The sequence below is a fragment of the Frigoribacterium sp. CFBP9029 genome (assembly GCF_034045305.1).
In the GTDB taxonomy this organism is placed as follows: domain Bacteria; phylum Actinomycetota; class Actinomycetes; order Actinomycetales; family Microbacteriaceae; genus Frigoribacterium.
Genome location: NZ_JAXCWB010000003.1, coordinates 1 through 55,714 on the forward strand (window position 1 = coordinate 1; position 55,714 = coordinate 55,714).

Annotated in this window: 51 protein-coding genes (1 of these 51 cut by a window edge); 24 read left to right on the forward strand and 27 right to left on the reverse strand. The window is 72.4% G+C overall.

Annotated elements, in window-relative coordinates:
* Window positions 1-56 precede the first annotated feature (56 nt).
* Entirely contained in the window at window positions 57-692 is a 636-nt protein-coding gene (locus tag SOM11_RS04785; RefSeq protein WP_320477357.1) for a response regulator transcription factor, read from the reverse strand.
* Between the two features lie 299 nt (window positions 693-991).
* Here SOM11_RS04785 and SOM11_RS04790 point away from each other — a divergent pair, with 299 nt between their 5' ends.
* The 5 genes from SOM11_RS04790 (at window position 992) to SOM11_RS04810 (ending at window position 7,500) form a co-directional block, all read left to right on the forward strand.
* Complete coding sequence (locus SOM11_RS04790; RefSeq protein ID WP_320477358.1) at window positions 992-1,918, forward strand: hypothetical protein; 927 nt, start codon at window positions 992-994, stop codon at window positions 1,916-1,918.
* On the forward strand, window positions 1,915-2,679 hold the full coding sequence (locus tag SOM11_RS04795; protein ID WP_320477359.1) for an ABC transporter ATP-binding protein: 765 nt from the start codon (window positions 1,915-1,917) through the stop codon (window positions 2,677-2,679). The genes SOM11_RS04790 and SOM11_RS04795 overlap by 4 nt, the downstream gene beginning before the upstream one ends.
* On the forward strand, window positions 2,639-5,089 hold the full coding sequence (locus SOM11_RS04800) for an FtsX-like permease family protein (RefSeq protein ID WP_320477360.1): 2,451 nt from the start codon (window positions 2,639-2,641) through the stop codon (window positions 5,087-5,089). The genes SOM11_RS04795 and SOM11_RS04800 overlap by 41 nt, the downstream gene beginning before the upstream one ends.
* On the forward strand, window positions 5,086-6,033 hold the full coding sequence (locus tag SOM11_RS04805) for a ThiF family adenylyltransferase (protein WP_320477361.1): 948 nt from the start codon (window positions 5,086-5,088) through the stop codon (window positions 6,031-6,033). Before SOM11_RS04800 ends, SOM11_RS04805 begins: the two co-directional genes overlap by 4 nt.
* Before the next feature lie 87 nt (window positions 6,034-6,120).
* Window positions 6,121-7,500: a carboxylesterase family protein gene (locus SOM11_RS04810; RefSeq protein WP_320477362.1), complete on the forward strand. Its 1,380-nt coding sequence runs from the start codon at window positions 6,121-6,123 to the stop codon at window positions 7,498-7,500.
* A 176-nt stretch (window positions 7,501-7,676) separates the two neighbouring features.
* On the opposite strand, the gene SOM11_RS04815 is transcribed toward SOM11_RS04810, so the two are convergent.
* Entirely contained in the window at window positions 7,677-8,906 is a 1,230-nt protein-coding gene (locus tag SOM11_RS04815) for a polysaccharide pyruvyl transferase family protein (RefSeq protein WP_320477363.1), read from the reverse strand.
* A 285-nt stretch (window positions 8,907-9,191) separates the two neighbouring features.
* Here SOM11_RS04815 and SOM11_RS04820 point away from each other — a divergent pair, with 285 nt between their 5' ends.
* Together SOM11_RS04820 and SOM11_RS04825 are read left to right on the forward strand one after the other, a co-directional pair.
* Window positions 9,192-11,552 carry a glycosyltransferase gene (locus SOM11_RS04820; RefSeq protein ID WP_320477364.1) on the forward strand — a complete coding sequence of 787 codons (2,361 nt, stop codon included), beginning with the start codon at window positions 9,192-9,194 and terminating at the stop codon, window positions 11,550-11,552.
* On the forward strand, window positions 11,549-13,063 hold the full coding sequence (locus tag SOM11_RS04825; protein ID WP_320477365.1) for a glycosyltransferase: 1,515 nt from the start codon (window positions 11,549-11,551) through the stop codon (window positions 13,061-13,063). Before SOM11_RS04820 ends, SOM11_RS04825 begins: the two co-directional genes overlap by 4 nt.
* Before the next feature lie 237 nt (window positions 13,064-13,300).
* Here the strand turns inward: SOM11_RS04825 and SOM11_RS04830 are convergent, their stop codons facing one another.
* Complete coding sequence (locus tag SOM11_RS04830; protein ID WP_243216606.1) at window positions 13,301-13,954, reverse strand: galactosyltransferase-related protein; 654 nt, start codon at window positions 13,952-13,954, stop codon at window positions 13,301-13,303.
* Window positions 13,955-14,320: 366 nt separating this feature from the next.
* On the opposite strand from SOM11_RS04830, the gene SOM11_RS04835 reads away from it, so the two are divergent.
* On the forward strand, window positions 14,321-16,081 hold the full coding sequence (locus SOM11_RS04835; RefSeq protein WP_320477366.1) for a glycosyltransferase family 39 protein: 1,761 nt from the start codon (window positions 14,321-14,323) through the stop codon (window positions 16,079-16,081).
* A gap of 216 nt (window positions 16,082-16,297) precedes the next feature.
* Here the strand turns inward: SOM11_RS04835 and SOM11_RS04840 are convergent, their stop codons facing one another.
* On the reverse strand, window positions 16,298-17,173 hold the full coding sequence (locus tag SOM11_RS04840; protein ID WP_192060935.1) for a LuxR C-terminal-related transcriptional regulator: 876 nt from the start codon (window positions 17,171-17,173) through the stop codon (window positions 16,298-16,300).
* 101 nt (window positions 17,174-17,274) lie between these two features.
* Between SOM11_RS04840 and hxlB the strand changes: the two genes are divergently transcribed.
* The 5 genes from hxlB to SOM11_RS04865 all read left to right on the forward strand — a co-directional run bounded on the left by hxlB (window position 17,275) and on the right by SOM11_RS04865 (window position 21,405).
* On the forward strand, window positions 17,275-17,871 hold the full coding sequence (hxlB, locus tag SOM11_RS04845; protein WP_320477367.1) for a 6-phospho-3-hexuloisomerase: 597 nt from the start codon (window positions 17,275-17,277) through the stop codon (window positions 17,869-17,871).
* 55 nt (window positions 17,872-17,926) lie between these two features.
* On the forward strand, window positions 17,927-18,547 hold the full coding sequence (gene hxlA, locus SOM11_RS04850) for a 3-hexulose-6-phosphate synthase (protein ID WP_192060937.1): 621 nt from the start codon (window positions 17,927-17,929) through the stop codon (window positions 18,545-18,547).
* A gap of 235 nt (window positions 18,548-18,782) precedes the next feature.
* Window positions 18,783-19,076 carry a DUF1653 domain-containing protein gene (locus SOM11_RS04855; protein ID WP_320477368.1) on the forward strand — a complete coding sequence of 98 codons (294 nt, stop codon included), beginning with the start codon at window positions 18,783-18,785 and terminating at the stop codon, window positions 19,074-19,076.
* A 347-nt stretch (window positions 19,077-19,423) separates the two neighbouring features.
* Window positions 19,424-20,362, forward strand: coding sequence for a phospholipase (locus tag SOM11_RS04860; RefSeq protein ID WP_320477369.1), 939 nt, complete (start codon window positions 19,424-19,426; stop codon window positions 20,360-20,362).
* Between the two features lie 245 nt (window positions 20,363-20,607).
* Window positions 20,608-21,405, forward strand: a complete 798-nt coding sequence (locus tag SOM11_RS04865; protein WP_192060939.1) for a transglutaminase-like domain-containing protein — start codon at window positions 20,608-20,610, stop codon at window positions 21,403-21,405.
* Between the two features lie 114 nt (window positions 21,406-21,519).
* On the opposite strand, the gene SOM11_RS04870 is transcribed toward SOM11_RS04865, so the two are convergent.
* From SOM11_RS04870 to SOM11_RS04900, 7 genes are all read right to left on the reverse strand, one after another.
* Window positions 21,520-22,149, reverse strand: a complete 630-nt coding sequence (locus SOM11_RS04870) for a hypothetical protein (protein WP_320477370.1) — start codon at window positions 22,147-22,149, stop codon at window positions 21,520-21,522.
* Between the two features lie 193 nt (window positions 22,150-22,342).
* On the reverse strand, window positions 22,343-22,567 hold the full coding sequence (locus SOM11_RS04875; RefSeq protein ID WP_320477371.1) for a hypothetical protein: 225 nt from the start codon (window positions 22,565-22,567) through the stop codon (window positions 22,343-22,345).
* A 128-nt stretch (window positions 22,568-22,695) separates the two neighbouring features.
* On the reverse strand, window positions 22,696-23,160 hold the full coding sequence (locus SOM11_RS04880) for a prevent-host-death protein (protein WP_320477372.1): 465 nt from the start codon (window positions 23,158-23,160) through the stop codon (window positions 22,696-22,698).
* 51 nt (window positions 23,161-23,211) lie between these two features.
* A complete protein-coding gene (locus SOM11_RS04885; RefSeq protein ID WP_320477373.1) occupies window positions 23,212-23,646 on the reverse strand; it encodes a GNAT family acetyltransferase in 435 nt (144 codons plus the stop codon).
* Between the two features lie 68 nt (window positions 23,647-23,714).
* On the reverse strand, window positions 23,715-24,248 hold the full coding sequence (locus SOM11_RS04890) for a GNAT family N-acetyltransferase (RefSeq protein ID WP_320477374.1): 534 nt from the start codon (window positions 24,246-24,248) through the stop codon (window positions 23,715-23,717).
* 114 nt (window positions 24,249-24,362) lie between these two features.
* The gene (locus SOM11_RS04895) at window positions 24,363-25,034 is read right to left on the reverse strand and encodes a hypothetical protein (protein WP_320477375.1); all 672 of its coding nucleotides are present in this window, start codon (window positions 25,032-25,034) and stop codon (window positions 24,363-24,365) included.
* Between the two features lie 126 nt (window positions 25,035-25,160).
* Window positions 25,161-25,646, reverse strand: a complete 486-nt coding sequence (locus tag SOM11_RS04900; protein ID WP_320477376.1) for a tetratricopeptide repeat protein — start codon at window positions 25,644-25,646, stop codon at window positions 25,161-25,163.
* A gap of 70 nt (window positions 25,647-25,716) precedes the next feature.
* Between SOM11_RS04900 and SOM11_RS04905 the strand changes: the two genes are divergently transcribed.
* Together SOM11_RS04905 and SOM11_RS04910 are read left to right on the forward strand one after the other, a co-directional pair.
* Window positions 25,717-26,358 (forward strand): class I SAM-dependent methyltransferase, encoded by a 642-nt coding sequence (locus SOM11_RS04905; RefSeq protein ID WP_320477377.1) that lies wholly within the window; start codon window positions 25,717-25,719, stop codon window positions 26,356-26,358.
* Between the two features lie 197 nt (window positions 26,359-26,555).
* The gene (locus SOM11_RS04910) at window positions 26,556-26,819 is read left to right on the forward strand and encodes a hypothetical protein (protein ID WP_243215916.1); all 264 of its coding nucleotides are present in this window, start codon (window positions 26,556-26,558) and stop codon (window positions 26,817-26,819) included.
* A 52-nt stretch (window positions 26,820-26,871) separates the two neighbouring features.
* Here the strand turns inward: SOM11_RS04910 and SOM11_RS04915 are convergent, their stop codons facing one another.
* Window positions 26,872-27,096: a hypothetical protein gene (locus tag SOM11_RS04915; protein ID WP_243215914.1), complete on the reverse strand. Its 225-nt coding sequence runs from the start codon at window positions 27,094-27,096 to the stop codon at window positions 26,872-26,874.
* A gap of 189 nt (window positions 27,097-27,285) precedes the next feature.
* On the opposite strand from SOM11_RS04915, the gene SOM11_RS04920 reads away from it, so the two are divergent.
* Window positions 27,286-27,927 carry a hypothetical protein gene (locus SOM11_RS04920; RefSeq protein WP_320477378.1) on the forward strand — a complete coding sequence of 214 codons (642 nt, stop codon included), beginning with the start codon at window positions 27,286-27,288 and terminating at the stop codon, window positions 27,925-27,927.
* Between the two features lie 74 nt (window positions 27,928-28,001).
* Here SOM11_RS04920 and SOM11_RS04925 read toward each other — a convergent pair whose 3' ends face one another.
* A complete protein-coding gene (locus SOM11_RS04925; RefSeq protein WP_320477379.1) occupies window positions 28,002-28,898 on the reverse strand; it encodes a hypothetical protein in 897 nt (298 codons plus the stop codon).
* A gap of 207 nt (window positions 28,899-29,105) precedes the next feature.
* Here SOM11_RS04925 and SOM11_RS04930 point away from each other — a divergent pair, with 207 nt between their 5' ends.
* The 3 genes from SOM11_RS04930 (at window position 29,106) to SOM11_RS04940 (ending at window position 31,726) form a co-directional block, all read left to right on the forward strand.
* The gene (locus SOM11_RS04930; RefSeq protein ID WP_243216612.1) at window positions 29,106-29,843 is read left to right on the forward strand and encodes an SDR family NAD(P)-dependent oxidoreductase; all 738 of its coding nucleotides are present in this window, start codon (window positions 29,106-29,108) and stop codon (window positions 29,841-29,843) included.
* Window positions 29,844-30,107: 264 nt separating this feature from the next.
* Window positions 30,108-31,310: a GAF domain-containing SpoIIE family protein phosphatase gene (locus SOM11_RS04935; RefSeq protein ID WP_320477380.1), complete on the forward strand. Its 1,203-nt coding sequence runs from the start codon at window positions 30,108-30,110 to the stop codon at window positions 31,308-31,310.
* Window positions 31,307-31,726 (forward strand): BLUF domain-containing protein, encoded by a 420-nt coding sequence (locus SOM11_RS04940; protein ID WP_320477381.1) that lies wholly within the window; start codon window positions 31,307-31,309, stop codon window positions 31,724-31,726. The genes SOM11_RS04935 and SOM11_RS04940 overlap by 4 nt, the downstream gene beginning before the upstream one ends.
* 106 nt (window positions 31,727-31,832) lie before the next feature.
* Here the strand turns inward: SOM11_RS04940 and SOM11_RS04945 are convergent, their stop codons facing one another.
* The 5 genes from SOM11_RS04945 to SOM11_RS04965 all read right to left on the reverse strand — a co-directional run bounded on the left by SOM11_RS04945 (window position 31,833) and on the right by SOM11_RS04965 (window position 37,125).
* Complete coding sequence (locus SOM11_RS04945; RefSeq protein ID WP_243215331.1) at window positions 31,833-32,837, reverse strand: aldo/keto reductase family protein; 1,005 nt, start codon at window positions 32,835-32,837, stop codon at window positions 31,833-31,835.
* Window positions 32,838-32,910: 73 nt separating this feature from the next.
* Window positions 32,911-34,143, reverse strand: coding sequence for an ATP-binding protein (locus tag SOM11_RS04950; protein WP_192060955.1), 1,233 nt, complete (start codon window positions 34,141-34,143; stop codon window positions 32,911-32,913).
* A gap of 104 nt (window positions 34,144-34,247) precedes the next feature.
* Complete coding sequence (locus tag SOM11_RS04955; RefSeq protein WP_320477382.1) at window positions 34,248-35,693, reverse strand: glucose-6-phosphate dehydrogenase; 1,446 nt, start codon at window positions 35,691-35,693, stop codon at window positions 34,248-34,250.
* Window positions 35,694-35,948: 255 nt separating this feature from the next.
* Entirely contained in the window at window positions 35,949-36,623 is a 675-nt protein-coding gene (locus SOM11_RS04960) for an SDR family oxidoreductase (RefSeq protein ID WP_320477383.1), read from the reverse strand.
* Between the two features lie 55 nt (window positions 36,624-36,678).
* Window positions 36,679-37,125: a hypothetical protein gene (locus SOM11_RS04965; protein ID WP_192060958.1), complete on the reverse strand. Its 447-nt coding sequence runs from the start codon at window positions 37,123-37,125 to the stop codon at window positions 36,679-36,681.
* A gap of 93 nt (window positions 37,126-37,218) precedes the next feature.
* On the opposite strand from SOM11_RS04965, the gene SOM11_RS04970 reads away from it, so the two are divergent.
* Window positions 37,219-38,115 (forward strand): hypothetical protein, encoded by an 897-nt coding sequence (locus SOM11_RS04970; RefSeq protein WP_320477384.1) that lies wholly within the window; start codon window positions 37,219-37,221, stop codon window positions 38,113-38,115.
* A 104-nt stretch (window positions 38,116-38,219) separates the two neighbouring features.
* Here the strand turns inward: SOM11_RS04970 and SOM11_RS04975 are convergent, their stop codons facing one another.
* Window positions 38,220-39,857, reverse strand: coding sequence for a PQQ-binding-like beta-propeller repeat protein (locus SOM11_RS04975; RefSeq protein WP_320477385.1), 1,638 nt, complete (start codon window positions 39,855-39,857; stop codon window positions 38,220-38,222).
* 42 nt (window positions 39,858-39,899) lie between these two features.
* Here SOM11_RS04975 and SOM11_RS04980 point away from each other — a divergent pair, with 42 nt between their 5' ends.
* Window positions 39,900-40,193 carry a hypothetical protein gene (locus tag SOM11_RS04980; protein WP_320477386.1) on the forward strand — a complete coding sequence of 98 codons (294 nt, stop codon included), beginning with the start codon at window positions 39,900-39,902 and terminating at the stop codon, window positions 40,191-40,193.
* A 96-nt stretch (window positions 40,194-40,289) separates the two neighbouring features.
* Here the strand turns inward: SOM11_RS04980 and SOM11_RS04985 are convergent, their stop codons facing one another.
* Window positions 40,290-41,813, reverse strand: coding sequence for a PQQ-binding-like beta-propeller repeat protein (locus tag SOM11_RS04985; protein ID WP_320477387.1), 1,524 nt, complete (start codon window positions 41,811-41,813; stop codon window positions 40,290-40,292).
* Window positions 41,814-41,903: 90 nt separating this feature from the next.
* Between SOM11_RS04985 and SOM11_RS04990 the strand changes: the two genes are divergently transcribed.
* Window positions 41,904-43,466 carry an APC family permease gene (locus SOM11_RS04990; protein ID WP_192060963.1) on the forward strand — a complete coding sequence of 521 codons (1,563 nt, stop codon included), beginning with the start codon at window positions 41,904-41,906 and terminating at the stop codon, window positions 43,464-43,466.
* A gap of 132 nt (window positions 43,467-43,598) precedes the next feature.
* On the opposite strand, the gene SOM11_RS04995 is transcribed toward SOM11_RS04990, so the two are convergent.
* The 4 genes from SOM11_RS04995 to SOM11_RS05010 form a co-directional block, all read right to left on the reverse strand.
* Window positions 43,599-44,270 carry a peroxiredoxin-like family protein gene (locus tag SOM11_RS04995; RefSeq protein WP_243215343.1) on the reverse strand — a complete coding sequence of 224 codons (672 nt, stop codon included), beginning with the start codon at window positions 44,268-44,270 and terminating at the stop codon, window positions 43,599-43,601.
* 178 nt (window positions 44,271-44,448) lie between these two features.
* Window positions 44,449-45,138 (reverse strand): peroxiredoxin-like family protein, encoded by a 690-nt coding sequence (locus tag SOM11_RS05000; RefSeq protein ID WP_320477388.1) that lies wholly within the window; start codon window positions 45,136-45,138, stop codon window positions 44,449-44,451.
* Window positions 45,139-45,333: 195 nt separating this feature from the next.
* A complete protein-coding gene (locus tag SOM11_RS05005) occupies window positions 45,334-46,110 on the reverse strand; it encodes a DNA-formamidopyrimidine glycosylase family protein (protein WP_320477389.1) in 777 nt (258 codons plus the stop codon).
* Between the two features lie 3 nt (window positions 46,111-46,113).
* Entirely contained in the window at window positions 46,114-51,081 is a 4,968-nt protein-coding gene (locus SOM11_RS05010; protein ID WP_320477390.1) for an Lhr family ATP-dependent helicase, read from the reverse strand.
* Between the two features lie 223 nt (window positions 51,082-51,304).
* Between SOM11_RS05010 and SOM11_RS05015 the strand changes: the two genes are divergently transcribed.
* Both SOM11_RS05015 and SOM11_RS05020 read left to right on the forward strand, forming a co-directional pair.
* The gene (locus SOM11_RS05015) at window positions 51,305-51,511 is read left to right on the forward strand and encodes a hypothetical protein (RefSeq protein ID WP_192060968.1); all 207 of its coding nucleotides are present in this window, start codon (window positions 51,305-51,307) and stop codon (window positions 51,509-51,511) included.
* A gap of 102 nt (window positions 51,512-51,613) precedes the next feature.
* Complete coding sequence (locus SOM11_RS05020) at window positions 51,614-52,594, forward strand: aldo/keto reductase (protein WP_243216398.1); 981 nt, start codon at window positions 51,614-51,616, stop codon at window positions 52,592-52,594.
* 126 nt (window positions 52,595-52,720) lie between these two features.
* Here the strand turns inward: SOM11_RS05020 and SOM11_RS05025 are convergent, their stop codons facing one another.
* The 3 genes from SOM11_RS05025 to SOM11_RS05035 all read right to left on the reverse strand — a co-directional run.
* Window positions 52,721-54,433: a bifunctional phosphatase PAP2/diacylglycerol kinase family protein gene (locus tag SOM11_RS05025; RefSeq protein WP_320477391.1), complete on the reverse strand. Its 1,713-nt coding sequence runs from the start codon at window positions 54,431-54,433 to the stop codon at window positions 52,721-52,723.
* Between the two features lie 151 nt (window positions 54,434-54,584).
* A complete protein-coding gene (locus SOM11_RS05030) occupies window positions 54,585-55,439 on the reverse strand; it encodes an NAD-dependent epimerase/dehydratase family protein (protein ID WP_320477392.1) in 855 nt (284 codons plus the stop codon).
* A 62-nt stretch (window positions 55,440-55,501) separates the two neighbouring features.
* Window positions 55,502-55,714 carry the end of a DUF1810 domain-containing protein gene (locus tag SOM11_RS05035; RefSeq protein ID WP_320477393.1) on the reverse strand. The gene runs 267 nt beyond the window's last position, so the window shows 213 of its 480 coding nt (coding positions 268-480); the start codon falls outside the window, past its right edge; it ends in the stop codon at window positions 55,502-55,504.

Below are 55,714 nucleotides of genomic sequence, written 5' to 3' on the forward strand. Positions count from 1 at the left end.
GGGGGGGGGAGGGCGTCGTCCTTTCGCCATGCGCCGACCCGGGGTGCCCGACGCCCTCAGAGCCACCCGCGGTCGAGGGCCTCGGCCGCCGCCCGTGTCCGATCCGGCTCGCCGATCTTGCGACAGGCCGAGGCGACGAGGTTGCGCACCGTGCCGACCGCGAGATGCAGCTGCGCGGCCACGTCGGCCGACCCGCTCGCGTGCGCGACGAGGCGCATGACGTCGCGCTCCCGAGGGGTGAGAGGGCACTCGGCGTGGGCCAGGGCCTCGGCGGCGGCCCCGGGGTCGACGTACTTCTCGCCGTCGACCGCCCGGGCGACGAGGGCCAGCAGCTGTCGCATCGAGAGGTTCTTCGTCAAGACGGCGTGCGCTCCAGCGCGGACGCACCGTCGCACGAGTGCCGGAGGCAGCTTGTGAGCTAGCACGATGACCGTCTCGCCGGAGTCGACGGAGCGTCGCGCCTCGTCGACGGCGACTGCTTCCCAGTGGTCGAGGTCGATGACGACAGCTGACCGACGTCGTGTCGATCCACCGGCCTCCGGACCCTGAGGAGGATCGGCGGTCGACCCGGGGGTCGTGCGGCCGGATCGGGCGACGAACATGCCGGGCGTCGAGCGTATGCACCTCTCGAGTGCCGACACGGTGAGGGTGTCGGCAGCGATGACCGTCACTGCGATCTCGTCGTCGTTCATCGATCGGTCTCCGCTCCGCTGACTCGTCTGGTCGATCACATGACGCCCATCATGTTAGATGCATGAGTCACTCACGGGCGGTCGATGATGCGGGGCACTGATGCGTCCCCATGCCTCTGTAGAGGCTTGATCCATCGACCAGAGGACGACGTGAGGGGGTGACGAAGATGAAGAAGATCGAGACCACGACGATCAAGCCCGGTAGTGCAGCACGCTGCGACGGCGCCTGCCTGTGCACCTGACCATCGAGGGCGGGTCACCGACGCGGCGGCCCGCTCTTCCTCTTCTTGCGAGTGATCATGAATCTCCCCCTCCTGACCTTGTTCGAGATCGAGCGGTACGAGAACTTGTGGCTGGCTCTCCGAGCCGCAGGCCCGAGGCGTGCACATCGGCTGATGACAGAGCTGGCCGCCCTCGACTCCGAGCGCTACGAGAGCGCAACTGAACGGCGCGACGGTCGAGTCGCGAGCGCAGCGCGTGCCCGAACGGCCATGCAGTCCCTGCCTGCCGTGCCTCGCCACCTGATCGACGAGGCTGCGAACCGGTACGGCACCTACGGGCCTCGAATGCAGCGCGACGCGAGTTACATCATGCTGTGGTTGTCGGATCGGGACAGGCTGTCCGAGGTCGTGACGGTCGAGGGACGAAAGCATCTGGACGACGCACTGGCAGCAGACCGTGGAGTCCTGGCGCTGCCGCTTCATCTCGGAGCGTCTTACGTCATCCCTCCTCTCCTGGGGCACGTCCATCCGACCCGCTTCGTGGTCAACCGGATGGACGTGGAGACCCTCAAACGGTTCGCTTTCCCGGACCTGGACGTCGCGGGCTTCCCCCTCGACGACACGACGACGTTCCGGCGTGGTCTGCGGGCGCTGAAAGCGGGTCAGATCTTCGCGATGTTCCCCGAATACGACCCTCGCGGGCAAGACCATCGCCATCAGGAGGTCGATTTCCTGGGGTCGCGCATCAAGGCCCCTCAGGGTCCGGCGCTGCTCAGCGCCGCGGCAGGGTCTCCGATGATTCCGATGCAACTGGACGCCGATGGTGACAGTCGCTTCGTCCTGCGCGTCCACGAGCCCATTCCTGCGCCCGTGACGGAGAACGACATCGCGACCGCCGTGTCATGCCTCTGGAACCTCATCGCAGCACTGCTGCTGGACGGCCGACTCGGCGACTGGGAGATGTGGACGGACTTCGATCGCATGCAACCGGGTGGCGGCACATGACCGAGGCGCCTCTGGTGAGTGTGGAAAGAGTCACCCGCCGATTCGACTCGCCGCCGGCCCCCGCCGCCGTCGATGACGTCTCCCTCGAGATCAGGAGAGGGGAGATGGTCGCGATCGTCGGGCGCTCGGGATCCGGCAAATCGACTCTCCTCCAACTCATCGGAGCGCTGGACGAACCTGACGCCGGGGAGATAAGCATCGGTGGCGTTCCGCTCGCAGGTCTCTCGGAACGAGAACGGACGGCCCTCCGCCGAGAACGTCTGGGGTTCGTCTTCCAGTCCAGTCACCTGGTGCCGACGCTCAGCATCGCCGAGAACGTGGCGCTGACCGCCATCGTCGCGGGGGAGCGGCGGCGATCCTGGGGCCCGCGTGCGGACGAACTGCTGAGACATCTCGAGCTCGGCACGCGGGGTCGTGACCGACCAGTCGAGCTGTCCGGAGGCGAACGGCAGCGCGTCGCTCTCGCGCGAGCCCTCTTCGCGCGACCGGAGGTGCTGCTGGCGGACGAACCGACCGGCGCGCTCGATACGGCGACGGCATCACGAGTCCACACTCTGCTGCGTTCGGCCGTCGGGGCCGGGACCTCCAGCGTCGTCATCGTCACGCACGACCTGGAGACGGCCTGCATCGCCGACCGTCTCATCGTCCTGCGAGACGGCCGCGTCACCGCGGATCGATCGTTCACCCCACCCGGCATAGGCGACGAGGAGGTGAGGGCTCATGAAGAACGCGTTCGTCGTTGGCTGGCGGAACATCGCTGACGGGCGCCGGCGGTCGATCCTCACGGGGCTGAGCACGGCACTGGGGGTCGCGCTCTTGACGACCGCCGTGCTCGGAGGCCTGACATCACGCCAGACAGTCGTCGGGGGCATCGAGTCGCTCGTGTCCTTGGGAGATGTCGGCGTCGTCCCCGGACCGGGACGAGAGCTGCTGCAGCAGGACGCCGTGCCGGATCTCGCCGCGTTACCTGGGGTGGACAGCGTCCTGCCCACCTTGAGCCGTGAGACGGTAGTCACGGGAGGCGGTCTGTCAGACGAACCCGCCCTCCTGACCGGCGTACCCGTCGGACCGGACTCGCTCGCTGCCCTGGTCGTGACCGAGGGTCGGCTTCCGTCGGCCGACGCGACGGAGATGCTCGTTCCGTCGAGGCTCACGACTGACGCCGACGTGAGCGTCGGCACACCAGTGAGTGTCGCTACCCCGAACGGCCCCGTTCGCTTCACCGTCGTCGGAGTCGTCGATCAGCAGTCCCTCGGCGTATTCGCCGACGGACATGTGTTCACGAGCCTCGGCAACGCCCAGACGACGTACGGCCTGGACGGGGCCTTGACCCGCATCGATCTGACACTGGACGCGGCCGACGGGGATGGATGGACGACCCTGCACCAGCGCGATCTACCCGAGGGCGCGGCGTTTCAAGACACTGCCGCGATCGCTCGCGGTATAGAACCGGTCGCGACGGCGGTCTCCGTGGTCACGGGGCTGCTCGGTGTCCTCGCGCTCTCGCTCTCGACGATGCTCGTCGCCTCGGCGAGTCTCGGCGCGGTCCGATCGCGCCGCACCACCTACGCCGCACTCCGGGCCATCGGTGCCGACAGGCGCTGGATCGGCGCCTCCGTCCTCGCGGAGACGGCGATCGTCTGCGGGGCGGGAACCGTCGTCGGCGCCGTCGTGGGGGTGCTGACCGGAATCGTGCCAGGACAGGACATCCCGGGGCCGGTGTCGATCGCGCTCGCCATCGGAATCGGGGTCACGGGTGGGATCGTCGCGGGTGGTGCCGGCGCCCTCCGAGCCGTCCGCGAGGTGATGGGCATCTCGCCCGCCCTGCAGCTTCGGGGGCTGGCAGACCGCGATGTTCGATCCGCTGGCCGTGCTCGTCCAGTCACCCTCATCATCGGCTCGGCGGCCGTCACGGGCGTGTGCATCGCAGCGGCCTCAGGGGGGACGAACCTCGCCATGCTCGGTGTCGTCGGGTGCGCCTTGCTCTCGATGATCGCCGCGCGGGCTCTCGTTCGGCCGGCGTCCGTCATCACGGCTCGCTGTCTCCGAAGCGGAGAGCTGGCTTCGCGAGACGAGCGCTCCGTGCGGCGGCAGGTGGCCGCGCCGGTTGCGATGGTCGTGTTCGGCGGGGTGCTCTTGTCATCGACTGTGGGCGCGGTGTCCGACGCGACGGTCACGCAGATCGAGCGGCAGTTCGGGGCGGACGTGCAGGTGACGTCGATGGTCCCGCTCAGGGAGGTCCCCGATTTCGGCAGCGTCGACGGCGTCGGACTCATAGCCTCCGCCTCGACGGGGACGGCCAGCCTCAGCAGTGGAACGTCCGTCATCGATGTGCCTGTCCAGGCGGTCGACAGCGACGCGTGGTTCGACGTCGCCCAACTGCCGTGGCTCGATGTGGGCGACACGGAAGGGGCGGCCAGCGTGCGCGCCGCCTCGGGCATCGCCGTGCCTCGGGGGGTGGCGGAGATGCTCGGTGTCGAGGCGGGCGACGACGTCGTCCTGACGAGAGGCGGAGTCGACCGCGAGGTGACCATCGCAGGGACCTTCACCTCGCTGGCGACTGGTCAGACGATAGTCGTCGACCGGTCGCTCGGCCGTGCTCTGGGATTCGTCGATGTGAGCAGGTGGGACATCTCCGCAGCTCCGGGTGTCGAACCCGAGATGCTCGCGGAACGCGTGGATGATCTCGTCGGACAGCAACCTGGAGTCCAGGTCATCACAGGACACGAGACCAGGACACGCGCTACGACTGAGATCGTCGGACTCACCGCCGGACTCTTCGCAGTCGTCGCTCTGACCATCGGACTCGGTGCCCTGGGTGCGAGCAGCGCCCTCAACTCGAACGTCGAGAGGCGTCGAGGGGACCTCGCCATCTTGCGCGCCATAGGCGCCGATCGTCGCTTCGTGGCCCGCGTCATCGCGACAGACGTCACAGTGGTGGCCGTCGTCGGGATCCTCGGCGGGGTCGCAGGTGGGCTCGTCGGCGGATTCCTCGGCACGGGCCTCGTCTCGGGTCTGCTCGGAGTCGCCCTCCCCCAGCCGATCCCCTGGAGTCTCGCCGGGGGTGTCGTCGGCGTGACCGTGGTCGCGCTCACTCTCGCCGCCGTCGCGCCGTTGCGGTCCGCGCTGACGACCGACCCGCTGATCGTCATGAGAGCTGAGGCGACATGACCGAGCGATACGAACCCGGCACCCGACCACGGCTTCGCGACAGCATCGTCGTCGCGATCGGAGAGGACGGGCGCATGCAGGTGAGAAACCCCTACGAGAGGACGGTCTCCACATTCGACGTCGAGGCGTGGGTGCCGCAAGTCGTCTCGAAGATGGACGGCTCCAAGACGGCGGAGGAGCTCGGATGGGCCGTGGCGCCGGCTGTTCCACGCGGCGACGTCGAAGCCATCATCGATGCGCTCGCCGAAGAACGTCTCCTCGCGGTCTCGGCCCCGAGTCGGGACGTCTCGGGACGACACAGCCGGCAGCTGCGCCTCTTCGACGACATGCTCGCGTCGGGGGATCTCATCGACGCCTCCACGTCGGACGGGGCTCAGTCGATCCTCCGGAATTCTCGAGTAGCAGTCGTCGGGGTCGGCGGTGCAGGCTCGTGGGTCGTCCAGGCGCTCGCTTCGGCGGGAGTGGGCAACCTCGATGTCATCGACGCAGACGTGGTCGAAGTCAGCAACCTCAACAGGCAGGTCCTGTTCCGACTGGAAGACGTCGGTTCGATCAAGGTCGAGGCGGCGCGACGCCGCGTAGAGCAGATCGACCCATCCATCCGGGTCACGTCCCGGAACCGGACCATCCGAACGGTGGCCGCTCTGCGCGAGATCATCGCGGGCTGTGATCTCGTCATCAATTGCGCCGATCACCCCACGGTGACACTGGCCTCCGACATCGTGGCCGAGGCCTGCATGGCGATGGGCATCCCGCACATCGTCGGAGGGGCCTATGGGGCCGTCCTCGGGGCGCCGGGCGTCTCGGTGATTCCCGGTGAGACGGTGTGCTGGTTCTGCGTCCGTGCGACTGCTTCTCGGTGTATCGCCGACTCTCTCGGGTTCCATCAGGGAGCTGGATCTCTCGACCCTGGAGTGGCATGTGCATGCTGTTCAAGCCCGTGAGTCCTGCCGCTGTGTCCAGGCGGTTCTGTGACGGGCCGGGGCGGCGGCTCGCGGGCCGGGCGCAGGGGGCTGGCCTAGCGTGGCGGGGTGACCGAACAGAGCTCTCGCACCGCGCCTCCTGCAGCATCGATCCCCGAGGAGGCGCGGCGACGGTTCGAGACACCGGCCGGCCCGATCGTCGGCCGGGTCGACGGCGACGTCGTGCGGGCGACGGGCATCCGCTACGCCGAGTCCGACCGATTCACCGCACCACGCCCGGTGCCGCCCTCGACCGAGCCCGTGCTCGCCTTCGACCGCTCGCCCGGGTCTCCGCAGCTGCCCTCCGAGGCGCTGAGCGCCCTCATCGAAGGCGCCGCCGACGGCATGGTCGCCGACGAGAGCTGCCAGTTCCTCTCCGTCACCCTCCCCGCCGACCTCCGCCCGGGCGAGCGCCTGCCCGTCATGGTGTGGATCCACGGCGGCTCGTACGTCACCGGCGCCGGCGACCTCTCCGTCTACGACCCCCGCGCGCTCGTCGCCGAGCAGCGCGTCGTCGTCGTCACCGTCACCTACCGCCTCGGCCTGTTCGGCTTCTTCGGCGACGGCGACCGGATCCCCGCCAACCTCGGGCTCCTCGACCAGCTCGAGGCGCTCCGCTGGGTGCACGCGAACATCGAGGGGTTCGGCGGCGCGGCCGACCGCGTCACCCTCTTCGGGCAGTCCGCGGGCGGCGACGCCATCGCCCACCTGATGATCAGCGACGGCGCTGCCGGGCTCTTCCAGCGGGCCATCGTGCAGAGCGCCCCGCTCGGCATCACCTCCGGGCGCTCGAAGATGTCCGCCGCGATGGCGGCCGCCGTCGGCACCCCGTCGCGCGACGCCCCCGTCGACGAGGTGCTCGCCCGGCAGGCCGTCGCCGAGAAGGCCGCCCGACGGTTCGGGTTGCGCGGCGGCATGGCGTTCGGACTCCAGTACGACGAGACGCCCCTGCCCGCCGAAGCCGACCGCGATGCCGCCTGGCGCCGGGTCGCCCCGCAGATCGACCTGCTGATCGGCACCACGAGCGAGGAGACCGGGCTGTTCCTGGCGTTCATCCCCGCGCTCCGTCGCCTGGCCGCGCTGCCGGTGGTGGGCGGGCTGGTCCGCAGGGTGCTGGTCGGCGGGACGACCCACGTGATCTACGGCCGAGACGCTCGGGCGTTCGCGGACCGGCACCGCGCCTCCGGCGGGAGGGCCGTCCGGTACCGGATGACCTGGGCCCCCGAGGGCGCCGAGTTCGGCGCGGCCCACGTGACCGACGTGCCGCTGCTGCTCGGCGGCCGCGAGTCGTGGGGGCACACCCGGCTGGTCGGCTCGAGCTCGTGGGAGGACGTCGACCGCCGCGGGCGCCGGGTGCGGCAGATCTGGGCCGACTTCGCCCGCACCGGCACCCTGGCGGCGGACGCCGCGGCGGGGGCGCGCGACACGATCACGCTCGACCGGGGCTGAGGCGTGGCCTCGCTCGCGAGCCGGCGCGCCGCCGGCTCGCTCGCGTGACACCCCGTTTTCGGCGCTACACCCGCATTTACCGGGGTGTAGCGCCGAAAAGCGGATGTAGCGGCGCGGCGCGGGCTACGCGCGGCACGGGCGCGGCGCGGCGCGGGCTCGGGGCGGCGCGGCGCGGGCTACGCGCGGAGGGCGGCGGCGACGCGGTCCCACCACGCTGCGGAGGCGGTCCGGGCGGAGTCGACCCGCGCCTCCCAGGCGGTGCGCACCGCGTCGCGCGCGCCCCAGGCGTCGAGCACGATCCGGTCCGCCGAGCCGGCCAGCACCTGCTCGGCCGAGACGACGCTCGACTGACCGAAGTTCGCCAGCGCCCCGGTCAGCTTGACCGTCGTGTAGTCGTCGACCGCGATGCCGACGGTGGGGACGCCCGCCGCGACGGCGAAGACCGCGGGGTGGTACCGGCTCGTGAGGTGCAGGGCCGCCTCCCGGGCGAAGCGCGCGGCGGCGGGGGTGTCGGTGGTCGGCTCGACGCGGGCGGGCCGCATCATCCGGTCGATCACGGCGCGGTGCAGCAGGGAGTCGCCGCGCTCGTCGGCCCGCAACGACGCCCAGTGCGCGAGGAACACGACCTCGAGCCCCGTCTCGTCGACGACCCGATCGAGGAGGCGCGCCACGGCCTCCGCGAACAGGGTGCGGTCGGCGGCTCCCACGTGGGCGGAGAGGCTGACCGCGCAGTACGGGGCCGCGGGCGCGGCGGCCGCGGTGCCGGCTGCGGGCGCCGCGGCGTCGGTCGCGACCCCGACGAAGCTCGCATCGTCGATCGTCGCCGTCAGCCGCGACTCGGGCACGCCGAGCGTGCGGACCAGCTCGAACGAGGCGCGCTCGCGCAATCCGACCAGCTCGGCGCCCGACAGCAGCTCGGCGACGAGCGCGCGGTCGTCGCCGTCGAGCACGGGCCCGATCGTCTGCCCGGTCACGACGTACGGCTTGCCCGCGCGGCGCGCGAGCTCGGCGAGCGTCGACCGCTCGAACACGTGCATCGGCCAGAGCGACGCCATGTTGCCGCCCCCGGCGACGGCGAAGGCGTCGGAGGCGCGGATCGCCTCGATCGCCTGCCACGCGGTGTCGGAGGCGGGGAGTGCGGAACGGTCGCCGTCGGCGGCGGCCAGCACGCGCCTCCTGCGCTCCAGCTGACCCTCACGGCCGCCGGTCGTGGCCGGCGAGAAGTCGAGCGCGGGCACGGCCTCGATGCCGTAGCGGGAGGCGGTCTCGGCGGGGGTGGACGAGACCCCGGTGATCGAGGCGCCGCGGGCCCGCAGCTGCGCGGCGAACTCGTCGAACATGGCCTCGTCGCCGATGTGGATCATGTCGTCGACGACGCCGACGTCTCCGATGGTGACGATGCGCACGGGGCCTCCGGGGGTGGTGATGGGGGGTCGCGGTTCCGCGCCGAGACGACGGTACCGGACGGCGGAGCGGGGGTTCGGGCACGGGCTGCGGCGGGTTCGTGTCATCCGGGGCGGGTCAGCGCTGACCCGCCGCCGATGACACGGACCCGCCCCACCGCCAGGGGCCCCGCCCGCGCGGATCGGGCCCGCGCGAGAGTGTCACCGTGCGGCGATAGGCTCCCCTCTGCCCGGGGAGTCCGGGCGCGACGCACCGGCGGCACGGCACACGACCTCGAGAGGCACCACATGGGGATCCAGACCTCGCTCGACGCGATCCACGAGGCCGAGCGTCTCGTCGACTCCATGCGCCTCGCCGACGAGCTGGCTCTCGACGCCGCCCGCACCGGCGGGCCCCGCACCATCCGCGTGCTGCGCACGGCCCTCTCGAGCGACGACCAACTCGTCGCCATCGCCGCCACGAACGCCCTCGCGCAGGTCTTCGACGACGCGGCCGACGTCGTGCTCTCGGGGCTGCTGTCGAGCGACCGCACCTTCTTGAGAGAGCACGCCGCCTCGGCGCTCAGCCAGCGCCTCCCTCGCTACGACACGATCGGGCGGCTGATCGGCCTCGTCGCGACCGGCGGCTTTACGGGCATGGTCGCGCAGCGCACGCTCGAGCAATGGACGTCGTCGTCGCCCGCCCTCGTCGCCGTCGGGCTCGAGGGCGCGCTGCTCGGCGTGCACGAGCCCGATGCGCGCTACCGGCTGGTCGAGACGCTCGGGCTGGTGCGCGCCGCCATCGCCACCCGGCCGCTGCTGACCATCGCCCTCGACCCCGGCGAGCACGAGCGCGTCCGGGTCGCCGCGGTCTCCGCGCTGGGGCAGCGGCAGGGCGACTCCGCGGTCGCCGCGGCGGTCGACGGGCTCGCGCGGCACGAGGGGTTCCTCGGCGACGTCGCACGGCTGGCCGTCGTCGATCTCTCGGCACGACCTGACGAGCTCCGCGCACCGACCGGCGACCTGACCGTCGCCCAGCTGTTTTTGCACGCCGACATCGACGCCGACCTGACGCAGGCGGGCAGCGGCGACAACGGCGGTATCGCGACGCTGCTCGTGCGGCTCGGCGACGCGCTGGCGGGGCGCTCCGCCGCCGGGGCGTCGGCCGGTCTCGATGCGGGCAGCGGCTTCGGCGCGGGCGGCGGCTCCGATGCGGGCGGCGGCTTCGGCGCGGGCTTCGGTGCTCAGACCGAGCCCGGCAGCCGAGGAGGCGCGGGTCGCGAGCCCGACACCCGTCACGTCGGCCGCGTGGTCACCCTCTCGCGCGGTTCGGCCGCCGGGGCGCTCGACAGTGTCGAACGGATCGCCGCCACCACGACCGGTCACACCTACGGACGGGTGCCCCTGCTCAGCGAGCCGGTCTCGTCGGCCGCGGCCTGGCCGCTGCGGGTCGCGGCCCGACGCGGCATCCGGCGCATCCTGCGCGCGAGCGGCGGGGTCGACCTGCTGCACCTGCGCATGGCCGACGTCGGCAGCCTCGCGGCGTCCGACGTTGCGCGCGAGCTGGACATCCCCGTGGTGTTCACGGTGGCGCCCGATCCGCACGCCGTCATCCAGTCGCTCGACCTCGCCGGCGGTCTGACCCGCGAGACCTTCGGCGACGTCGACGAGCGCGAGCACTTCTGGTTCCGCACCCGACTGGTGCAGCAGCTCGCGGCCAACGCGTCGCACACGGTGCTGTTCCCCCGACCCGAGCTGCAGCGCGACATGCGCGAACTGGTCGGCATCGACATCACGGCGCACCCCGAACGCCACACGGTCGTGCCCGAGGGCATCGATCTCGACGTGGTCGACCGCGCGGTGTCCGAGGCTGCCGAGCACGCCGCGGGGCTGCCGCCGACCCCGCCGCTCGCCGAGCTGCGCGAGCTGCTCGAGACCCTGCCGCCCGAGCGGCGCGATCTGCCGCTGCTGGTCAGCGTCGGGCGGCTGCACCGCGTGAAGGGCATGGCGACGATCGTCGAGGCGTGGGCCGGCGGAGGTGCGCGCGGCGGTGGTGCGGGCGCGGCCGACGGCGGCGCTGCGGGCGCCGGCGCTGCCGGGCCGCTGCGCGACCGGGCGAATCTGCTGCTGATCGGCGGCGATCTGCGGCACCCGAGCGCCGACGAGCGCGAGCAGCTCGACCTCATCGACGGGATCATCCCCGCCGACCGGCACCGCGCCTCCGGCCTGCTGCTGCCCGGGCATCGCCCGAACGACACCGTCGCCCGCTGGGTCGCCGCGGCGCGCTTCGGGGTGCCCGGGCTCGCGGCCCCCCGCGGCGTCTACGTCTGCGGCAGCCTCAAAGAGGAGTTCGGCATCGCGCTGCTCGAGGCGATGGGCTCCGGTCTGCTCGTCGTCGCGCCCGAGGGCGGCGGGCCGTCGACCTACGTGCGCCAGGGCGACACCGGCTACCTCACCCGCACCTGGGACGTCGACGCCCTCCGCAGCGCGATGGGCCAGGCGCTCGAGGCCGCGGGCGACGAGACGACGGAGGCGCGGGCCGGCCGGTCGCGCGACACCGTCGAGCGGTCGTTCACCATCCAGGCCATGGCCCGAGCACTGACCGGCGTGTACGAGACCGTGCACCACGACGAACTCGAACAACGCGAATGGAGCGTGAGCAGCCGATGACCCTGCTCGTCATCAGCCCCGACTACGCCTCGCACCTGCTGCCGCTGGCGACCCTGGCCACCGAATGGCGCGAGCGCGGCGAACGGGTGGTCGTGGCGACCGGGCCGGCCACCGCCTCCATCGTCGAGTCGTTCGGCTTCGAACGAGCGCACCTGCAGCTCGGTCGCGGCTCGAACCCGGGCGTCATCCGCGCGGAGGAGCAGGTCGCCGACGAGGACGCCTCGCTGCGCGGCTTCTTCGACGCGACCCGCGTCGGCATGATCGAGACCCTCTCGTACCAGGCTCGCGAGCGGCTCACCGACCTCATGTGGCAGCCCGTCGAGACCGCCCGCGCCGTGCTCGCGGTCGTCGAGTCGGTCGCGCCCGACCGCATCATCGTCGACCACCTCGCCTTCAGCGCCCGCCTCGCACTCGTCGCCGGGGGAGTGCCTTACGCCGACGTCGTGCTCGGGCACCCGACGGCGCTGCCCGTCGGCGACGAGGTCTACGGCTGCCCGCCGGAGTGGCCTGCGGCGTTCGCGGCGGAGGCCGGCGGTGCGGCCGGCGGTGCCGGCGCTGCGGGTGCCGCGGGAGCCGCGGGTGCGGGTGTCGGCGCCGGTGCTGCGGGAGGCGCGGGTGGTGCAGGAGGCGCGGGTCGGGGCGACGACGGAACGGCCGGCATCGCGGGGCTGCGCGAGCTCTGCGAACGGGTCGACGCGTCGTTCACCGCCGAGTGGAACACCGCGCTCGCCGAGCTGGCCCCGCACCTGCCGCCGTCGACGAGCGCGTTCGGCGAGCACGGCGAGCTGCTGCTCTACAACTACCCGGGCGAGCTGGCCGACCCCGCGCGCGAGGAGCTCCTGCCGCCGCACGTCTGGCTCGGCTCGGCGGTGCGCACCGAGCCCGCCGACCCCGAGGTCGAGGCCTGGCTGGCCCAGGGCGCGACGGTTCGGCGGGTTCCCGTCATCGGCGGCGGGTCAGCGCTGACCCGCCCCCGCCGACAGGAACCCGCCGCACCCGCCGAGCCCTTCGTGTACGTGAGCTTCGGGAGCTTCCTCTCGGTGCGCTCGGACGTGCTCGGGCGCGTGGCCTGTGCGCTCCGCACGCTCGGCGTCCGAGCGGCGATCGCACTGGGGTCGGGCGCCCGGGAGGACCTCGGCGAGATCCCGTCCGACTGGCTCGTGCGGGAGTTCCTACCGCAGGTCAGATTGCTCGGGGCGGCGTCCGCGGCCGTGACGCACGGGGGGAACAACAGCGTGACCGAGGCGATGACCGCCGGTGTGCCGCTCGTCGTGCTGCCGTTCTCGACCGACCAGTTCGCGGGGGCCGCCGCGCTCGAGCGGACCGGCTTCGGCGTCGCGCTGCCGCCCAACACGGCCACCGAGAGCGAACTGGTCGAGGCGCTGCGGCATGTGCTCGCCCTCCACGAGAGCGCGCCCGACGCCGCGGCGGGCCTGGCCGCGCTCGCTTCGTCGCTGAACGAGGTGCCGGGGAGGGTGCGAGCCGCGACGGCGCTGACCGCGGGGCGCTGACCTGGGCGACCCGCGCCTCCTCGGCTCGGTGCGCTCGGTGCGCTGCCCACGGTGGTCGGAAGCGGCCCGTCAGCGGGCGCGGAGGGGCGTGTTCTGACCAGGGTGCGCTGCGCGGGCGGTGCGCTGGGCGCACCTTGGTCGGAAGTGGCCCTTCTGGGGGTGCGGAGGGGCGTCTTCTGACCAGGGTGCGCGGGGCGGGCGCTAGGCGGGGCGCGGCGCGGGGCGGGGCGCGCGGTGTCAGCCGAAGACGACCGCGCGCATCGCCTCGGGGCTGACGGCGGCCTCGCGATAGCGCTCCATGAGGGCGGCGTTCGCGTCGTACTGCGGGCCCTCGCGCACCTCCGCCTGGTGATGCAGCGCGAAGACCATGCCCTCGTGCCGCCGCGGAGCCTCACCCAGCAGCGTGCTGTGCGCGAGATACCACGCGGCGTCCTCGAAGCCCCAGCCTCTGAAACGTTCGTCCTGCCCGCCATGACTCCGCCACGAGGAGGCGCGGGTCACGTACACCCCCGAGCACGCCCCCCGCACGAGCTCGAAGTCGCACTGCTCGAGGGGCGTCCCGGCGGCCGCCTGCGTGGTCCCCTCCCGACCGAGCCAGTGATACTCCGTGTAGGGCAGGTGCACGCGGCCGCTGTCGCGGGCCGCGTCGATCGCGGCGAGGAGGGGCTCGCGCTGGGGCAGGGTGTCGGCGTCGCCGATGACGGCGATCTCGTCGTCGTCGAGGACCGCGACGCCGAGGTTGCGGCACTGGGCCAGGTTGAAGACGGGGTCGGGGGAGTCGACGGTGCGGATCTCGGCGTCGGGCAGGGCCTCGGCGTACCAGTCGCGGACGACCTCGAAGGCCGCGATGCGGCTGGGCTGCGGACGCCAGGGGAGCACGACGGTGACCATCCGCCGAGCCTAGCGGCGCGGGTGCGCGCGGCGACGCCGCCGGTGCTGGCCCTGCCCCTCGAAGAACCGCGTTCGCGAAGATGAACCGCGATACAGCGCGGTTCATCTTCGCGAACGCGGTTCATGGGCGGGAGTCGCCGCACGGCGCGAGCACCGCGGCAGGAGGCGCTGGCCGCGAAGCGCAGAGGAGGCGCGCTCCGCAGGAGCCCCGCAGCCGGCGTGGATACCCTGGCGGCGGCCGTCTCGTGCGGTCGACCGTCCGGAACGAGCCGGGCGCCGCCTCCGCGGTCCGCCCCTCGGCCTGCGGGTGCCCGTCGGCCGCCTCGGCCGCGACTCGCGGACCGACCCCGGGTCGGAGAGGCACCCGTGACCCCCGCATCGACCCCGTCCCCGGGCGCCGCCGCATCGGCTCACCGCGCCGCCGACCCCGCCGCCTCGGCTCACTCCGACGCCGCTGATCGGGGCGCCAGCACCGGCACCAGCGCCCGCAGCACAAGCGCCAGCGCCGCAACCGCCCGCCCGCCGGTCCGCGTCGCGGTCCTGCTCGGCCTGCTGGCCGCCGCGATCTCCGCGGCCGGCTCGTGGATCCCGTCGTTCTGGGGCGACGAGGCCGCGAGCGTCATGTCGGCCCAGCGCCCCCTGCCGAGCCTGTTCCACATGGTCGGGCACATCGACGCCGTGCACGGTCTCTACTACCTGGGGCTGCACTTCTGGATCGACCTGTTCGGCGCCTCCCCCTTCTCGACCCGCCTGCCCTCGGCGCTCGCCGTCGGGGCGATGGTCGCCGGAGTCGTGCTCCTCGTCGACCGCCTCGGCACCCGTCGCCTCGCCGTGATCGCCGGCATCGTCGCGGCCGTGCTGCCCCGTGTCACCTCGATGGGCACCGAGTCCCGGTCGTACGCGATCGGGGCCGCCCTCGCGGTCTGGAGCACCTGGGCCCTCGTGCGGATCGTGACCTCCCGGCACCGCGCCTCCCGGGCCGACTGGGTCGTCTACGGCGTGCTCGCCGGCGCGGGGGTGGGCGTGTTCGTCTACTTCGGTCTGATCGTCGGGGTGCACGCGCTGCTGCTGCTCGCGCTGGCCCGCGACGCCCGTCCGGCCGCTGCAGCAGGAGGCGCGGCGCAGCACCCCGAAGGAGGCGCGGCGAGCATCCCCGAAGGAGGCGCGGCGCAGCACCCCGAGGGAGGCGCGGCGCGCCTGCGCGAGGGCGGCGACGTCGTGCGGGCCTGGGTCGCGACGGTCGGGGTCGCGCTGCTCGCGGTATCGCCCATCGTCGTGTTCTCGGTGGCCCAGCGGGGGCAGGTGTCGTTCCTCGCGCGGCGCGACACGACCAGCCCGCGCGCCCTGCTCGTCGAGCTGTGGTTCGGCGACACCCGCTTCGCCGTCGTCGCCTGGGCGCTCGTCGCAGTCGCCGTCGTGGCGCTCGCCGCCGGTCTGCTGCACCGCGCCCGCGACGGCTGGTCGGCGGCCCTCTCCGTGACACCGCGCGGCGTCCTCACGGTGACGGCGCTCCTCCTGGCGTTCGTGCCGGCGGTGGCACTGCTCGCGCTGAACCTCGCCGTGCCCGCGTTCTCGGGTCGGTACCTGTCGTTCAGCGCTCCGGCCGTGGCGATCCTCGTCGCGATCGGCATCGACGTGCTCGCCTCGCGGCGGGCTGCCGTCGCGGCCCTCGGCGTCGCCGTGGTCGTCGGGCTGGCCGCACCCGTGTGGCTCGACCAGCGCGGACCGTACGCGAAGAACGCGACCGGCTGGCAGGACCTCAGCGCCCTGGTCGGCGAGCACGCCGTCGCCGGAGACGCCCTCGTCTTCGACGAGTCGCCCAAGCCGTCGATCGAGCCGCGTCTCGCGCTGCACACCTACCCCGACGGGTTCGAGGGGCTGCGCGACGTGACGCTGAAGACGCCGTTCGTCGACGCAGACGGCTGGCGCGACGACGTGCTGACGGTGCCCGAGGCGGCCGCGGCCGGTCGGTTCGACGACGCTCCGCGGGTCTGGTTCGTCGAGTACGTCGCGGCCGACGGCAGCACGTCGCCGAAGTCGGGACTGCGCGAGCTGCTGGGCGACGGCTACGCCGAGGTCGGCAGCTGGAGCACGCACCGCGCCCGCCTCGTCGAGCTCGAGCGCTAGCGCCGCGCGCCGCTGCCGGCCGCACGTCCCGCACGTCCCGCGCGCCGGCGCGACACCCGGTCCCGCGCGCGACACCCCGTTCTCGGCGTGACACCCGCATTCATCGGGGTGTATCGCCGAAAACCGGGTGTAGCGATGAGCCGGCTGGCCGGCGCGGACAGCCTGCGCCGCGCCTCCTGCCGGCACCGCGCCTCCTGCAGTCCGGTGCGGCCCGCGCTACCGCGTCAGCGCGGTCAGCTCGGCCCGGGTGCGGGCGCCGGCCTTCCGCAGCAGGTTCGAGACGTGGAACTTCACCGTGTTCTCGCTGATCCCGAGCGAGTCGGCGATCGCCCGGTTGCGCGCGCCCGACGCCACGAGCCGCAGCACCTCGCGTTCGCGCCCGCTCAGCGCCACGGTCTCGTCGAGCGTCCCGCTCTCGGCCGGCGGGTCGAGGGGCAGCGAGACGGCGACGTCCGACCCCCACCCCGGCGTCGAGGCGACCGAGAGCGAGCCGTCGAGCGCCGTGACCCGCTCGGCGATGGGCCGCAGCGAGTCGTCGCGCACGGTGAGGGCGCCGGCCCCGTCGTCGCGGATGCTCATCAGCAGGTTGAGCCCGTCGCAGTCCCACTGGATCCGCACGCGCCGCGCGTCGCCGGTGTCGACGAGGGCGAGCACGGCGCTCCGCACGATGGCGCGGGCGGCGTGGGCGACCTCGCCGGGCAGCGCGCGCCCCGTCGCCGGAGGCTCGACGAACTGCACGTCGAGGTCGCCGAAGCGGACGAGCGGTCGCAGATCGCTCCGGAGGCGCGCGAAGGCCCCGACGACCGGCTCGAGCAGCAGGGACCGCTGGTGATCGGTCTCGGTGCGGATCTCGACCATGGCCGAGGCGGCGATGTCGATGGCCATGGTGCGGGCGGCGCGGTCGTCGAGGCGCGACGACCGGAGCGTCGCGAGCAGCGACTCGAGGGTGAGGGCCTGCCGGTCGACCAGCTCGGCGACCGACCGGGCGTGCTCGACGACGAGCGACCGGCTCGCGGGCGACGGCAGATCGACGAGGGGCTGGGCGGTGTCGGCTGCGGCTGTGTCGGCTGCTGCGGCGGCTGTGTCGGGCATGGCCTCAACCTATCCTCCACAACCCGACCTACCCGAACGGATAGTCACACCCCGTCGGACGCACGGCGCATCAGGAGGTGCGGGCGAGGAGGGTGGTACCCATGCCTCCCGCAGACACCAGCGACACCGCCGCCCCAGCACCCGCCGACGCGCTCGACCTCGTGCGCGCCGAGGTCGACCAGGCCCTCCGCGCCGTGGTCGAGACGAGCCCCGACGGTCTCGAAGCCGTCGCGGGGCTGCTCGCCGACGCCGACCGCGTCTTCGTGCACGGCGCCGGTCGATCGGGTCTGGCCCTCCGCATGACGGCCATGCGCCTCATGCACTTCGGGCTGACCGTGCACGTCGTCGGCGACGTCACCACCCCCGCCATCCGCGAGGGCGACGTGCTGCTGACGGCGAGCGGCTCGGGTACGACGGGCGGCATCGTCCGTGCGGCGGAGGCGGCGACCGAGGCCGGCGCCCGCGTCGCCGCGGTGACCACCGCCTCCTCGTCGCCCCTGGCCGAGCTGGCGACCGCCGTCGTCATCGTCCCCGCGGCCGAGAAGCTCGACCGCTCGGGCGACGCGTCGGCGCAGTACGCGGGCGGCCTGTTCGAGCAGGTCGTCGTGCTGGTCGGCGACGCGATCTTCCACTCGCTGTGGAAGCGCTCGGGCATCGACGCCGACGACCTCTGGCCCCGGCACGCCAACCTCGAGTAGTCGCACCGCGCCTCCTCGGATCCCGTTCCACCCCACCTCATAGAAGGAGCACCACATGAAGCTGCAGTTCGCCATGGACACCCTGACCACCGAGGCCGCTCTCGAGCTCGCCGCCGCCGCCGCTCCGAGCGTCGACATCATCGAGCTGGGCACGCCGCTGATCAAGGCCGAGGGCTTCCGCGCCATCACCGCCATCAAAGAGGCGCACCCCGACAAGATCGTGTTCGCCGACCTCAAGACGATGGACGCCGGCGAGCTCGAGGCGGGCGAGGCCTTCAAGGCCGGCGCCGACCTGGTGACCGTGCTCGGCGTGGCCGGCGACAGCACCATCGCCGGTGCCGTCAAGGCCGCCAAGGCCCACGGCAAGGGCATCGTCGTCGACCTGATCGGCGTCAGCGACAAGGCCGCCCGCGCGAAGGAGGTCGTCGAGCTCGGCGCCGAGTTCGTCGAGATGCACGCCGGTCTCGACGAGCAGGCCGAAGAGGGCTTCACATTCGAGAAGCTGCTCGAGGCCGGCAAGGCCTCGGGTGTGCCGTTCTCCGTCGCCGGCGGCGTCAAGGCGTCGTCGGTCGGCTCGGTCCGCGACGCCGGTGCGCAGGTCGCCGTCGCCGGTGCCGCGATCTACGGTGCGGACGACGTCGCCGCGGCCGCTGCGGAGATCCGCGCCGCCATCTGATCCACCGCACCACGTCGAACCCCCGCGTGAGCATCGCACCCTGTCACGTCGGGGTTGGATGCTCATGCGGGGGTTCCGCGTCGAGGCGACGAGCGTGCGCAGGGCTCGCCGAGAGGCACGGCCGTCGTCAGCGCCATTGCTGCCGGCGGCCGCACCTCTCGGCTCGCCGGGGTCGAAACTAGCGCGGACCTGAGCCGTAGTCGAGTCCGTGCGGGGTGGTCGTAGTGTGATCGTGATGAGCGAGTCGATCACCCCCGAGCCCACCTCCGCGCCCGCGCCCGGCGCCGCCCCCTCGCCCGGCGCCGCCCCCTCGCCCGGTGCCGCCCCTTCGCCCGGCATCTACCGGCACTTCAAAGGCGCGCTCTACGAGGTCGTCGGCACCGGGCGGCACAGCGAGACCGAAGAGCAGCTCGTCTTCTACCGGAAGCTCTACGACGACTACTCGTTCTGGGTGCGCCCGCTCGACGACTTCGTCGCGGACGTCCAGCGCGACGGGTACGACGGGCCGCGGTTCGTGCGCGAGCACTGACCCGGTCGGCGCTGCCCTGAGCGGCACGGACCCGGTCGGCACTGACCTGCTCGGTGGTGCCCCGTCGTGCCTCACCGCGCCTCCTGCATTCTTCCACCGCGCCTCCCGCATCCCTCTGCAGGATGATTCTGTGCGGATGATCAGGAACCTTCTGCATACTTGCCGCTTCGCCCGAGCGCACGCCCGTCCGCACGGGAGCGTGGGCGGACGACTCGAGGCTCAGCCGCCTCGACGGAATCCACCGCCGATCCCCGGTGTCGACGACGTGTCCAGTCCGTCGTCAGAACCGGGGTGCGCACTTCTCACGAGCACCGAGGAGGCGCGGGTCGGCCGAGCACTAGGACCTCATGCCCCTCGAGACACCCGGCACCACCCCCGCCCCGCCCACCCCTGAGACCCCCGCCACCGCCGTGCCCCCCACCCGCCGGGCCCTGGCCACCGCGCGTCGCCGGGCCGCCCGCCGCAAGCTGGTCGCCATCGGCTCGATCGCCGCCGTCGCCCTCGTCGGCGGCACCGGCTTCGCCGTGTACACGACGTCCGGGCCCGCGACCGGCGTGACCGCCGCCTCCCACGCGGCCGACGTCGAGGAGCAGGAGGCCGCGATCGCGGAGTCGCTCAGCCACGCGAAGGCGAAGTCGACGATCTCGATCGCGAACCAGGTCGTCGCCGCGTCCGCCGGCAAGGTCGACACGAGCGCGCTCGAGACGTCGCTGGCCGCACTCGACGACTACCGGTCGCTCGACGCCGACGCGGTCGACGACCGGGTCGCGGAGGCCGCGAGCACGGCGCAGACCGTGCAGGCCGCCGCCGCCGAGGTCGACAAGCAGGCCAAGGCCGCCGCCGAGAAGAAGGCCGCCGAGGAGAAGGCCGCCGCCGAGGCGAAGGCCGCAGCGGACGCCAAGGCCGCTGCGGACGCGAAGGCGGCCGCCGAGGCCGCTGCCGCCGCTGCCGCCGCCGCGTCGCTGGCCGAGGGCAACTCCGTCGCCGGGGCCAAGGCCACCGCGCAGCGACTCGCCGCGTCCGACTACGGCTGGGGCGCCGACCAGAACTCGTGCCTCGTCTCGCTCTGGACGAAGGAGTCCGGCTGGAACTACAAGGCCTACAACGCCAACGGCGGTGCGACGGGCATCCCGCAGGCGCTGCCCGGCAGCAAGATGGCGTCGGCCGGCTCGGACTGGGCCACGAACGCGACCACCCAGGTCGTGTGGGGGCTCGACTACATCGACCGCGCGTACGGCAGCCCGTGCGCCGCGTGGTCGCACAGCCAGGCGGTCAACTGGTACTGAGCCGCGCTGCGCGCTCGCGAGACGCCCTTCCCCGTGCGGGGGAGGGCGTCTCTCGTCGCCTGCCCCCCTCGGTTCCGCGCTCGATGGGTCAAGACACGCCGCGCCTCCTCGGGGGCCCGCGGCGTGTCGTGACTCCTCGACGGCGGGGCGGTGCGCGGCGGGGCGGGGCGGCGCCCTGCGGGCGGTGCGCCGAGTGGTAACACGCGCGACACGCGGCAGGGGCCAGCGGCTGCCAGGATCGAGGCATGAGACGCCACGCCTCCGCCCTGCTCGAGTTCGACGTCGCGGCGCCCGCCGAGTTCGTGCTGTCGGTCGCCGTGTCGCGCCTGTACGACGGGGTGGTCGACGAGTCGCTGGCGGTGACGCAGAACGGCGAGCCGATCGAGGTGCGCGAGATCGACGACCGGCACGGCACGCGACTGCACCTGTGCGAGGTCGAGGCCGGGCGGGTGACCGTCGACTACCGGGCCGTCGTCGAGGGCCGTCTCGCGCCTCCTGAACTCGACGAGATCGATCTCGTGCGATACCGCCGGCCGAGCCGGTACTGCGAGTCGGACACGCTGTTCCCGACGGCGCGGGCCGAGTTCGCCGGGCTGGACGGTCGCGATCTGCTCGCGGCGGTCAGCTCGTGGGTGGGCTCGCACCTGGCGTACGTGCCCGGGGCCAGCGCGCCGACCGACGGCGCCGTGCAGACGCTGCTCGACCGTCGCGGGGTCTGCCGCGACTACGCGCACCTCGTCGTCGCACTGCTGCGGGCGCTCGATGTGCCGGCGCGGCTCGTGTCGGTCTACGCGCCGGGGCTGTCGCCGATGGACTTCCACGCCGTCGCCGAGGCGTGGGTCGACGGGCGGTGGCACGTGGTCGACGCGACGGCGCTGGCCCCGCGGCAGTCGCTGGTGCGGATCGCGACCGGGCGCGACGCGTCCGACACGGCGTTCCTGTCGAGCCGAGGAGGCGCGGTGACGGTCGCGAGCATGCGCGTCACCGCCGTCGTCGACGAGCTCCCGACCGACGACGTCGCGCAGTTCGTCAGCCTCGGCTGAGCCGCCGCCCCTGCCGCGAGACCCCAGCTCTTCGCCGAGACCCCAGCGGTTCGCCGAGACCCCTCTGCGCGCACTGGGGTCTCGGCGACTCGCTGGGGTCTCGCGTGGCTGCCCTCAGTCGGTGAGAGTCGGCCAGAGCGGACGGGCTCTCGCCGCCTCGATCGCGAAGTCGACGGCGTCGAGGGTGTGCCGCGCTTCGGCGACGTCGAACTCGGGCCAGCTCACGACGAGATCGAGCGAGCCGGCGGACGGCAGCGGCCAGAGCCACAGCGAGGCCGACGTGGTGAAGAGCTCGTCGTCGCCCGTGCCGCCGTGTTCGTTCAGGGTCAGGAGGGGCGGGTCGGGAACCACGGCATCGTCACCGAAGTGATGGTGGCCGTGACCGACCTCGGTCAGGGCCTTCGTCCCGTCGGCGAGAGCGACGCCGAACCGGATGCCTCGAGCCGGGTCGGCTCTGCCCGGCCGCCAGCGTCCGCCTTCGAAGCGGTCGGACAGGTCAGCCCACTCGCGAGGTGTCTGGCCCCGGCTGCGGAGCGACCAGTCGACGTCCAGCGCCACGCCCGTCGGGTACACGGCGAGGCCTCTGATAGTGATGGCGACATCGTCGGTCGAGGCGAGCAGCGCCGACGCCCCGATGCGCGAAGGAAGCCAGCCGGTAGGAGGCGCGGCCCACTCGGGAGCCCGGTACGACTCCGACGGGACCTCGTCGTCGTCGGACGGCACGACCGCGGGAAAGAACGTCATGCCTCACCGTAGTCACGCAGGTGTCCGCGCGAACCGCCGACCAGCCGCCGACCAGCCGCCGACCAGCCGCCGAGACCCCAGCAATTCGCCGAGACCCCTCTGCGCGCACCGGGGTCTGGGCGACGTGCTGGGGTCTCGTCCGAGGCCACGAAGGCGCCGGGCGAGAAGGCTGGCGGAGAGGATCGGCCCATCGTCACTTGGTCTCATTCGGGTGGTTCGTGTGGACCTGTTCGAGGTAGACGGTCTGCCCGTCGACGAAGTACCAGATGCGCGCAGTCCCTTGGGCTGTCGGCTTGTGCTGCCAGCGGTCGTACGTGATGCCGCTCCGCTCGATCGATCCGAGTTCGCCTCGAAGTCTGTAATTGGTCGGAGTCGTCGCGAGGGGAGTGCGCGTGAGGAAGTCCCATGTCTCAGCCATGGCGTTGCGAACCGTCGAGGTCAGATCCCTCCAGCCCCTGACGGCTTCCACCGTCGCGAACCGGATCTCGTACTCGATCTTCTTCGCAGGTCGCGGAACCAGGTCGCCCCTCTTGCGGCCCGCCAAACCTAGGGCCGCTCGACGGAGTGGACGACCCCGTCGTCGAGCCACTGGAGATCTTCGCGGCCGAGCCCTGCCGCCACGGCCGTGGCCGTCTCCTTCCAGGCGGTCAACTCGACGGTGACGAGATGAGACTGGTCGGTCGAGAACGAGGCGCGCGCGGCGTCGATGAGATCGCGCGCGCATGTCTCGCGGTCGGCGGGTGACAGGGCGAGCATCCACGGGAAGGATCGCGACATCCGCTCACTCAGGGAGCCTTCCGTGTCGAGCGTGACCGTGATCAACTGCGCCGCGATGTCGAGGAGCCGCGTTCGGCCGACGGCCTCGCGCTGCGACATCAGCACGAGCGCCTCACCATCGCGACGCGTCACCGTCACAGGGTGATCCTCCGCTTCGGCGAAGACCTCCGCCGAGTGCTTGCTCAGGTCGGAGGAGCGACGGGTGCGCGAGAGGCTGTAGATCATCTGGCTCATCTCCCCAGAGTATTCCGAACACGTTCGGAAGTCCAGGGGGTCGGATGATGATCAGGGCGTGACGGCCTCGTCGCTCTCCAACCGCTTCCCCATGCTGACCGCCTCATAGGTCGCGTAGCCGAGGCTCTCGTAGAACGCGATGACGTCGGTGTTGTCGGGTCGCACCTGCAGCTGCACCTTGGGGCAGCCGAGCGCGGCCAGCATCGCCTCGGCCTCGCCGACCAGCGCCTTCCCCAGCCCGGTGCCGCGCTGGGAGGCCGCGACGGCGAGGTAGTGGATCCACCCCCGGTGCCCGTCGTAACCGACCATGGCGGTGCCGACCACCGAGCCGGCGTCGTCGGCGACGAGGAACATCTCGGGCTGGGTCGTCGTCTTGCGCTGGATGTCCCGGTACGGGTCGTTCCACGGCCTGACGAGCCGCGCCTCCTGCCAGAGTGCGACCACGGCCTCGGTGTCCGCCTCGGCGAACGCTCGGATCTGAACCATGCCGAGAGCCTGACACGAGGAGGCGCGACTCCCGACCGCGAGTCGCTCACGACGGCTCGGATCGGCCTCTAGCGCGCGGCGTGCGCGGGCAGCGGCACCGCGTACTTGAACCCGACGTGCGAGTCGACGAAGCCGAGGCGCGTGTAGAAGCGGTGCGCGTCGGTGCGGGCGGAGTCCGAGGTGAGCTGCACCAGGGGTGTGGAGAGTTCGATGGCCGCCTGCTCGGTCACCCAGCGCATCATCGCGCCTCCGATGCCCGACGACCGCTGCGTGCTGGCGACGCGGACCGCTTCGACCAGCAGTCGCGAGCTGCCGCGTCGTGCCATGCCGGGGATGACCGTCAGCTGCAGCGTGCCCACGACGACGCCGGCGGCGTCCACCGCCACGACGAGCTCGTTGCTCGGATCGTCGACGATCCGATCGAGCGCGGATGCGTAGGCCTCCCGGTCTCCGTCGCTCGCGACGTCACCGCGGCCGGCGCTGATCGGATCGTCCGACAGCAGCCGCATGATCGCCTCGAGGTCGTCGCGGGTGGCCCGTCTCACGAGCACGCTCGCGTCGCGGGCACGGACGGACACGGGCAGCTCGAGTCGCGTGATCACAGTCCATTCTCTCGATTCGAGCCGCCGAGTCTGCTGCCGCGCCGTCGATGCGAGGAGCCGGATCGGGCCGTCGAGGAGGTGGTGGTCCCCTCCCGCATGCGAGCTCGGGCCTGATCAGCCGGCGACGGCCGCCGGATGCGGCTGCAGGGGAGAGGCGAGAAGATCTTGCACGGGCTGGGCGAGGGCCCCTGCCTTCGAGTGATGCGGCAGCCCTGTGACCACCGTGAGTCGGCTCAGGAGAGACTGCGGAACGACGTCGTGAGACATGACAGCGTCCCAGACGTTCACGGTCTCCTTTCCGAGGAGCAGGACGATGACCTCGTCGGGTGATCCGAGGAGCTCCAGTTCGTCGAGAAGGGGATCGACGACGTGCGCACGGATGTCGAACGCACCGTTCTTTATGTCGCGCTTCAGCGGCCCGGAGTCCTTCGTCGGGTAGTCCTTCACGACGTCGCTCAGGAAGGCACCCTCGAGCGGCGTCCCACGGAGAGAATTACGCAGCTTGCCGTCAGGGCTGTGGCCTGCGGTGTGGAAATTGCCGCACCTCTTCATCTCCCCGTCTCCGACCAGGCCAGTGTTCCCACCCAGGATCAGCACATCCGACCGCAAGCGCTCCCATGGACGCCCTGCGATGTCGAAGACGCTCAGGTCATCGACCTTGTCTCCCCAGATCGCCCAACTCGCCCACTTGCTCACTGGCCCCGACAGGAACGCGGCGTAGGCGGCCTCGGATACTCCGCTCGTGCTCTTCGTCTGCGAGAGGTGCTCGGTCAGTGTGGATGCCATGGTGTCCTTCGATGTTCTCGTCCTGCTCGTGACGCCATCCTCCAGCAAGAGATGAGAGTTTGTCGATTCGACGATGAGAAAGGGGCAGCCTTCCCTCTTACTGCGCGGGGCGGTTTCGCTGAATGTTCACCGTTCGGTGAGGGCGGCGGCGTAGGCCTCGACCGAGCGGTGGTAGCGGGGGAGGGTCGGTTCGACGGCCTCGATCGCCACGCGGAGTGCTTCGTCGGGGCGGCCGGCGCTGTGCAGCGCGAGAGCGAGGAAGACCTTGGGGGCCGCTCCGGTGGCCGGGTGCTCGGGTGCGTCCCGGAGCATCGCGATGGCCTCGTCGGTGCGGCCGATGTTGCGGAGGGTCGACGCGTGCTGCACGACCATCCGGGCGGCCCGGTCGGGGTCGACGGCGTCGAGCCCGGCTGCGGTGGCGGCGGCGTAGTGCACGTCGGCCTCGACCTCGTGCCCGCCGGTGTCGAAGGCACCCCCGAGCTCGAACTCGCCCAGGGCGGGGTGCGGAGCCTCGTCGGCGAGGGCGCGCATGCGATCGATCCGCTGCTGGTCGTCGATCGTCTCGGCAGCCCACAGCGCGGCCACTCGGTCTTCCCACTCTTCGTCGCTCATGCCACCACGCTATTGCGATCCGGCGGCCGGGTGTTTCGAGCACGGCGCCGCATCCTCCTAGGCTTCGGGCATGACAGGGGACGTCGAGAGGTCGTACTCACAGCGTGCCGCCGAGTACATCGAGCAGCTGGGGTCGATGTCGACGGCGCATCCGACCGATGTGCAGCTCGTGACGACGTGGGCCGAGGGGGTCGACGGCCCGGTGCTCGACGCGGGGTGCGGGCCCGGGCAGTGGACGGCTCATCTGGCGGGCCGCGGCGTCGCTGCCCGAGGTGTCGATGCGGTCGGTGCCTTCGTCGACCATGCCCGCGCCTCCTACCCTTCTGTGCCCTTCGCGATCGGGAGCATCGACGCCCTGACCGACCCGGCGGACAGCTACGGGGGAGTGCTGGCGTGGTACTCGCTCATCCACCACGAACCGGCGGCCCTCGGCGGTGCGCTCGACGAGTTCGCGCGGGTGCTCCGGCCCGGTGGCCGGCTCCTGGTGGGGTTCTTCGTCGGCGACGAGGTGGAGGCGTTCGACCATGCCGTCGTCACCGCGTACCGGTGGTCGGTCGACGCGCTGACCGCCGAGCTCGAGGAGGCGCGGTTCGACGTGGTCGAGACGCATACGCGGACAGGTGGTCGGCCTGTGTCTGGGCCGGGGCGTGGGCCGGGGTCGGGGCCGCGGCCGCATGGGGCGATCCTGGCGGAGCTGCGTCGGCACCCGTGAGCGGCCGGGGGGCCGGTGGTGTGCGTGTGAGCGTGGGGATGGGCGGTGCTCGGCCCGGGCTCGGGCCCGGGGGCGCGGTGATGGTCGGCAGCTATTACGTGTGGATGCGTAATAGCTCGTCACGACGATGACCTCCTCAGAGCAGGCCCCTCGGTCGGCACCGAGCGGAACCCCGGGGCGAGCACCATAATCGAGCCATGACGGAGAACCACGCCATGCCGAGCGCGCGACCGGTGCACCCCGACGCCGTGATGGAGCCGCCTGCGCGGTGGGCGCCCTGGCGGGAGATCCTGCTCAACATCGTCTTCCTGGCAGCTGGGGTGACCGTGTTCGGGCTCGCCTTCGATCGGTTCGCCTGGCCGCTGTGGCTCTCCGTCGGCGTCTATGCCGCCGTCTTCGTCGCGTGGATGGTCGCACTGCGCGTCATGCGCCGCCGGGCGGCCCGGCAGGTCCGCCGCTGACTCCACCGCTGTGCTGATGCGCGCGCCCACGCGGGCACGGTGGCGATTCTTCTCAGCGGCGCCGTGCAAGCAGGTGCGTGACGAGGCCGGCGGTGAGGATGCCGACGGCGACGACGCCCAGCGGAGCGGCAGCCATAAAGAGCAGACCCGCACCGATGTTCGCTCCGGTGTCGGGCTCGGACAGCAGGAGAGCAGCCAGCAGCAGTGCACCGAAGAGACCTGAGATGGCGGCGACGATGCCGCCGACGACGAACAGGCTGCGAGAGGTCTCGGTCATGCGACCATCCTCGTGCATGAGCGGCCTCGTCGAGAGTCGCGGACGGGCGGCATGCCGCGACTCCGCCGCTGTGCTGATGCACGACCGTCGCGGGGCCGAGATGAAGGCGTCGAATCGGGGCCGGTGCCCGCGCCGCATCGGGTCCTCGCGGGGGATGCGGGGCGCGCCTCCTGCTGATGGACTGTCGTCATGTCGCCGACCGCAGCATTCCGTCTCCGCGTGGTGCTGCTGACGCTCGGGTCTCTCGGCGCGATCCTGACCGCGGGCGGGCCCGTCTTGCTGGCTGCCGACGTTCTGGCGGAGTCACGCGGATTCCGACCGGACGGCATCGGGCTGATCGTGCCCGGGGTCGTCGCCACAGCACTCGTCATCGCCCTGTCGGCGGTCGCCTGCGTCGTCGTCTTCGCGAGTGGCGGGTCGTCTCCGACCACTCGGGCGAGGTGCAGCGCGGCCCTCGCGGTGACGCCGGTGCTGCTCACCGGGGGCATCGCGGTGTGGTGCGCTCGATACCTGTCGTCGAGCACGACCTTCGGTGCGGAGACCGTCTGGATCGGCGTGGCGGCCGCATCCGTCATCGCGTTCGCCCTCGCGTGCGCCGCCCTGCTCGGAGCGTCGCTCGTCCGTGGCGACGCGAGCCGGTCCGTGCTGCTCGTCATCGGTCTCGGCTGCCTGATCGCCGGCGCCGTCCTCCAGCCCGCGTTCCTCCCGGGCGCCATTCTCGCGAGCGCGCTCGCGGTGTGCTCGGGTGCGTTCGGCGCGGACGCGCGGGCGGACCGAGTGCGGCGGGTTCCCGTCATCGGGGGCGGGTCAGCGCTGACCCGCCGCCGATGACAGGAACCCGCCGCAGCTGATACGCATCGGAACGTAATAGCTCGTTACGCATAGCGCTCCCGGGCCGCGCCTGCTCAGTCCTCCTGCGCCTCCGGCAGCACCTGCCCCGCGAACGGCTCGGCGCGGCGCTCGAACTCGGCTCGGCGCGCCTCGGGCAGCAGCCCGTCCGCCCCGTACGACAGCGTGATCGACTCGGGCTCCCACCCCGCATCGGCCACGTCGTCGAAACGAGCCGCGAACGTGCCCTCGGCGTCGTCCTTCGAGAGGTCCTGGAAGGTGAACGAGAGCCACTGACCCGTCGGCCCCTCGAGACCACCCGACACGATCACCTGCTCGGCCAGCGTCGTCCCGCCGGTCTGCGCCAGGCGGTCGGCGGCGGGCTGCGGCCAGCGCTCGTCGTCGAACCAGGGCTCGGACCAGCCGTGCCGGGCGGCGACCTCGCCGATGATCGCGACCGCCGCCTCCTTCTCGGCCCACGACCGCGGCACCGACGAGGTCTGATCGGTCGGCAGGTTCACGACCTCGAGCAGCGACGGCCCGCCCCACCCGTTGTCGGTCGGGAACGCCACCTCGTCGTCGGACAGACCTGCAGGAGGCGCGACCCACCTCACCGAGAACCGCTCCGTCAGCGCCGCCTCCATCTCGTCGACCATCGCCTCGCCCTCCGCGACGCCCTCCTCGAGAGAGGGGCCGGCCAGCACCTCGTCGACGGGCAGACCGAACCGGCCGGGGTGCTCACTCCAGTCGAGCTCGGTCTCACGCCCCTGAGCGTCGACGACCGTCGTGACGACCGGATCGGGCACGAGCAGCCAGGCCAGAGCGCCGATGCCGAGAGCGGGCACGGCGAGAGCCAGGCCGACGACCAGGGCGACGGTGCGGCGGCTCGACCCGCGCCTCCTGCCGTCTGTCGCGGCGGCGAGGTCGGCGGTGGCGTGGTCGGCGGTGGCGTGGTCGGTCGTGTCGGTGGGCATGGGCCGAGTCTCGGGCAGGCCGGCGGCGGCCCGCATCCCTCGCGAGGACCATCCCGCTCGGCAGGAGGCGCGAGTCGGGTTCGGCGGGTTCCCGTCCTCCGCGGCGGGTCAGCGCTGACCCGCCCCCGATGACGGGAACCCGCCGCAGCCCCCGACCCAGGCCCCCGGACCCAGGACAGCAGGAGGCGCGGGGTCCAGAGTCGAGGGATGGCACACATCCTCGTCACCGGCTCGACCGACGGCCTCGGCCGCGGCGCCGCCGAAGCCCTGCTCGAGCAGGGGCACCACGTCGTCGTCCACGCGCGCAGCGACTCCCGCGGGGAGGTGCTGCAGCCGCTCGTCGACCGCGGCGCCCGACTCGTCGTCGCCGACCTCGGCGACCGAGACGCGGTCACGGCGCTCGCCGACGAGCTGAACGCCCTCGACTCCCCGCTCGACGCGGTCATCCACAACGCCGGGCTCATCAGGGGCGAGGCGATGATGCCGGTCAACGTCGTCGCGCCCTACCTGCTCACCGCCCTGCTGACGGCGCCGACCCGGCACGTGTATCTCAGCAGCGGCATGCACAAGAGCGGCAGCGCGTCGGTGCTCGACACCGTCGACTGGGCGGGGTCGCGCGAGACGGGGTCGTACTCCGACAGCAAGCTGTTCGTGACGGCGTTCTCGGCGGCTGTCGCGCGCCTCCTGCCCGATCTGCGCAGCAACGCGGTCGACCCGGGCTGGGTGGCCACGAAGATGGGAGGCGCGGGGGCGCCCGACGACTTCGAGCTCGGTCACCGCACGCAGCGTCTGCTGGCCCTGGGCGAGCTGGGCGAGGTCAGCGGGGCGTACTGGTTCCACGACGAGCAGCAGCGGCCACACGAGTCTGTCGGCGACGAGGGCTTCCAGGACGCGGTGCTCGCGGCGCTCGAGCGCGAGACGGGCGTGGTGCTGCCGCGCGGGTGAGCGCTGCGGGTGCGTGCGTGCATGCATTCGTGTGCGTGTGCGTGTGCGTGCGCACGGGCCGGGTTCGGCGGGTCCCCGTCATCGGCGGCGGGTCAGCGCTGACCCGCCCCGAGTGACACGAACCCGCCGCACCCACGCGCGCCTCGCGAAGCATCGACACCCCGTAAGCGGGGTGCCTGTTCCCACCTCAGCCGCGTAGCGTGATCTGCAGCGGCCGGGCTGCAGGTGTCGGATAGTTCGAGCGGTGGAGGACGAGGAGGCGCGGTGAGCGAGACGACGATGGATCGTTCCGAAGCACGGGAGCGTCTCCGGCTGGCGGCGCTGGACGACCTGGGGATCATGGGCACCGGTGCGGAGGAGCGCTTCGACCGGATCACGCGCATGGCCAAGCAGCTCTTCGGGGTGCCGATCGCCGAGATCAACTTCATCGACCAGGACCACCAGTTCACGAAGTCCCCGCAGTCACCGGGCGGGGCGCCGTTCGGACCGCGGGCGGACTCGTTCTGCGATGTCGTCGTGCAGCAGCCCGACATACTCGTCGTCCCCGATGCCCTCGAGGATGCGCGGTTCGCTCACCGAGGGTCCGTCACGGGCGACCCCCACATCCGCTTCTACGCAGGTCGACCCCTGAGCGTGGCCGACGGCGCCCAGGTCGGGACGATCTGCCTCGTCGACACGGCCGCACGCGACCTCACCCTCGAGGATCAGGATCTCCTCGACGAGCTCGGCGCCTGGGTCGAACGCGAGCTGCGCCAGGTGCACGCCGCCGATCACGCCCGGCGCACCCAGCAGCAGATGCTCCCCGAGCCGTTCACGCACGAAGACGGGTTCACGGTCGCCGGCTTCACGCGGCCGTACTCCGAGGTCGCAGGCGACTTCTTCACCTCCGTCTCGTCGCCCGAGCGGATCGACGTCACCCTCACCGACGTGATGGGCAAGGGCTACTCCGCCGCCCTCATCGCCGCGACGGTGCGAGCCGCATTCCAGGCTCGACCCGGCTGGGATCCCGCTGCCGCCGTCTCCGCGGTCAACGAGCAGGTGCTCGCCGACCTCTCGGCGACGGGGACCTTCGCCACCCTCTTCCATGCGGCCCTCGACACTCGAACCGGTCTGCTCCGATTCGCCGACGCGGGACACGGCCTGTCGGTCGTCATCCGCACCGACGGGACCTCGGAGCGGTTGGCCTCGACGGACCTCCCGATCGGAATCGCCCAGGGCGGCGGATGGACGGCCCACGAGACCACTCTGAACCCCGGCGAGGTCCTGTTCACCTGCTCGGACGGCGCGCTCGACCTGTACGACGGCACGCTGGGCGCCCTGGATGAGCTCGCGGCCCTCGTCCGACGATCCGCCGACGACGCGAGCCTGTTCGCAGCGCTGTCGGATGCCATCGGAGCCCTCCGTCCCGAGGACGACGTCACCGTGCTGGTCGTCCGTCGTCACGAGAAGAAAGCGATGCGACCGTGATCACCTCCCTGACCTACCTGAGCACGGCGTCCACGCCGTTCGATGCGACGCGGATCGCGGCCCTGCTGCTGCAGAGCCGCGAGAACAACGAGCGCCACGGCCTCACCGGGATGCTCCTCTACAAGAAGGGCCGCTTCATGCAGGTCCTCGAAGGCGCCGACAGGGATGTCCGCGAGAGATACGCGGCGATCTCCGCCGATCCCCGCCACACGGATCTCAAGACGCTGCTCGACGAGTCCATCGAGCAGCGGAGGTTCCCGCAGTGGTCGATGGGTCTCCCCGACCCCGTCGACGCCGACCTGCGCACGGCACCCGGCTACGAGTCCCTCTTCGAGACACCCGTCGGGCGCTTCGGGATCCGAGAGGACTCCTCCCGTGCCCAGCTCCTCCTCGAATGGTTCCGCCGCAAGGCGTAGCCCGTACGACGCATCACGCCCGGCACCCGACGCCCCGGCACACGACGACGCGGCGTCCAGGGCCCGTGGGCCCCGGACACCGCGTCGTCGGTCGGTCAGCGCGCGGTCACGCCTCGCGGCCGGCGGGCATCTGGGTCTTGCGGGGGTCGGTCTCGGCAAGCCCGGCGAAGATCGACTCGATCTTCGAGAGCACGTCGGACTCGAGCTTCACGCCCGACGCCTTCGCGTTCGACTCGACCTGCTCGGGGCGCGACGCCCCGATGATCGCCGACGCCACGTTCTCGTTCGACAGCACCCAGGCGAGCGACAGCTGCGCCTGCGTCAGACCGAGCTCGTCGGCGATCGGCTTCAGCTGGGCGACCGCGTCGAGGACGTCGTCGCGCATCCAGCGCTCGATCATCGCCGCTCCGCCCTTCTGGTCGGTCGCCCGGCTGCCCTCGGGCAGAGCGGCGCCCTTCGTGTACTTGCCCGTCAGCACGCCCTGCGCGATGGGCGACCAGACGATCTGCGAGATGCCGAGCTCCTTCGAGGTCGGGACCACCTCCTCCTCGATGACCCTCCACAGCAGCGAGTACTCGGGCTGGTTCGAGACGAGCTGGATCTTCAGCTCACGCGCCAGCCGGTGCGCCTCGCGCAGCTGCTCGGCGTTCCACTCCGAGACGCCGATGTAGAGCACCTTGCCCTGACGCACGAGGTCGGCGAAGGTCTCCATCGTCTCCTCCAGCGGCGTCTCGACGTCGTACCGGTGCGCCTGATAGAGGTCGACGTAGTCGGTCTGCAGCCGCTTCAGCGACGCGTTGATCGACTCGGTGATGTGCTTGCGGCTGAGGCCGGTGTCGTTGTGACCCTTGGGACCGGTCGGGCCGTAGACCTTCGTGAAGATCTCGACCGACTCGCGCCGCTCGCCCTTCAGCGCCTCGCCGAGCACCACCTCGGCCTGCGTGTTCGCGTAGACGTCGGCCGTGTCGAACGTCGAGATGCCGACGTCGAGCGAGGCGCGGACGCACGCGGTCGCGGTGTCGTTCTCGACCTGCGAGCCGTGCGTCAGCCAGTTGCCGAACGTGAGCTCGGAGACCTTGAGTCCTGAGTTGCCGAGGTACCTGAATTCCATGGGGTTCTCCTTGTCGGGCGCGCTCCGCTGCGGGCCGTCGTCGACGCTACGCCTCGAGGGCGCCGTCGCGGCCTCACCCCACCCGCGGCCAGTCGGTCGTCAGGTACGCCTCGACCGCGCGGTTGCGGAACGAGTAGGGCTTGCCTCGATCGATGATGCCCCGGACGGTGTCCAGCCTTCGCGACACGGCACCCACCTGGGGCGCGCTCGTCGCCCCCATGCGCTGCGCGATCACGGTGAGCTTCCGGTCGTCGCGGGGCAAGGCCGCCATCGCGTTGATGAACTCCTGTTCGCCGGACGGCAGACGGTTCAGGATGCGTTCGACGTGGGCTGACGCTTCGCTCTCGGCGCCTCGCCACCCGGAGACGACGTCGTCTTCCGAGATCGTCGCGCCGTCGCTCGCGTTCCAGGCACGCTGGCCCGCGAGCTGGAAGAGGAACGGCTCTCCGCAGCACAGCTCGGCGATCGCCTTCGTCGCCTCTCGGCTCATCCGCACGATCTCGACACCGCCGTCGGCGGCCGCAGTCTCCCAGCCTTCGACGACGAACGGCTGCAGGGCCTGAAGCAGGGCCCCTTCGTCGAGTGCGGCCAGGGTCGTGGTGCGGAACCGCCGGGCGAAGGTCGCCCCCTTGCGCGCCCCGGCCATGTCCTCGAAGTCGGGCAATCCCGTCAGGTAGACGGCGATGGGCAGGAACCGTGTCACCACGACCCCGCCCGGGGCCGTCACCTCGACCTCGTATGACAGGGCGTCGCCGAGCGCGATCAGCAGCTGCGACAGGGCCGCCTCGTCGGCGATGTTCTGCACCTCGTCGATGTGGATCATCACGACGACGCCCTGCTCGATCGCCGCTCGTCCGAGCTCGACCAGCAGCTCGAACAAGGCGGTGGACGGCTCCGCACCCTCGCCGCCTCGCACCGTGACCGAGAACCCCGAGATCGCGACCTGCTCGACCCGAGCCAGGAGCTGCAGCACATGCTGTCGAGAGGAGGCGCGCAGACCCGCTGTGTCGGCCAGGCGCAGCACTGCGGAGGCGACCAGCTTCAGAGGGTCCGCCCCGACCGGCATGCGCACCTGCGGGGTCACCCAGTCGCCGAGCTCTGCGGCGTCGCGGGCGATGCGGCGTACCAGGCTCGATTTGCCGGTGCCCGGCTCGCCGAGGATCGTCCGGCCGGTCTCGTACAGACCCGCATTCCTCCGGGGTCGCAGGACGTCTCTCCAGTCGCTGAGCTGTTCGAAGCGACCTGCCCAGACGTCGGGGACGATGTCGGATCCAGCCTGGAAGGGGTTCGTGAGGGGCGACCGCATGAAGATAAAGTTATCAGAGGCTAGGTCGACCACTGATAACTTTATCAAACGAGGCCGGGTCAGGGTTGGAGCGCTGAGCGCATGGCTCTCACCCCCCCCCGCGCCTACTCCGGCCGCTGCGCCGCGGGCTCCGTTTTCTCCGCGCGCACCGCCGGCTCGTTCTGCCGCGCCCCCGCGGGCCACGACTCGGGCCCCGCCGATCCGGCCGGGTACGTGTCGAGCTCGACGTCGCCCGCGTTCCACGCCGCGATCACCGGGTCGACGATGCGCCAGCACTGCTCCGCCGTGTCGCCGCGCACCGACAGGGTCGGGTCGTCGTCGAGGATCCCGCTCAGCACCTCGCCGTAGGCCGTCAGATCCGAGCTGCCGAACTCCGCGTGCAGCGCCGCGCGACCGAGGTCGTACGCGTCACCCGGGCCGTTGACGTTCAGCTCGAGCGACATCTCGTCGGGGCTGATGGCGATGCGGAGGCGGTCGGGCGTGCCACCGCCGACGAACTCGGCGGGGACGTGCGCGGGCGGACGGAACGTGATCACGATCTCGCGCCTCCTCGAGGCCAGCGCCTTGCCCGACCGGAGCAGGATCGGCACCCCGGCCCAGCGCCAGTTCGCCACCTCGACCACGACCTCCGCCAGCGTCTCGGTCTCGAGCGAGGGGTCGACGCCCTCCTCCGAGGCGTAGGCCGGCAGCTCGCGCCCGTCGACCGTGCCCGCCTCGTACCGCGCACGCCGGCTGTTCGCCACCGGATCGCCCTCCCACAGCCGCGTCGCCCGCAGCACCAGGCCCTTCTCGTCGCGCAGATCGGCCGCCGTCAACGTCGCCGGGGCGTTCATCGTCAGCACCGCCATCACCTGCAGCAGGTGACTCTGGATCATGTCGACCAGCGCCCCCGCGTGGTCGTAGTAGCGGGCCCGGTTCTCGAGACCGAGCTCCTCGTCGTAGACGATCTCGATGCTCTCGACGTGCGTGTTGTTCAGCATCGGCTCGATCAGCCGGTTCGCGAAGCGCAGCCCGAGCAGGTTCAGCACCGTCGACCGTCCCAGGAAGTGGTCGACCCGGTGCACCTGGTCTTCGGGCACCAGCGCCAGCACCTCGCGGTTCAGCTTCTCGGCCGTCGCCAGGTCGGTGCCGAACGGCTTCTCGAGCGCCAGCGCCGTGCCCTCGGGCAGGTCGAGCTCGGCCAGGGCCGCGCAGCACTTCGCGGTGATCGCCGGCGGCAGAGCGAAGTAGATCGAAGGAGGCGCGGTGCACTCGCCGAGGAGCGCCCGCATCTGCTCGGCATCGGTCACGTCGACCGTCCGGTAGATCGTCGACTCGAGCAGCGCCTCGACCGCCGGGCCCGACGCCTCGACGCTCTCGAACGCCTCGGCGACGTGCGCGCGCCACGCGTTCTCGTCGAACTCCTCGGTGCCGGCGCCGACCAGCTGCACCCGCCGCTCGGACTCATGCGTCAGCAGCCCGCCAAGGCCGGGCATCAGGAGGCGCGCAGCGAGATCACCGCTCGCGCCGAGGATCAACAGGGTCGCGGACTCGGTCGGCGCGTTCGTCATGCCTGCACGCTAGTCGGGAGGTGCGCTCGGCGCCCTCGCGCGCCTCCTCGTGCAGCCTGACACCCCGTTTTCGGCGCTACACCCGCATTCATCGGGGTGTCGCGCGGGGAAGGGGGTGTTCGGCGAGGAGCGCGCGGCCGCCGACGCGGGCCGACCGCCGCGCTGCACCCCGTTTTCGGCGCTGCACCCGCATCTATCGGGGTGTTGCGCGGGGAAGGGGGTGTTCGGCGCGGGGCGCGCGGGGCGCAGCGCGCGTCAGCGCTTGCGCGTGGGGCGGAGCGAGAGCGACTCGACGGTGGCCCCGTGCGGCAGATCGACCACCAGGCGGACGGCGTCGGCGACCGACTGGGGCTCGAGGTAGAGCGCGGCGTCGTACGTGCCGCCCTCCTTCTCGGCGAGCTCGTGCTGCATGTCGGTGTCGACCCGGCCGGGGTGGAGCGAGCTGACTCGCACCCCGTTCGGACGCTCCTCCTCGCGCAGCGAGTCGGTCAGCGCCCGCAGGGCGAACTTGCTCGCCGCGTAGGTGCTGCCGCCGGGGCCGGCGGTCAGACCCGAGCCGCTGTTGATCGTGACGACCGTGCCCTGCGCGGTGCGCAGCGCCGGCAGCAGCTGCCGGGTCAGGTCGGCCACGGCGAAGACGTTGACCTCGAAGACGCGGCGCCAGTCGTCGAGGGCGGTGCGCTCGACCTCGGCGCCGCCGATCACACCGGCCGCGTGCACGACCACGTCGAGCGACTCGAGGGTCGGCGCCTCGAACGAGTCGCCCGCGAGGTCGGCGACCCAGGCGGTCGCGGACGGGAGCGACTCGACGATCGCGGCCACCGCCTCCTGCGAGCGGCCGTGCACGATCACGTGATGGTCGCGCCCGAGCTCACGGGCGACGACGAGCCCGATGCCGCGGGTCGATCCGGTGACGAGAGCGGTCTTCACGTGCGTGTGCCTCCAGGAGGGCGATGCGGTTCGGGGCGATGCGGGTCGGGTCGGCTCAGGTGCGGATGACGGGGATCTGCCCGGTCAGCATCGGCATCTCGCGATCGCTGAGCAGCCAGTGCTCGTCGGTCGCGGTCACCAGGAACGCGAGCGGCCCGGGTCGGCACACGACGATCGCGCCGTGGTCTTGATGTTGCAGCACCTGGTCGAGCGCGCCTCCGAGATCGCGGTCGTCTTCGGAGCCGCGCGACGTCACGACGGCGCATCGGCTCTCGGCGCCCATCGCCTGCAGCAGGCGCCGCATGCCCTCGGGGTCGCTGCGGTCGGGGCCGACCGGGTGCTTGGCGTTCATGTCGACCCAGTCGGCCGACTCGAGCACGGCGGCGAGACGCTCGTCGGCCTCGTCGGCGGCGACCTGCGCGAGGTCGTGGACGGTGCCGCGCTGGTCGGGTGCGGCGAACGCCTCGAGTGCGTCGATCACGGTCTGGGGGAGCGAGGCCACAGGGTCTCCTTCAGTTCTGGTCGTCCATCATCCCATCCACAGCCGCCGGACGTTTCAGCCGACGGGGGGAGGTTCTGCTGCGAAGATGACGGGGTGAACTCGTCTGCCTCCCCACGCCCCGCCCTCGGGCTGCTCCTCGACGTCGACGGGCCGATCGCCAGCCCGATCACCCGCAGCATCGCGATCCCCGCCATCACGCGCGATCTCGTCGCCCTGGCCTCGGCCGGCATCCCGCTCGTGTTCAACACGGGCCGCTCCGACGCGTTCATCCGCGACGAGGTCGTCGTGCCGCTGATGGCAGCCGGCCTGCCCCGCGGCGCCCGCGTGCACGGCGTCTGCGAGAAGGGCGCCTCGTGGTTCTCGATCGGCCCCGAGCACGGCCCCGACGGCATGAGCGAGGTCGTCGTCGACGAGTCGCTCGCCATGCCCGCCGACTTCTCGGCCGAGATGGACTCCCTGGTCGCCGCCGAGTTCGCCGACCTCGTCTTCTTCGACCGCACCAAGCGCGCCATGGTCTCGATCGAGCAGCTCACCTCGGTCTCGTCGGCCGCCTACCTCGCGCGCCAGGCCGATCTCGACCGCAAGGCGATGGAGGCGCTGGTCGCCCGGGGCTTCGGCGTCCGCCGTCTCGACGACGTCCGCCCCGACGCCGACGGCGCCGTGCAGTGGCGCATCGACCCGACCATCATCTCGACCGACATCGAGTCCGTGCTGCTCGGCAAAGACCGGGGTGCCGAGCGCGCCCTCGAGCTGCTCGCCCTCGACGGCCCGCTGCCGATCAGCTGGCGCACCGTCGGCGACTCCCGCAGCGACTACGCCATGGCCGACTGGCTGCACGCCAACGGGCACGAGGTCGCCCACGTCGACGTGCGCCCGGCCGACGGTGTGCCCGTGACCCCGTACCCGGTGCTGACGAGCGCCACCGACCTCATCCACGACGAGGCCGGGGCGGAGTTCCTGGCCGGCTGGGTCGGCGACCTGCGCGGCTGACGCGACCCGCGCCTCCTCGGCTCGCGCCTCCCGCGACCCGCGACTGCGCGGCTGACGCGACCCGCGCCTCCTCGGCGAGCCGGTGGGTCAGCGGGGTCGGCGGGTCAGCGGGCGACGGTGTCGGTGACGCGCACGTCGTCGACCAGTCGGCGGATCGAGCCGTCGTCGCCGATCTCGACGAGCGCCCCGCCCCAGAACTGCAGGTCCGCGTCGGAGTCGAGCCTCCAGAGCGTGCGACCGCCGGCGAGGTCGACGCCCATCACCGTCGAGAACACGCGGTGACCGGCGATCGCGTCCGAGCTGTCGCTGCCGGCGACGTAGGCGACCGAGCGCGAGACGGCGACCACCGACGAGTCCGGGGGCACGTACGCCCGCATCCGCTCGGAGCCCGTCTCGGCGTCGAGCAGCAGCAGAGCCCGGTCGGCGCCCGGGTCGCCCAGCCCCGAGCGGGCGCTGAAGGTCTGCACGAACACGTCGTCGTCCCAGCGACCCGGGCGGGAGTCGCTGACGAGGGGGATGCCGCGGCTCTCACCCGTGCGCTCGACGACCCAGCGGTCGTCGCCCGTCTCGAGGTCGGCGCAGTGCACGCCCGTCCGGTCGGAGAACGCGACGCAGCCGCCGGTCACGACGGGCAGCCGGTCCTGATCGAAGGGGCGCCGCCAGCGCTCCGTGCCGTCGGGCGACCAGGCGGACACCTCGGCCCGCGAGTCCATGCCGCGCCCGAAGTCGACGACGAACACGGTGTCGTCGACCCCGTAGGCCTGGGCCGAGGGCGACAGGTCGTCGGCCCAGGCCCGCTCGTCGCCGGTCGCGCCGTCGATCACGGTGCCGGTGCCGCCGCTCACGACGAGCAGACCGTCGTCGAGCAGCACCGACGAGCTGATGTCGCCGGTCTGCTCGTCCGACCAGACCGGGGTGCCGAGGTCGTCGCGGCGGTAGAGCAGGGTGCGGGGGCCGCTCTGCGAGCCGAGGAGGGCCTCGGCCGCGGCGCCCGCGAGGGGGTCGTCCGAGTAGCCGTAGACGGGTGCGGGCGAGACCGAGACGAGCACGAGCCCGTCGTCGGCGGCCTCGACGATCGGCGTCGCGTCGTCCGAGGTGGTGACGTCGGCGAGGGCGCCGGTCGCGAGATCGACGCGAGCGTAGCCCGAGGCGCCCCGCCCGTAGCCGTAGAGACCGGTCGTGCTGACGATCGCGTCGCCCCGGGCCTCGTCGACGAACGCGGCGAGCGTGCCGCCGCCCCCGCTGATCTCGGACACGTCGACCGACCAGCGCACCGTGCCGGCCAGCGGGTCGAGGCGCACGAGCCGCTCGGAGCGGCCACGCTCGTCGTAGCAGCCCGTCTCGGTGTAGGCCAGCTGCGACGAGGTCGACACGAGCACGTCGGCGCCGACGGAGGCGAGCACCGAGTAGGTCAGGCACCCGTCGGAGACCTCGGGCAGACCGAGCGCGGCGGTCGTCAGTAGCCACGGGCCGGGAGTCGGGCGGTGCCGCAGCTCGTCGACCACGAGCCCGTCGATCGGCCCGCCCGACGCCCCGCCGACGGGGTAGCCGGGCTGCGTGGCGAGACCGAGACCGATCACCGCGGCGGTCGCGACGACGAGCGCCGTGGCCGCGACGACGAGCCGGCGCCCGAAGGAGGCGCGGTGCCAGCGGGCGCGGAGGGCCCCGTCGACGCGACGGTCGCCCTGTCCGCCCACCCGCGCCTCCTCGGTGCCTCGTCGTCGTCGTCGTGCCGCTGCCATGCGGCTCGGCCTTCAGCGTACGGGTGGGCGCCGGACGAGGAGGTGCGGGCGCGGCGGACGGCGGGCGCACCGCAGGTAGGCTGGTCGCGCTTCGACCACCCGCACCGCGCCTCCTCGGAAGGACACGTCATCGACGTCCTGATCATCTCGATCCTCGCGGTCGCGGCCGTCGCGCTCATCGTGATGCAGGCGGTCTACCGCCGGCGGGTGCTGCGTCGACGCGAGGCCGCGGGGCAGACCGTGCTCGGCAAGGGGCCGTTCATCCTGCTCGGCGTGATGGCGGCGTTCTTCGTGTTCGCAGTGTTCGTGTTCCCGGCGCTCGTCCGCGCGAGCTAGCCTCCGCTGCGCTGAGGGCTGCCCGCACAGCGCCAGAAGATGGACACGACGCCAGGTTTGAACCTGGCGCCGTGTCCATGACCTGGCGCTGTGGCATCACTGCGCGGCGTCGGCGGTCGGCGGCACCACGTCGGCCTGCGTCCGCAACCCGTGCGCGACCCCGTCGGCGTCGACCGCCACGAGCGCGCCCGCCCAGAAGTCGAGCGTGCCCCGCGAGGGCGACCGCTGCTGCCAGAGCCGCCGCCCGTCGGAGAGGTCGAACGCCGTCACCATCGTCTGCGAGAAGTCCTGGCCGACGTAGGCGTTCGAGAAGCCGACGGTCCGCGCCAGACCGGCGAGATACGAGAGCGCCGGCACCTCGGCCGAGAAGGTCGTCTCGCCCGTGGCCGGAGACAGGCCGAGCAGGGTCGTCGGGTTCTGCCCCTCGAGGTCGGCCGCGCCCGCCTCGGCAGAGCCCGCATTGACGACGATCGTGCCCCCGCCGACGACCTGCTGATACGCGTCGACCCGTGCCGCGTAGTCGTCGTCGAGGTCGAGCACCCGCTTCCACCGACTGGCGCCGTCGTCGGCCGACAGGCATTCGAGCGTCGCGGGCGCCTGGTCGAGCACGATGCAGTCGTCGGTCACCGTCACCGTCTCGGTCAGTTCGAGCGGGGTCGACCAGACCAGCGCGCCCGACCGGTCGAGGGCCATGGCCTCGCGTTCGCCGGCACGGGTCGTGACCGTGGCCACGAGCAGATCGCCCGAGACCCCGGCGTTCTCGATCGTCGCGGCGCCACCGGGCACGGGGTGCTGATCCCCGCTGGCGGCGTCGATCACCACCGGGCCGTCCGTGCTCTCGACGACCAGGTACGACCCGAGCAGCAGCGGGGTGTCGCTGGTGCCGACGTCGCCGCTCCAGATCGCCGTGTCGGGGTCGTCGACGTCGACGAGGCGGTACGGGGTCGTCTCGCCGTCGCTGTACTCGAGGTCGAGGCCGTCGTCGGAGACGCGGTCGCGGGGCTGCAGGGCCACGAGCATGCGCTCCGAGGAGATGCCGGACATCTGCTGGGCGGGCCCGGCCTCGTCGTCGGCCCCGATGACGTCGGCGAGCACGGCGCCGCTGTCGAGATCGACCCGCACCGCGCGCGAGCTCGGCGCCGACTGCCCGACGACCGTGGCGAGCGGCCCCTCGTCGTCACGGAACATGTTCATGTACAGCCCGGACTCCCCGAGCCGAGAGGCGAGATCGACCACCCACCGGGCCTCGCCGGTCGCCGGGTCGACCCGGGCGAGCAGGGCGACCGAGCCGTCGCACCCGTCGTAGGCGGTCGCCGAGCTCACGATCACGGCGTCGCCCCCGATCTCGCCGACCGGTCGCATCCCCCGGCAGCCCTCGGGCAGCGGCGTGCCGTGGATCGCCGCGAGATCGGTGCTCCACAGCTCGCCCTCCGGCGCGATCCGCAGGTCGCCGAGCAGCTGGTCGCCCTCCGACCACTCGGGATAGACGGGCTGCGTGCCGACGCCGAGCGTCGTGACGACCGCGGTCGCGACGAGCAGGGCCGCGAACACCGTCGCGACGCGACGCCCCGAGGAGGCGCGGTGCCAGCGACCCCGCAGCCAGCCCGTGTCATTCCCCATGGCGTCATCGTACGAGGGAAGGGCGCGCCTCCTTGTATGCTGGCGCGTCGTCCCCAGGCGGGGGCCGGCACCGTCGAACGAGGAGACGAGATGGCGAACCCCACGCCCACCCGCGGGCCCCGCAGCCTGTGGCGCACGAAGTCGGTCGAGTCGTCGATCGCCGACTCGAACATCGCCGAGAACGGCCTGAAGCGCACGCTCGGCACCTGGGATCTGACGCTCATGGGCGTCGCTGTGGCCGTCGGCGCGGGCATCTTCTCGGTCGGCGCGAACGCCGCCGCGAACTACGCCGGGCCGGCCGTCACGCTGTCGTTCATCCTCGCCGCGCTCACCTGCGGGCTCGCGATCATGTGCTACGCCGAGTTCGCGTCGACCATCCCGGTCGCCGGCAGCGCCTACACGTTCACCTACGCGACGATGGGCGAGTTCCTCGCCTGGATCATCGGGTGGGACCTCATCCTCGAGATGTTCACCGCCTCGGCCGTGCTCGCCAAGTACTGGGGCGTGTACCTCGCGTCGGCGTTCGAGACCTTCGGCATCGGCATCCCCGCGACCTTCATGCTGGGCGGCATCGAGGTCAGCTGGCCGGCGTTCCTGATCGTCGCCGTCTTCACCGCGCTGCTCGTCGCGGGCACGCAGCTGACCGCCCGCGTCGGCGCCGTCTTCACGATCATCAAGGTCGCGATCGTGCTCTTCGTGATCGTCGTCGGCTTCTTCTTCGTGCGCGCCGCGAACTACACGCCCTTCGTGCCCGCCGCCGAGCCGAGCGCGAACGGCGCCGGCGCGAGCGACACCTGGTCGCAGTCGATGTTCTCGTTCATGACCGGCGCGGCCCCCGCGCAGTACGGCGTCTTCGGGCTGCTCGCCGCGGCGTCGCTCGTCTTCTTCGCGTTCATCGGGTTCGACGTCGTCGCGACCAGCGCCGAAGAGGTCAAGAACCCGCAGAAGACGCTGCCCCGCGGCATCTTCCTCGGTCTCGCCGTCGTGACCGTGCTCTACGTGCTCGTCTCGATCGTGCTGACCGGCATGGTGTCGTACCGCGACCTGGCCGGCGAAGAGGACCCCTCGCTCGCGACCGCGTTCCGCCTCGTGGGCGCCGACTGGGCCGCCGGTGTCATCTCGGTCGGCGCGCTCGCCGGTCTGACGACGGTCATCATGGTGCTGCTGCTCGGCCTGTCGCGCATCGTGTTCTCGATGAGCCGCGACGGCCTGCTGCCCCGCTGGCTCGCGAAGACGAGCCCGACCCGCAAGACCCCGGTGCGCATCCAGGTCATCGCCGGAACGGTCGTCGCGTTCGTCGCCGCGTTCACCGACGTGGGAGTGCTCGAGGAGATGATCAACATCGGCACCCTCTCGGCGTTCGTGCTGGTCAGCATCGGCGTGATCGTGCTGCGTCGCAAGCGCCCCGATCTGCCGCGGGCGTTCCGCGTGCCGCTGTCGCCGGTGCTGCCGATCCTGTCGGCCGCGCTCTGCGTGTGGCTGATGCTGAACCTGACGACGCTGACCTGGGCGCGGTTCGCGGCCTGGCTCGTGCTCGGCGTGATCGTGTACTTCGCGTACGGACGGCGGCACTCGCGGGTCGGTCGGGGCGAGGACGCATCGGCCGATGCCGGGGTCGGGACGTCGGCTGCGTCGGGGGTCGAGCGCCCGTAGCGCCCTTAGCGGCGGGCCTCGACTGCGAGGCCGTCGATTCTCAGGAGGCGCGGGTCGGGTTCGCCCGACCCGCGCCTCCTGCGTCCGTGCTTCGGGAGTGCGGACTCGGACGACCTGCGCCGGCCGGCAGGGTCAGACGACGCCCAGCTCGAGCAGGTCGAGGGTCTCGAGCACGAGGGAGACCTCGGTGCGACTGGTGTAGTCGGTGTGGATGTCGACGAAGACGACGCGACCGTCGCCGTCGATGACGAGGACGGTCGGGAACGGGATCTCGGCCGACCCGTCGACGTTGTCGTCGGCCATGTCGAAGCCGAGCTCGCGCTGGGCGCCGCGGGCTCCGACGCTCGGCTCGGTCGCGATGCCGAGCGCGCGGCTGAGCACGTTGCCCGGGTCGGACAGCACGGTGAACTCGAGGTCGCCGGCGGCGACGGACTTCTCGGACCCGGCCGGCGTCTGCGGGCTGATGGCCACGAGCTCGACGCCGCGCTCGCGGAGCGCCGGAAGCAGGTCGTCCTGATAGGTCTTGAGCGTGATGTTGCAGTAGGGGCACCAGGCGCCGCGGTAGAAGACCACGACCGCGGGAGATGCGCCGATCGCGTCGATGAGCGCGATGTCACGACCGGTGGGGGTGAGGAGCGCGGCGTCGACGATCTGGTCGCCCACGCGAACGGCGTCGGCCGGCACCCCGAGCGAGCGGAGGTGAGCCTGCTCGGCCTCGAAGATCGCCTCGAGGTCGGGGCCGATCTCGGCGTTGAAGGTCCGTCGGAAGTCGGCGACCTGCGTGGCGATGTCCTGGGACGTCATGTCGTCGTGGTCCTAACGGGTCGAGGCGCGAAGAGTCCCCTGAGCGTAGTGGAGTGCGCGGGTGCGGGGCCCGGGTGCGGGGCCCGGGTGCGGGCCCGGGTGCACCGGGTGCCTCGACCGGGCCGTCGCGCCTGCGGGCCGGGAGGCGCGTGTCGGGTCGACCCGCGCCTCCTGCGGGTCAGGCCCCGGGCGTCTCGAGCAGGTCGAGCGCCGCGACGATCTCGTCGACCTCGGTCCGGGTCGTGTAGTCGGTGTGCACGTCGGCGAAGACCACGGTGCCGTCGCGGTCGACGACCAGCACCGTCGGGAACGGGATGTCACCCGTCGCATCGGCGTTGCTGTCGGCGACGTCGAACCCCAGCTGACCGTGCACGGCACGCGCGTCGGCGCTCGGCTCGGTGCGGATGCCCAGCGCACCGCTGAACACGTTGCCCGGGTCGGACAGCACGGGGAACTCGAGCGAGCCGTTGGTCACCGACGCCTCGGACCCCTCGGGGGTCTGGGGGCTGATCGCGACCAGCGCGACACCCCGCTCGCGGAGCCGGGGCAGCAGCTCGGCCTGGTAGGTCTTCAGCGTCAGGTTGCAGTAGGGGCACCAGGCTCCGCGGTAGAAGACCAGCACGGCGGGGCCCTCTCCGACGGTCTCGGCGAGCGAGACCTCGTCGCCGGCGGGCGTGACGAGGGTCGCCTCGACGATCGTGTCGCCCGCCGCGACCGCGTCGTCGGGGGTGCCCGCGGCACGGAGGGCGCTCTGCTCGTCGGCGAACACCTTCGAGAACTCGGGCCCGATCTGCGACGTGAACCCCTCGTCGAACTCGGTCACCTGGTCGGCGATGCGGGGGGTGGTGGGGGATTCGGCGTTCGACATGGTCGTCCTCTCGGCGGTGAGCGGCACGTCGGGTACGTGCAGTTCGGCTGCGGCCGATCGTAGGCAGGCGAGCTGGGCGGGCGGCCCGGGTGCGTCACGCGGCGTCACACGCGACGGCGGTCGCACACGGCGGCGGTGGCGCATCGCACCCGGCCTCACGGGCGGCGGCACGTCCGTTTCACTCGCACCGGCGCATCAGCTCTGGCAGTGCGGACACCAGTACGTGTCACGCAGCTCGAGCTCGCTCTCGCCGAGGGTCCCCCGGAGGATCTTCGTGCCGCAGCGCAGACACGGCTTGCCGGCCCGCCCGTAGACCCAGTCGGTCACGCCCCGGAGGTTGCCCGTCGTCGTGCGGTCGACGCGGTCTCTGTTGGCGAGGATCAGGCGGTGCGCGAGGTCGATCAGCTTGGGCCGGTTCTCGACCTCGCCGACGGGACGCGTGGGCAGCACACCCCGCAGGAAGCACAGCTCGTTGCGATAGACGTTGCCGACGCCGGCGAGCACCCGCTGATCGAGCAGGGCGAGACCGACCTCGCGCCCGGGGTCGGCCTCGAGGTTCGCGAGCGCCGTCGTGGCGTTCCAGTCGGGGCCGAGCAGGTCGGGGCCCAGGTACGCGACGACGCTGTCTTCGGGGTCGCGGGCGACCAGCTCGACCAGACCGAGATCGAACCCGACGGCGACCCACTCGGCCGTCTCGAGCACGACCCGTGCCTGATAGGCGGGGCGCCGCCACTTCGTGCCGTGGCGGTAAACGTGCCACGAACCCTCCATCTTGAGGTGCGTGTGCAGCGTCAGGTCGCCGATGTGGTGCAGCAGGTGCTTGCCCCGCGGGATGACGTCGTCGACGACCTCGCCGGTCAGATCGACGGTCGCGAACGCCGGCACCCGGAAGTCGCTCGCCGTCAGCGTCTGCCCGTGCAGCACCGCGTCGAGGTTGGTCGCGGCGCGGTAGACGGTGTCTCCTTCAGGCATCGGTCACGACCTCAATCGGATGCCGCTGGGGGTGGGGGCGAAGCCGGCGTCCCGCAGGGCGTCGCCGAGGGCGGTGCCGAGCACGAACTCGCCGTCGACCCGCTCGATGGCGAGCTTCTTCAGACGCGTCCGCACCGTCGAGGCCAGCGACGCGGCCGCCAGGGCCAGCTCGCGCTCGTCGGGCTCGCCGAAGGTCAGCACGGTCTTGCCGCCCCGCTCGACGTAGACGGTCAGCCGTCCGTCGACCAGCACGACCAGCGAGCCGGCCTTGCGCCCGGGGCGGTGACCCGATCTCTTCTTCGTCGCCGCGCCTCCTGCGTCGACGGCCGTGCGATCGGCGCCCGAGGAGGCGCGGGTCGCGTCGACCGCGGAGCCCGCCTCGCCCCGCGCCCCGGCCCCCGTCGCCGTGGTCGCCGCCGCAGCGGAGGCCGCCTCGGCCGCACTCGCCGCCGCGTCGGCGGGGGCGCCGTCGAGTGTCTGCCCCGGCCAGGGGAGTGCGGCGCCGTACGGGTTCGCGGGGTCGGTCGCCGCGAGCGTGACCACGGGCACGTCGAGCTGGCGACCGGCGGCGACGAGGGTGTCGTCGTCTCGGCGGTCGCCCTCGTCGCGGATGAACGAGCGGAGGCGGTCGACGGTCGGGCCGGTGGCGAACTGCGCCGCCCCCAGCCCCTCGATGAAGTAGCCGCGGCGGGCGCGACCGGTCTCTTCGAAGCCGCTGAGCACCTTGTACGCCGTCGAGAAGCCGCCCCGCACTCCCTCGTTCACGACGGCGCCGCGCGTGACGACGCCGTGGCGCTCGAGCAGGATCTCGGCCGTCGCCGCGGCCCGGATGGTGCCGTCGGGCTCGGCCAGCGGCAGCAGCGACCAGCGACCGCCCACCGTCGGCGGACCGGCCTGGCGGGGCATCGCGATGCGACCGCGGCTGCGGTACGACGACCGCGAGCGGGTGGGTGCACGGGGCCGGGGGGCCTTGCCGCCGCCGACCTGGGTGCGGAGCGGCGCGAAGGTGTCGTTGGTGATCTGCCCGGCCCAGACCAGCTGCCAGATCGCGGTGACGAGGGCGTCGTCGTCGGTGCTGCCGACCGCGTCCGAGAGCTGACGGAAGAAGTACGCGCCGCCGCCCGCGAGCGCCGCCAGCACCTCGCGCTGGAGGTCGTCGGTCTCGGCACCCGACGGCTCGGGCAGGGTGACCTGCGCACCGTCGGCGAGGTGCAGGCTGACCCAGCCGTCGTTGCCGGGCAGGGTGCCGGTGCCCGACCAGATGATGTCGCCGGTGGCGGTGAGCTCGTCGAGCATCGCGGGGCTGTAGTCGGTGATGCGGGCGGGGAGGATCAGCGACTCCCACGCGGAGGCGGGCAGCGAGACCCCGCTCAGCTGGTCGACGACCTGCAGCACCCCGTCGAGACCGCGCAGCCCCGAGCCCTTCAGCCCCGTGGCGACGTGCTGCCACGCGGGCAGGAACCTGCCGAGCGTCTCGGGCGCCACCGGCTCGACCTCGTGCCGCAGCGCGGCGAGCGACTTGCCGCGGAGGCGCCGTAGCACCTCGGCATCGCACCACTCGCTGCCCTGCTGACGCGGTCGGAACTCGCCCTCGACGACGCGGCGCTGCGTCGCGAGCTTGCGGAGGGCGTCGAGCACGACGGCGCCGCCGAGCCCGAGCCGCTCGGCGACCATGGCCGAGGTGAAGGGCCCGTGGGTGCGCGCGTACCGGCCGACGAGATCGCCGAGGGGGTCGTCGACGGGTTCGACGAACGCGGTCGGCACCCCGATCGGCAGGGCCACCCCGAGGGCGTCCCGGAGGCGCGAGGCGTCTTCGATGCCCGCCCAGCGCACGACGCCCGAGTGGGTGAAGCGCAGCACGCGATTCGACCAGGCGAGATCGGTCAGGGCCGTCTCGAGGGAGCGGTGCGCGTCGTCGCGGGCCGCGACGTCGCCGGTGACGAGCGTGGCCGCGAGCCAGCTGCGGTCGATGATCTCGTCGGTGGTGAGCGGGCCGAGCAGACGCAGCAGGTCGACGACGCCCTCGATGTCGCGGGCGCGCCGGTCGGGGGCGAGTCGCTGCAGCTCGAGCTCGTGCTGATCGATGACGTCGGCGTCGAGCAGCTCGCGCAGCTCGGCGCGCCCGAGCAGCTCTTGCAGCAGCGTCGAGTCGAGCGACAGGGCCGCGGCGCGGCGCTCGGCGAGGGGCGAGTCGCCCTCGTACATGAACGCGGCGACGTAGCCGAAGAGCAGCGACCGGGCGAAGGGCGAGGGCACCTCGGTCTCGGTCTCGACGATGCGGACGGTGCGGCTGGCGAGGTCGCGGGTGAGGCTCATCAGCGCGGGGAGGTCGTAGACGTCTTGCAGCACCTCGCGCACCGCCTCGAGCACGATCGGGAACGACGGGTACTTGCGGGCGACGTCGAGCAGCTGCGACGAGCGCTGACGCTGCTGCCAGAGCGGTGAGCGCTTGCCGGGGTTGTATCGCGGCAGCAGCAGGGCGCGGGCGGCGCACTCGCGGAACCGCGACGAGAACAGCGCCGACCCGCCGACCTCCTCGGTGACGATGTCGTCGAGATCGTCGAGCTCGAACGAGAAGAGCTCGGCCCCCGGAGGCTCGGCGTCGGTGTCGGGGATCCGCACGACGATGCCGTCGTCGGCGGCCATCGCCCCGCCGTCGACCCCGAGCTGGTCGCGGATGCGCGCCGACACGGCCAGGGCCCACGGGGCGTGCACCTGCATGCCGTAGGGCGAGTGGAGGATGAGGCGCCAGTCGCCGAGCTCGTCGCGGAACCGCTCGACGACGAGCGTCGTGTCGGTCGGCACGTACGAGGTGGCGGCCTTCTGCTCGGTGAGGAACGCGATGAGGTTGCGGGCGGCGCGCTCGTCGAGTCCGCCGGCGGCGACCCGCGTCGTCGCGTCGGCCTCGCTCGAGTTGGAGAGCTCGCGGATGTAGCCGCCGATCGCCTTGCCGAGCTCGGCCGGGCGGCCGATGCCGTCGCCCTTCCAGAACGGGACACGACCGGGCTGGCCGTACGCGGGCGATACGAGCACGCGGTCGTGGGTGATGTCTTCGATGCGCCAGCTCGTGGCACCGAGGGCGAAGACGTCGCCGACCCGCGACTCGTAGACCATCTCCTCGTCCAGCTCGCCGACGCGCGCGGCCTTCTCGCCCACCATGAACACGCCGAAGAGACCCCGGTCGGGGATGGTGCCGCCGCTCGTCACGGCGAGACGCTGGGCGCCCGGTCGGCCGGTGAGGGTGCCGTGCACGCGATCCCACACGATGCGGGGGCGCAGCTCGGCGAACTCGTCGGAGGGGTACTTGCCGCTGAGCAGGTCGAGCGTCGCGTCGTAGGCCGAGCGGGGCAGAGTCGCGAAGGGGGCGCTGCGCCGGACCGTCTCGAACCACTCGTCGGCGTCGAGCTCGTCGAGCGCGACGGCGGCGACCGTCTGCTGCGCGAGGACGTCGAGGGGGTTGGTCGGCACGCGCAGCTCTTCGATCAGGCCGGCGACCATGCGCTCTGCGGCGACGGCGGAGTGGATCAGGTCGGCGCGGTGCTTGGGGAACAGCACGCCCCGCGACGTCTCGCCGACCTGGTGCCCGGCGCGCCCGACGCGCTGCAGACCGCTCGCGACCGACGGCGGCGACTCGACCTGGATGACGAGGTCGACGGCGCCCATGTCGATGCCGAGCTCGAGCGAGCTGGTCGCGACCACGCACCGCAGCCGACCGCTCTTCAGGTCGTCTTCGATGAGCGCCCGCTGGTCTTTCGACACCGACCCGTGGTGGGCGCGTGCGAGCAGCGGATCGGAGCCCGAGGTCTGCCCCGAGCCGCCCATCAGCTGCGCGGGCGCCCCGCCGCCGACGGCGGGGTTGCGAGTCGGAGGGGAGGGTGCGAACGGGTCGACGACCGCGTCGGACGCGTCGCCGGCCGCAAGGCCGCCCTCGGCGCCGAGCGCAGGGCCGTCGTCGGTGCCGAGAGCCGCGGCAGCGCCGCCGGCCACGACCAGCTGGCCCCGTGCCTCTTCGGTGGCCCGCACCGCGGTCTCGAGGTCGCCGCCCTGGCGTTCGATCCAGATGTCGTTGAGTCGTGCGGTCAGGCGCTCGGCCAGCCGCCTCGAGTTCGAGAAGACGATGGTCGACCGGTGCTCGGCGATCAGATCGACGATGCCCTCTTCGACGTGCGGCCAGATCGACCCCTGAGGCGCCGCGCCCGCCGCCGAACCCTCGAGCGGTGCGGCCGTGCCGAGCTCGGTCATGTCGTCGACCGGCACGACGACCCGCAGGTCGAACTTCTTGTCGGCGCGGGGGTTGACGATGGTGACCGGCGCCGGGCCGGCCAGGAACCTGGCGACCTCTTCGGGCGGACGCACCGTCGCGCTGAGGCCGATGCGCTGGGCCGGTTTGTCGAGCAGGGCGTCGAGTCGCTCGAGCGAGAGGGCGAGGTGGGCGCCCCGCTTGGTCGACGCGACCGCGTGGACCTCGTCGATGATGACGGTCTGCACGCCCTTGAGCGTCTCGCGCGCCTGCGAGGTGAGCATCAGGTAGAGCGACTCGGGTGTCGTGATGAGGATGTCGGTCGGGGTGCGGGCCAGCCGCCCGCGATCGCTCGAGCTGGTGTCGCCCGAGCGGACGCCGACCGTGATGTCGGGTGCCTCGGTGCCGAGTCGCCGGGCCGTCTGCGTGATGCCGACCAGAGGCGACCGGAGGTTGCGCTCGACGTCGACGCCGAGGGCCTTGAGAGGGGAGATGTAGAGGACGCGGGTGCGGTGCAGCTTCTCTTCGGGCGGGGGCGTCGACGCCAGCGAGTCGATCGACCAGAGGAACGACGCCAGGGTCTTGCCCGACCCCGTGGGCGCGATGACGAGTGCGTGGTCGCCCTGGCTGATGGCCGCCCAGGCGCCCTCTTGCGCGCGGGTCGGCGCGGCGAACGCCCCGCGGAACCACTCGCGGGTGGCGGGGGAGAAGCGGTCGAGCACGTCGTTCATCGGTGCCATCTTGCTCCGGACCACTGACATTCCGTCTCGCGCGCCTCCTCGGGGTCTCGACGAGTCACGACACGCCGCGCGCCCCGACTCCCTCGCGGCGGGTCGTGACTCCTCGACCGACCGTCGCGGGGCGCGGCCGGCGGCCCGGCTACGGTGGTCGCATGCCCCCCGCGTTCCGCATCGACCCGTCCGCCGGCCCCGGCCGTCGAGCGACGAGTCGCGGATGACCCGCCGAGGAGGCGCGGCTCTCCGCCGCGGGCAGCTGGCCGTCAGCAAGGCGCTCGCCTTCGCCTCGGCGCTCGCCCTCCTCGTCGGCCTGGTGCGGATCCTGCAGGCGCACGTCGTGGCGGGGGCGGCCTTCGTCGTCATCGCCGTCGCGCTGATCGCGGTCGCGTTCGCACTCGCCCGGGCGGCGACCCGGCGTCGCTGAGCCGGCCCGCTCCTCCTGGGCTCCACGGGCGGCGACCCGGCGTCGCTGAGCCGGCCCGCGCCTCCTCGGCCCGGTGTCGGCGGCACCGCCTACGCTGGCCGCATGCACAGTCGCACACTCGGCCGCACCGGCCGCGAAGTATCCGTCATCGGCCTCGGCACCTGGCAGCTCGGAGCCGACTGGGGTGACGTCACCGAGAGCGACGCGCTCGAGGTGCTGGGCGCCTCCGTCGAGGCGGGGGTCACCTTCTTCGACACCGCCGACGTCTACGGCGACGGGCGCAGCGAGCAGATCATCGGCCGGTTCCGCGCCGCGAACCCCGAGGTCGACGTCACCGTCGCGACCAAGATGGGCCGCCGTCTCGACCAGTTGCCGGCCAACTACGTCCGCCAGAACTTCATCGAATGGACCGACCGCTCGCGCCGCAACCTCGGCGTCGACACCCTCGACCTCGTGCAGCTGCACTGCCCGCCCACGCCCGTCTTCGAGAGCGACGCCGTGTACGACGCGCTCGACGAGCTGGTCGCGAACGGCGCGATCGCCGCCTACGGCGTCAGCGTCGAAGAGACGGCCCAGGCCCTCACCGCCATCGCCCGCCCGAATCTCGCGACCGTGCAGATCATCCTCAACGCGTTCCGGCTGAAGCCGCTCGACGAGGTGCTGCCCCGAGCCGAGGAGGCGGGGGTCGGCATCATCGCCCGCGTCCCGCTGGCCAGCGGTCTGCTCTCGGGCAAGTACACGACCGAGACGACCTTCGCCGAGAACGACCACCGCAGCTACAACCGCAACGGCGAGGCCTTCGACCAGGGCGAGACCTTCAGCGGCGTCGACTTCGAACAGGGCGTCGCCGCGGCTCGCGAGTTCGCCGAGTCGGTGCCCGAGGGCGTCACCGTGCCCCAGGCGGCCCTCGCCTGGATCGTCGACCAGCCCGGCGTCAGCACCGTCATCCCCGGGGCCCGCAACGTCGAGCAGGCGCGCGCCAACGCCGCGGCCGGCGAGGTCACGCTCGACGAGGGGCTCGACTCCGAGGTCGTCCGCATCTACGAGAAGTACTTCCGCGAGGCCGTGCACCCGCGCTGGTAGCGCGCCCGGCTGTGCGCCGCTGAGCGCCGCCCGGCCGTGCGGGCAGTCCCGTCACACCTCGTATCCGGCGTGACACCCCGAGAACGCGGGGTGTGACGCCGGTTCCGGGGTGTGGCGCGTGCGGCGCTAGCCGCGGGGGCGGTACACGCGCAAGGCCCGGGGCAGCAGGCGCACCTCGTAGCGGTACCCGTCGCGCTCGGCGGTCTCGGGCAGCGAGGTGTCGCCTTCGCCGTCGTGCGCGATCGCCGGGCGGAGCGCCCCCGCGACGGTCACCGCGAACCGCGAGGTGACCTCGGTCGAGAACGCCTCCTTCTCGGGCAAGAGGCCGAGGAGGCGCAGGGTCGCCGTGCTCCTCGGGCCGAACGCGAGCGACGACAGTGCCCCGATGCGGCCGAGTCTCGAGCCGGACGACAGGGTGCGGACCTCGAGCGAGCCGTCGTCGAGGGCCCGGCGCCGCATGGGCGAGACGACGTCGTCGTCATTGCGCCCGACCCCGACGAAGACCGACCACGCCGTGCGCGCGGCCCCCTGGCGCACAGCGCCGCCATCGCCCGCCGCATCGGCGCCCGGCGCACCGACGCCCGTCGCACCGGCGCCCGCATCGGCGTTCGCCGCACCGACGCTGGCCGCACCGGCGCCACCGGCGCTCACCGCATCGCCGTCCCGCTCGAAGGTCACCGTGCGCCCCCGTCGCAGGATCTGCACCCCGGACACGAGCCCGGCCACGCGCTTGCCCAGCCGCCCTTCGAGTCGGTCACGCTCGGCGAGGTAGTCGGCGTAGACGCCGAGGGCCGTGGCGTTGATCGCGAGGTGGTGCGGCTCGCCGTCGACGTCGACCGCGGCGACGTCGACCCGCGCACCGGTGCCGGCGGCGAGGGCGGCGACGGCCGTCTCGACCGAGTCCGTGCCGACCGCGCGGGAGAAGTGATCGAAGGTGCCGCCGGGCACGACGAGCAGCGGCAGATCGTGCTCGAGCGCGACGCGGGCGGCGGTCTCGACCGTCCCGTCGCCGCCGACGACCGCGAGCACCCGCGGCGGATTCCGCCGCCGCAGTTCGGCGGCGACCATCTCGCCGAGGTCGGTGTCGCCGAGCGACCGGAACCGCGCCTCCGGAAGCCGCTTGCGCAGCAGGGTCACGGGGTCTCGCCGACGAGCAGCCCCCGACGCCCCGTTCGAGACGACGAGCACGCCTTCGCCGCGCGCCGACGCGGGCAGTCCGATCGGTTCGCCGGCCAGAGCGGCCGGTCCGACGGGGTGCGCCGGCACGGGCAGCACGAGCCGGCCCGCGACCGCGACCCCGGCGCCGAGCAGCGCGCCGCCGACCACGTCGGACAGCCAGTGGGCGCCGACCTTCAGCCGCGAGTACGACACGGCGGCGGCCAGCGGAGCGAGCACGAGACCGGTGCGGGGCGACTCGAGCGCCACCCCGGTGACGAACGCGATCGCGCTGGCGGTGTGGCCGGAGGGGAAGGAGGCGCTCCGAGGCTGGCGACGCAGCTGACGGCCGATGGGCACGTCGTCGAGCAGAGGCCGCGGACCCCCGACGAGGTTCTTGCCGACCGCGTTGGCGATCAGGCTGGCCATCCCGAGCGAGAGCGCGCCGCGCGAACCGGCGCGGCGGTTGCCGACGAGCAGCAGCACGGCGGCGGTCGTCAGCCAGAGCGTGCCGTGGTCGGCCGAGTGCGAGAGGCGCTTCCAGGCCCGATCCGATCGGGGGTGCCGTTCGCGACCGTTGATCAGGTTCGCGGCCGCGCGGTCGACACGGCGCACGCCTATCGGCAGGGTGATGACGGGGAGGATCCGTCGTCGGGCGGCAGGGACGTCGTGGTCGGGGAGCACCCGTCCACCGTACCCGGGGTCGCCTGGCGCTCGGTCGCGCGTCGGGTTGCGCCGATCGAGTGGTCGGAAGATGCTCTTCCGGGCGCCGGCAAGAGCATCTTCCGACCACTCGACGACGGGCGCCGCATGAAGGAGGACCAGCCGCGCCGGCTCAGCCGTGCCGCGCGCCCTCGCCGGCGATCACGGCCCGGTACCCCTCGCGGAACGTCGGGTACGCGAACGCGAACCCCGTCGCCCGCAGCCGAGCGTTCGAGAGCCGCTTGTCGCCGCCCGACTGCCGCCCGGTAGGAGGCGCGCTCGGGGGAGCCTCGACCCCCAGCTCGTCCGCGAGGAACAGCAGCACGTCGTCGAGCCGGACGGGCTCGTCGTCGACGCCGAGGTAGACGGCCTCGGGCTGCGAGACGGTCGTCGTCAGGTGCACGATCGCGGCGGCGGCGTCGTCGCGGTGGATGCGGTTCGTGTGCGGCGACCCTCCAGGCTGGTCGGACAGCGTGGCCGCACCGTTGCGCACCTGCTCGATCAGTCGCTCGCGACCGGGCCCGTAGACCCCGCCGAGCCGCAGCAGCACCGCCTCGGGAGCCCGTTCGCGCAGCAGCCGCTCGGCCTCGAGCAGCACGTCGGCGGTCGGCGTCCCGCCGCGCGCCGGGGTCTCCTCCGTCACGAGTCCGCCGTCGGCGACGTCGTAGACCGCGGTCGACGAGACGACGAGGAGGCGCGGGTCGGCCGCCGACGCCGCGATCCCGTCGAGCACGTGGCGCAGCCCGTCGACGTAGGTGGCGCGGTACTCGCCCGGCGTGCGCGAGCCGGCCGCCAGGGCGACGACGACGACCTCGGTGTCGTCGTCGACCACGGGGGTCTCGCGACGGAGGTCGACCGAGCGACCCTCGATGCGGGCGGGCAGCAGGTCGGCGCGGCGGCGGAGTCCGACCACGCGGTGGCCGTCGGCGGCGAACCGCAGACCCGCCTCGGTGCCCAGGTCGCCGCAGCCCGCGATCAGAACGCTCATGCTCCGAGGCTATCCCTCGCGCGCCTCCTCGATCCGTGCCGGGGGGCGCGGCGGCGTGCGCGTCAGAGGAGGTCGAGGGTCGCCTGGTCGGGCTCGCCGCCGAAGTACTTCGTCAGGGCGCGCCCGAACCGCGACTCGGCGGGCTCTGCCTGCGCGAAGAGAGTCAGCGACGAGCGCGCCTTCAGCGCATCGACACCGCCGAACACCGCCTCGGCGTCGGAGGTCGGCAGGGCGAGCAGTACGTCCACGCTCTCGCACAGCCGCGGCCCGAGCAG

Excerpts from the sequence above, each read along its gene's own strand:
- SOM11_RS04995 (WP_243215343.1), bottom strand. The coding sequence starts at position 44,270 with ATGACGTCCCAGGACATCGCCACGCAGGTCGCCGACTTCCGACGGACC.
- SOM11_RS04880 (WP_320477372.1), bottom strand. The coding sequence starts at position 23,160 with ATGAGCCAGATGATCTACAGCCTCTCGCGCACCCGTCGCTCCTCCGAC.
- SOM11_RS04825 (WP_320477365.1), top strand. The coding sequence starts at position 11,549 with ATGACCCTGCTCGTCATCAGCCCCGACTACGCCTCGCACCTGCTGCCG.
- SOM11_RS04830 (WP_243216606.1), bottom strand. The coding sequence starts at position 13,954 with ATGGTCACCGTCGTGCTCCCCTGGCGTCCGCAGCCCAGCCGCATCGCG.
- SOM11_RS04925 (WP_320477379.1), bottom strand. The coding sequence starts at position 28,898 with ATGCCCACCGACACGACCGACCACGCCACCGCCGACCACGCCACCGCC.
- hxlA (WP_192060937.1), top strand. The coding sequence starts at position 17,927 with ATGAAGCTGCAGTTCGCCATGGACACCCTGACCACCGAGGCCGCTCTC.
- SOM11_RS04875 (WP_320477371.1), bottom strand. The coding sequence starts at position 22,567 with ATGGCTGAGACATGGGACTTCCTCACGCGCACTCCCCTCGCGACGACT.
- SOM11_RS05010 (WP_320477390.1), bottom strand. The coding sequence starts at position 51,081 with ATGAACGACGTGCTCGACCGCTTCTCCCCCGCCACCCGCGAGTGGTTC.
- SOM11_RS04905 (WP_320477377.1), top strand. The coding sequence starts at position 25,717 with ATGACAGGGGACGTCGAGAGGTCGTACTCACAGCGTGCCGCCGAGTAC.
- SOM11_RS05000 (WP_320477388.1), bottom strand. The coding sequence starts at position 45,138 with ATGTCGAACGCCGAATCCCCCACCACCCCCCGCATCGCCGACCAGGTG.
- SOM11_RS04820 (WP_320477364.1), top strand. The coding sequence starts at position 9,192 with ATGGGGATCCAGACCTCGCTCGACGCGATCCACGAGGCCGAGCGTCTC.
- SOM11_RS04855 (WP_320477368.1), top strand. The coding sequence starts at position 18,783 with ATGAGCGAGTCGATCACCCCCGAGCCCACCTCCGCGCCCGCGCCCGGC.
- SOM11_RS04975 (WP_320477385.1), bottom strand. The coding sequence starts at position 39,857 with ATGGCAGCGGCACGACGACGACGACGAGGCACCGAGGAGGCGCGGGTG.
- SOM11_RS04840 (WP_192060935.1), bottom strand. The coding sequence starts at position 17,173 with ATGCCCGACACAGCCGCCGCAGCAGCCGACACAGCCGCAGCCGACACC.
- SOM11_RS04950 (WP_192060955.1), bottom strand. The coding sequence starts at position 34,143 with ATGCGGTCGCCCCTCACGAACCCCTTCCAGGCTGGATCCGACATCGTC.
- SOM11_RS04895 (WP_320477375.1), bottom strand. The coding sequence starts at position 25,034 with ATGGCATCCACACTGACCGAGCACCTCTCGCAGACGAAGAGCACGAGC.
- SOM11_RS04790 (WP_320477358.1), top strand. The coding sequence starts at position 992 with ATGAATCTCCCCCTCCTGACCTTGTTCGAGATCGAGCGGTACGAGAAC.
- SOM11_RS04860 (WP_320477369.1), top strand. The coding sequence starts at position 19,424 with ATGCCCCTCGAGACACCCGGCACCACCCCCGCCCCGCCCACCCCTGAG.
- SOM11_RS04885 (WP_320477373.1), bottom strand. The coding sequence starts at position 23,646 with ATGGTTCAGATCCGAGCGTTCGCCGAGGCGGACACCGAGGCCGTGGTC.
- SOM11_RS04985 (WP_320477387.1), bottom strand. The coding sequence starts at position 41,813 with ATGGGGAATGACACGGGCTGGCTGCGGGGTCGCTGGCACCGCGCCTCC.
- SOM11_RS04910 (WP_243215916.1), top strand. The coding sequence starts at position 26,556 with ATGACGGAGAACCACGCCATGCCGAGCGCGCGACCGGTGCACCCCGAC.
- SOM11_RS04900 (WP_320477376.1), bottom strand. The coding sequence starts at position 25,646 with ATGAGCGACGAAGAGTGGGAAGACCGAGTGGCCGCGCTGTGGGCTGCC.
- SOM11_RS04785 (WP_320477357.1), bottom strand. The coding sequence starts at position 692 with ATGAACGACGACGAGATCGCAGTGACGGTCATCGCTGCCGACACCCTC.
- SOM11_RS04930 (WP_243216612.1), top strand. The coding sequence starts at position 29,106 with ATGGCACACATCCTCGTCACCGGCTCGACCGACGGCCTCGGCCGCGGC.
- SOM11_RS04990 (WP_192060963.1), top strand. The coding sequence starts at position 41,904 with ATGGCGAACCCCACGCCCACCCGCGGGCCCCGCAGCCTGTGGCGCACG.
- SOM11_RS04915 (WP_243215914.1), bottom strand. The coding sequence starts at position 27,096 with ATGACCGAGACCTCTCGCAGCCTGTTCGTCGTCGGCGGCATCGTCGCC.
- SOM11_RS05015 (WP_192060968.1), top strand. The coding sequence starts at position 51,305 with ATGACCCGCCGAGGAGGCGCGGCTCTCCGCCGCGGGCAGCTGGCCGTC.
- SOM11_RS04945 (WP_243215331.1), bottom strand. The coding sequence starts at position 32,837 with ATGGAATTCAGGTACCTCGGCAACTCAGGACTCAAGGTCTCCGAGCTC.
- SOM11_RS05020 (WP_243216398.1), top strand. The coding sequence starts at position 51,614 with ATGCACAGTCGCACACTCGGCCGCACCGGCCGCGAAGTATCCGTCATC.
- SOM11_RS04870 (WP_320477370.1), bottom strand. The coding sequence starts at position 22,149 with ATGACGTTCTTTCCCGCGGTCGTGCCGTCCGACGACGACGAGGTCCCG.
- SOM11_RS05030 (WP_320477392.1), bottom strand. The coding sequence starts at position 55,439 with ATGAGCGTTCTGATCGCGGGCTGCGGCGACCTGGGCACCGAGGCGGGT.
- SOM11_RS04805 (WP_320477361.1), top strand. The coding sequence starts at position 5,086 with ATGACCGAGCGATACGAACCCGGCACCCGACCACGGCTTCGCGACAGC.
- SOM11_RS04920 (WP_320477378.1), top strand. The coding sequence starts at position 27,286 with ATGTCGCCGACCGCAGCATTCCGTCTCCGCGTGGTGCTGCTGACGCTC.
- SOM11_RS04865 (WP_192060939.1), top strand. The coding sequence starts at position 20,608 with ATGAGACGCCACGCCTCCGCCCTGCTCGAGTTCGACGTCGCGGCGCCC.
- SOM11_RS05005 (WP_320477389.1), bottom strand. The coding sequence starts at position 46,110 with ATGCCTGAAGGAGACACCGTCTACCGCGCCGCGACCAACCTCGACGCG.
- SOM11_RS04795 (WP_320477359.1), top strand. The coding sequence starts at position 1,915 with ATGACCGAGGCGCCTCTGGTGAGTGTGGAAAGAGTCACCCGCCGATTC.
- SOM11_RS04800 (WP_320477360.1), top strand. The coding sequence starts at position 2,639 with ATGAAGAACGCGTTCGTCGTTGGCTGGCGGAACATCGCTGACGGGCGC.
- hxlB (WP_320477367.1), top strand. The coding sequence starts at position 17,275 with ATGCCTCCCGCAGACACCAGCGACACCGCCGCCCCAGCACCCGCCGAC.
- SOM11_RS04955 (WP_320477382.1), bottom strand. The coding sequence starts at position 35,693 with ATGACGAACGCGCCGACCGAGTCCGCGACCCTGTTGATCCTCGGCGCG.